General features: G+C 71.1%; 59 protein-coding genes, 6 tRNA genes and 1 pseudogene (1 of these 66 only partly in view). 19 read left to right on the top strand and 47 right to left on the bottom strand.

The features are described 5' to 3' along the window. On the top strand, positions 1-702 hold the end of the coding sequence (locus H576_RS0113555; RefSeq protein WP_029151371.1) for an MDR family MFS transporter. Its footprint begins 951 nt before the window's first position; the window shows 702 of its 1653 coding nt (coding positions 952-1653); its start codon lies beyond the left edge, outside the window; it ends in the stop codon at positions 700-702. Beyond that, positions 699-1157, top strand: coding sequence for a MarR family winged helix-turn-helix transcriptional regulator (locus H576_RS0113550; RefSeq protein WP_029151370.1), 459 nt, complete (start codon positions 699-701; stop codon positions 1155-1157). The genes H576_RS0113555 and H576_RS0113550 overlap by 4 nt, the downstream gene beginning before the upstream one ends. Positions 1158-1165: 8 nt before the next feature. On the opposite strand, the gene H576_RS16825 is transcribed toward H576_RS0113550, so the two are convergent. The 6 genes from H576_RS16825 to rplK form a co-directional block, all read right to left on the bottom strand. Beyond that, positions 1166-1699, bottom strand: a complete 534-nt coding sequence (locus tag H576_RS16825; protein ID WP_051172809.1) for a hypothetical protein — start codon at positions 1697-1699, stop codon at positions 1166-1168. Next, positions 1696-2319 carry a hypothetical protein gene (locus H576_RS16820; protein ID WP_156888240.1) on the bottom strand — a complete coding sequence of 208 codons (624 nt, stop codon included), beginning with the start codon at positions 2317-2319 and terminating at the stop codon, positions 1696-1698. Before H576_RS16820 ends, H576_RS16825 begins: the two co-directional genes overlap by 4 nt. Further along, positions 2316-2786: a signal peptidase I gene (locus tag H576_RS15935; protein WP_036321063.1), complete on the bottom strand. Its 471-nt coding sequence runs from the start codon at positions 2784-2786 to the stop codon at positions 2316-2318. The genes H576_RS16820 and H576_RS15935 overlap by 4 nt, the downstream gene beginning before the upstream one ends. Before the next feature lie 119 nt (positions 2787-2905). Then, complete coding sequence (locus H576_RS0113535; protein WP_036321060.1) at positions 2906-3451, bottom strand: SipW-dependent-type signal peptide-containing protein; 546 nt, start codon at positions 3449-3451, stop codon at positions 2906-2908. Between the two features lie 202 nt (positions 3452-3653). Further along, a complete protein-coding gene (gene rplA, locus H576_RS0113530) occupies positions 3654-4346 on the bottom strand; it encodes a 50S ribosomal protein L1 (protein WP_029151368.1) in 693 nt (230 codons plus the stop codon). A gap of 13 nt (positions 4347-4359) precedes the next feature. Then, the gene (gene rplK / locus H576_RS0113525) at positions 4360-4791 is read right to left on the bottom strand and encodes a 50S ribosomal protein L11 (RefSeq protein WP_029151367.1); all 432 of its coding nucleotides are present in this window, start codon (positions 4789-4791) and stop codon (positions 4360-4362) included. Between the two features lie 623 nt (positions 4792-5414). Between rplK and H576_RS0113510 the strand changes: the two genes are divergently transcribed. The 3 genes from H576_RS0113510 to H576_RS0113500 are packed head-to-tail and all read left to right on the top strand — an operon-like array spanning position 5415 to position 8561. Next, entirely contained in the window at positions 5415-6695 is a 1281-nt protein-coding gene (locus H576_RS0113510; protein ID WP_051172802.1) for an ABC transporter substrate-binding protein, read from the top strand. A 16-nt stretch (positions 6696-6711) separates the two neighbouring features. Continuing rightward, the gene (locus H576_RS0113505) at positions 6712-7650 is read left to right on the top strand and encodes a carbohydrate ABC transporter permease (RefSeq protein ID WP_211215822.1); all 939 of its coding nucleotides are present in this window, start codon (positions 6712-6714) and stop codon (positions 7648-7650) included. Then, a complete protein-coding gene (locus H576_RS0113500; protein WP_029151363.1) occupies positions 7647-8561 on the top strand; it encodes a carbohydrate ABC transporter permease in 915 nt (304 codons plus the stop codon). The genes H576_RS0113505 and H576_RS0113500 overlap by 4 nt, the downstream gene beginning before the upstream one ends. A gap of 53 nt (positions 8562-8614) precedes the next feature. On the opposite strand, the gene nusG is transcribed toward H576_RS0113500, so the two are convergent. From nusG to H576_RS0113485, 3 genes are all read right to left on the bottom strand, one after another. Beyond that, on the bottom strand, positions 8615-9604 hold the full coding sequence (gene nusG / locus H576_RS0113495; protein WP_029151362.1) for a transcription termination/antitermination protein NusG: 990 nt from the start codon (positions 9602-9604) through the stop codon (positions 8615-8617). An 18-nt stretch (positions 9605-9622) separates the two neighbouring features. Then, on the bottom strand, positions 9623-9880 hold the full coding sequence (gene secE, locus H576_RS0113490) for a preprotein translocase subunit SecE (protein WP_029151361.1): 258 nt from the start codon (positions 9878-9880) through the stop codon (positions 9623-9625). Between the two features lie 36 nt (positions 9881-9916). Next, positions 9917-9989, bottom strand: a tRNA-Trp gene (locus tag H576_RS0113485). Between the two features lie 191 nt (positions 9990-10180). Between H576_RS0113485 and H576_RS0113480 the strand changes: the two genes are divergently transcribed. Further along, positions 10181-11380, top strand: coding sequence for a pyridoxal phosphate-dependent aminotransferase (locus tag H576_RS0113480; protein ID WP_029151360.1), 1200 nt, complete (start codon positions 10181-10183; stop codon positions 11378-11380). Positions 11381-11459: 79 nt separating this feature from the next. On the opposite strand, the gene H576_RS0113475 is transcribed toward H576_RS0113480, so the two are convergent. Genes H576_RS0113475 through H576_RS0113445 form a run of 7 tightly spaced genes read right to left on the bottom strand, consistent with a single transcriptional unit; the run spans position 11460 to position 17076 of the window. Next, positions 11460-12581 (bottom strand): UDP-N-acetylmuramate dehydrogenase, encoded by a 1122-nt coding sequence (locus tag H576_RS0113475; RefSeq protein ID WP_029151359.1) that lies wholly within the window; start codon positions 12579-12581, stop codon positions 11460-11462. Beyond that, positions 12578-12988: a MaoC/PaaZ C-terminal domain-containing protein gene (locus tag H576_RS0113470; RefSeq protein ID WP_029151358.1), complete on the bottom strand. Its 411-nt coding sequence runs from the start codon at positions 12986-12988 to the stop codon at positions 12578-12580. The genes H576_RS0113475 and H576_RS0113470 overlap by 4 nt, the downstream gene beginning before the upstream one ends. After that, on the bottom strand, positions 12988-13440 hold the full coding sequence (locus tag H576_RS0113465) for a MaoC family dehydratase N-terminal domain-containing protein (protein WP_029151357.1): 453 nt from the start codon (positions 13438-13440) through the stop codon (positions 12988-12990). Before H576_RS0113465 ends, H576_RS0113470 begins: the two co-directional genes overlap by 1 nt. Next, a complete protein-coding gene (locus H576_RS0113460) occupies positions 13440-14240 on the bottom strand; it encodes a sulfite exporter TauE/SafE family protein (protein WP_029151356.1) in 801 nt (266 codons plus the stop codon). The genes H576_RS0113465 and H576_RS0113460 overlap by 1 nt, the downstream gene beginning before the upstream one ends. Positions 14241-14288: 48 nt before the next feature. Beyond that, a complete protein-coding gene (locus H576_RS15930; RefSeq protein WP_051172800.1) occupies positions 14289-15140 on the bottom strand; it encodes a hypothetical protein in 852 nt (283 codons plus the stop codon). Further along, on the bottom strand, positions 15137-15835 hold the full coding sequence (locus H576_RS0113450; protein ID WP_029151355.1) for a response regulator: 699 nt from the start codon (positions 15833-15835) through the stop codon (positions 15137-15139). The genes H576_RS15930 and H576_RS0113450 overlap by 4 nt, the downstream gene beginning before the upstream one ends. Next, positions 15823-17076, bottom strand: a complete 1254-nt coding sequence (locus H576_RS0113445) for a sensor histidine kinase (protein ID WP_029151354.1) — start codon at positions 17074-17076, stop codon at positions 15823-15825. The genes H576_RS0113450 and H576_RS0113445 overlap by 13 nt, the downstream gene beginning before the upstream one ends. Before the next feature lie 116 nt (positions 17077-17192). On the opposite strand from H576_RS0113445, the gene H576_RS0113440 reads away from it, so the two are divergent. From H576_RS0113440 to H576_RS0113430, 3 genes are read left to right on the top strand one after another with little or no spacing between them, the layout of a single operon-like run. Beyond that, positions 17193-17672 (top strand): hypothetical protein, encoded by a 480-nt coding sequence (locus H576_RS0113440; protein ID WP_029151353.1) that lies wholly within the window; start codon positions 17193-17195, stop codon positions 17670-17672. Beyond that, the gene (locus H576_RS0113435) at positions 17669-18229 is read left to right on the top strand and encodes a hypothetical protein (protein ID WP_029151352.1); all 561 of its coding nucleotides are present in this window, start codon (positions 17669-17671) and stop codon (positions 18227-18229) included. The genes H576_RS0113440 and H576_RS0113435 overlap by 4 nt, the downstream gene beginning before the upstream one ends. Positions 18230-18285: 56 nt before the next feature. Continuing rightward, positions 18286-19161: an SDR family oxidoreductase gene (locus H576_RS0113430; protein ID WP_036321016.1), complete on the top strand. Its 876-nt coding sequence runs from the start codon at positions 18286-18288 to the stop codon at positions 19159-19161. Positions 19162-19184: 23 nt separating this feature from the next. Here the strand turns inward: H576_RS0113430 and H576_RS0113425 are convergent, their stop codons facing one another. From H576_RS0113425 to serS, 6 genes are all read right to left on the bottom strand, one after another. Then, on the bottom strand, positions 19185-19604 hold the full coding sequence (locus H576_RS0113425) for a GNAT family N-acetyltransferase (protein WP_029151350.1): 420 nt from the start codon (positions 19602-19604) through the stop codon (positions 19185-19187). A 156-nt stretch (positions 19605-19760) separates the two neighbouring features. Beyond that, a tRNA-Ser gene (locus H576_RS0113420) sits at positions 19761-19849 on the bottom strand. Positions 19850-19914: 65 nt separating this feature from the next. After that, the gene (locus H576_RS0113415; protein WP_051172799.1) at positions 19915-21171 is read right to left on the bottom strand and encodes an LCP family protein; all 1257 of its coding nucleotides are present in this window, start codon (positions 21169-21171) and stop codon (positions 19915-19917) included. Between the two features lie 24 nt (positions 21172-21195). After that, a tRNA-Ser gene (locus H576_RS0113410) sits at positions 21196-21280 on the bottom strand. 44 nt (positions 21281-21324) lie between these two features. Beyond that, positions 21325-22212: an HAD-IIB family hydrolase gene (locus H576_RS0113405; protein WP_084502752.1), complete on the bottom strand. Its 888-nt coding sequence runs from the start codon at positions 22210-22212 to the stop codon at positions 21325-21327. After that, positions 22209-23495, bottom strand: coding sequence for a serine--tRNA ligase (serS, locus tag H576_RS0113400; protein ID WP_029151347.1), 1287 nt, complete (start codon positions 23493-23495; stop codon positions 22209-22211). Before serS ends, H576_RS0113405 begins: the two co-directional genes overlap by 4 nt. 45 nt (positions 23496-23540) lie before the next feature. On the opposite strand from serS, the gene H576_RS0113395 reads away from it, so the two are divergent. Then, the gene (locus H576_RS0113395; protein WP_029151346.1) at positions 23541-24527 is read left to right on the top strand and encodes a diacylglycerol/lipid kinase family protein; all 987 of its coding nucleotides are present in this window, start codon (positions 23541-23543) and stop codon (positions 24525-24527) included. A gap of 18 nt (positions 24528-24545) precedes the next feature. On the opposite strand, the gene cls is transcribed toward H576_RS0113395, so the two are convergent. Together cls and H576_RS0113385 are read right to left on the bottom strand one after the other, a co-directional pair. Next, the gene (gene cls, locus H576_RS0113390) at positions 24546-26018 is read right to left on the bottom strand and encodes a cardiolipin synthase (RefSeq protein ID WP_425411276.1); all 1473 of its coding nucleotides are present in this window, start codon (positions 26016-26018) and stop codon (positions 24546-24548) included. A 64-nt stretch (positions 26019-26082) separates the two neighbouring features. Then, on the bottom strand, positions 26083-26271 hold the full coding sequence (locus tag H576_RS0113385) for a hypothetical protein (protein WP_029151344.1): 189 nt from the start codon (positions 26269-26271) through the stop codon (positions 26083-26085). 137 nt (positions 26272-26408) lie between these two features. Here H576_RS0113385 and H576_RS0113380 point away from each other — a divergent pair, with 137 nt between their 5' ends. Next, positions 26409-27500, top strand: a complete 1092-nt coding sequence (locus tag H576_RS0113380) for a DUF4192 family protein (protein WP_029151343.1) — start codon at positions 26409-26411, stop codon at positions 27498-27500. Between the two features lie 13 nt (positions 27501-27513). On the opposite strand, the gene lysS is transcribed toward H576_RS0113380, so the two are convergent. Both lysS and H576_RS0113370 read right to left on the bottom strand, forming a co-directional pair. Continuing rightward, positions 27514-29034, bottom strand: a complete 1521-nt coding sequence (lysS, locus tag H576_RS0113375; RefSeq protein ID WP_029151342.1) for a lysine--tRNA ligase — start codon at positions 29032-29034, stop codon at positions 27514-27516. 75 nt (positions 29035-29109) lie between these two features. Further along, positions 29110-29802, bottom strand: a complete 693-nt coding sequence (locus tag H576_RS0113370; RefSeq protein WP_029151341.1) for a DUF2520 domain-containing protein — start codon at positions 29800-29802, stop codon at positions 29110-29112. Between the two features lie 55 nt (positions 29803-29857). Here H576_RS0113370 and H576_RS0113365 point away from each other — a divergent pair, with 55 nt between their 5' ends. Next, positions 29858-31243, top strand: a complete 1386-nt coding sequence (locus tag H576_RS0113365) for an amino acid permease (RefSeq protein ID WP_051172797.1) — start codon at positions 29858-29860, stop codon at positions 31241-31243. A gap of 435 nt (positions 31244-31678) precedes the next feature. Here H576_RS0113365 and H576_RS0113360 read toward each other — a convergent pair whose 3' ends face one another. The 10 genes from H576_RS0113360 to tilS form a co-directional block, all read right to left on the bottom strand. Continuing rightward, entirely contained in the window at positions 31679-33346 is a 1668-nt protein-coding gene (locus H576_RS0113360; RefSeq protein WP_029151339.1) for a PH domain-containing protein, read from the bottom strand. Then, on the bottom strand, positions 33343-33915 hold the full coding sequence (locus H576_RS0113355; protein WP_156888239.1) for a PH domain-containing protein: 573 nt from the start codon (positions 33913-33915) through the stop codon (positions 33343-33345). Before H576_RS0113355 ends, H576_RS0113360 begins: the two co-directional genes overlap by 4 nt. A 64-nt stretch (positions 33916-33979) precedes the next feature. After that, positions 33980-34465: a DUF3180 domain-containing protein gene (locus H576_RS0113350; protein WP_029151337.1), complete on the bottom strand. Its 486-nt coding sequence runs from the start codon at positions 34463-34465 to the stop codon at positions 33980-33982. Further along, positions 34462-34989 carry a 2-amino-4-hydroxy-6-hydroxymethyldihydropteridine diphosphokinase gene (gene folK, locus H576_RS0113345; RefSeq protein WP_029151336.1) on the bottom strand — a complete coding sequence of 176 codons (528 nt, stop codon included), beginning with the start codon at positions 34987-34989 and terminating at the stop codon, positions 34462-34464. Before folK ends, H576_RS0113350 begins: the two co-directional genes overlap by 4 nt. Further along, positions 34986-35366, bottom strand: coding sequence for a dihydroneopterin aldolase (folB, locus tag H576_RS0113340; protein WP_029151335.1), 381 nt, complete (start codon positions 35364-35366; stop codon positions 34986-34988). The genes folK and folB overlap by 4 nt, the downstream gene beginning before the upstream one ends. Next, on the bottom strand, positions 35363-36157 hold the full coding sequence (folP, locus tag H576_RS0113335) for a dihydropteroate synthase (protein WP_029151334.1): 795 nt from the start codon (positions 36155-36157) through the stop codon (positions 35363-35365). Before folP ends, folB begins: the two co-directional genes overlap by 4 nt. After that, positions 36154-36783, bottom strand: a complete 630-nt coding sequence (gene folE / locus H576_RS15925) for a GTP cyclohydrolase I (protein WP_051172795.1) — start codon at positions 36781-36783, stop codon at positions 36154-36156. Before folE ends, folP begins: the two co-directional genes overlap by 4 nt. 4 nt (positions 36784-36787) lie before the next feature. Continuing rightward, positions 36788-38785, bottom strand: coding sequence for an ATP-dependent zinc metalloprotease FtsH (gene ftsH, locus H576_RS0113325; protein WP_029151333.1), 1998 nt, complete (start codon positions 38783-38785; stop codon positions 36788-36790). Positions 38786-38910: 125 nt separating this feature from the next. Continuing rightward, positions 38911-39462 (bottom strand): hypoxanthine phosphoribosyltransferase, encoded by a 552-nt coding sequence (gene hpt / locus H576_RS0113320; protein ID WP_029151332.1) that lies wholly within the window; start codon positions 39460-39462, stop codon positions 38911-38913. Between the two features lie 9 nt (positions 39463-39471). Further along, positions 39472-40458: a tRNA lysidine(34) synthetase TilS gene (tilS, locus tag H576_RS0113315; RefSeq protein ID WP_029151331.1), complete on the bottom strand. Its 987-nt coding sequence runs from the start codon at positions 40456-40458 to the stop codon at positions 39472-39474. 66 nt (positions 40459-40524) lie between these two features. Between tilS and H576_RS0113310 the strand changes: the two genes are divergently transcribed. Then, the gene (locus H576_RS0113310; protein WP_029151330.1) at positions 40525-41061 is read left to right on the top strand and encodes an inorganic diphosphatase; all 537 of its coding nucleotides are present in this window, start codon (positions 40525-40527) and stop codon (positions 41059-41061) included. A 57-nt stretch (positions 41062-41118) separates the two neighbouring features. Here H576_RS0113310 and H576_RS0113305 read toward each other — a convergent pair whose 3' ends face one another. Further along, positions 41119-42612 (bottom strand): M23 family metallopeptidase, encoded by a 1494-nt coding sequence (locus tag H576_RS0113305; protein ID WP_029151329.1) that lies wholly within the window; start codon positions 42610-42612, stop codon positions 41119-41121. A 194-nt stretch (positions 42613-42806) separates the two neighbouring features. On the opposite strand from H576_RS0113305, the gene H576_RS0113300 reads away from it, so the two are divergent. The 3 genes from H576_RS0113300 to H576_RS0113290 all read left to right on the top strand — a co-directional run bounded on the left by H576_RS0113300 (position 42807) and on the right by H576_RS0113290 (position 43130). Further along, positions 42807-42879, top strand: a tRNA-Glu gene (locus H576_RS0113300). Positions 42880-42921: 42 nt separating this feature from the next. Beyond that, positions 42922-42995 (top strand) — tRNA-Asp (locus H576_RS0113295). A gap of 62 nt (positions 42996-43057) precedes the next feature. Then, positions 43058-43130: transfer RNA gene (locus tag H576_RS0113290), tRNA-Phe, on the top strand. A 55-nt stretch (positions 43131-43185) separates the two neighbouring features. Here H576_RS0113290 and H576_RS0113285 read toward each other — a convergent pair. Both H576_RS0113285 and H576_RS0113280 read right to left on the bottom strand, forming a co-directional pair. Next, on the bottom strand, positions 43186-43440 hold the full coding sequence (locus H576_RS0113285) for a hypothetical protein (RefSeq protein ID WP_029151328.1): 255 nt from the start codon (positions 43438-43440) through the stop codon (positions 43186-43188). 14 nt (positions 43441-43454) lie between these two features. Beyond that, positions 43455-44321 (bottom strand): LysR family transcriptional regulator, encoded by an 867-nt coding sequence (locus tag H576_RS0113280; RefSeq protein ID WP_029151327.1) that lies wholly within the window; start codon positions 44319-44321, stop codon positions 43455-43457. Between the two features lie 78 nt (positions 44322-44399). On the opposite strand from H576_RS0113280, the gene H576_RS0113275 reads away from it, so the two are divergent. Next, positions 44400-45608, top strand: coding sequence for an MFS transporter (locus H576_RS0113275; protein ID WP_029151326.1), 1209 nt, complete (start codon positions 44400-44402; stop codon positions 45606-45608). A gap of 18 nt (positions 45609-45626) precedes the next feature. Here H576_RS0113275 and trhO read toward each other — a convergent pair whose 3' ends face one another. From trhO to H576_RS0113260, 3 genes are read right to left on the bottom strand one after another with little or no spacing between them, the layout of a single operon-like run. Further along, a complete protein-coding gene (trhO, locus tag H576_RS0113270; RefSeq protein WP_245559193.1) occupies positions 45627-46526 on the bottom strand; it encodes an oxygen-dependent tRNA uridine(34) hydroxylase TrhO in 900 nt (299 codons plus the stop codon). Between the two features lie 17 nt (positions 46527-46543). Further along, positions 46544-47068: an acyl-CoA thioesterase gene (locus H576_RS0113265; RefSeq protein ID WP_029151324.1), complete on the bottom strand. Its 525-nt coding sequence runs from the start codon at positions 47066-47068 to the stop codon at positions 46544-46546. Between the two features lie 52 nt (positions 47069-47120). Continuing rightward, positions 47121-48269, bottom strand: a complete 1149-nt coding sequence (locus tag H576_RS0113260; RefSeq protein ID WP_029151323.1) for a glycosyltransferase — start codon at positions 48267-48269, stop codon at positions 47121-47123. 70 nt (positions 48270-48339) lie between these two features. Between H576_RS0113260 and H576_RS0113255 the strand changes: the two genes are divergently transcribed. Both H576_RS0113255 and H576_RS15920 read left to right on the top strand, forming a co-directional pair. Beyond that, positions 48340-48594 carry a glutaredoxin family protein gene (locus H576_RS0113255; protein ID WP_029151322.1) on the top strand — a complete coding sequence of 85 codons (255 nt, stop codon included), beginning with the start codon at positions 48340-48342 and terminating at the stop codon, positions 48592-48594. A gap of 73 nt (positions 48595-48667) precedes the next feature. Continuing rightward, positions 48668-49045 carry a recombinase family protein gene (locus H576_RS15920; protein WP_051172793.1) on the top strand — a complete coding sequence of 126 codons (378 nt, stop codon included), beginning with the start codon at positions 48668-48670 and terminating at the stop codon, positions 49043-49045. A gap of 3 nt (positions 49046-49048) precedes the next feature. On the opposite strand, the gene H576_RS15915 is transcribed toward H576_RS15920, so the two are convergent. The 5 genes and pseudogenes from H576_RS15915 to H576_RS16925 all read right to left on the bottom strand — a co-directional run. Beyond that, positions 49049-49384, bottom strand: coding sequence for an FHA domain-containing protein (locus H576_RS15915; RefSeq protein ID WP_051172791.1), 336 nt, complete (start codon positions 49382-49384; stop codon positions 49049-49051). Positions 49385-49485: 101 nt separating this feature from the next. Beyond that, on the bottom strand, positions 49486-51531 hold the full coding sequence (locus tag H576_RS0113240; protein ID WP_029151321.1) for an acyl-CoA dehydrogenase family protein: 2046 nt from the start codon (positions 51529-51531) through the stop codon (positions 49486-49488). Between the two features lie 91 nt (positions 51532-51622). Beyond that, positions 51623-52684 (bottom strand): HTTM domain-containing protein, encoded by a 1062-nt coding sequence (locus tag H576_RS0113235; RefSeq protein ID WP_036321009.1) that lies wholly within the window; start codon positions 52682-52684, stop codon positions 51623-51625. Beyond that, positions 52681-53451, bottom strand: a complete 771-nt coding sequence (locus H576_RS0113230; protein WP_051172789.1) for a DUF5819 family protein — start codon at positions 53449-53451, stop codon at positions 52681-52683. The genes H576_RS0113235 and H576_RS0113230 overlap by 4 nt, the downstream gene beginning before the upstream one ends. Positions 53452-53548: 97 nt before the next feature. Next, positions 53549-54580, bottom strand: a pseudogene (locus H576_RS16925) (hypothetical protein); the annotation flags it as partial.

Here is a 54580-nt window from a genome sequence, read left to right as displayed (position 1 = left end):
GGGCAGCTCGTCACCCGCACGGGCAAGTGGAAGCGCTACCTGATCATCGGCGCCGTGTTCTCGATCGTCGGCACCTCGCTGCTGTCGACGCTGCGCTTCGACACCCCGCTGTGGCTCGTCGGCGTCTTCATGTTCTTCCTCGGCGCCGGAACGGGCATGACGATGCAGAACCTCGTCCTCGTCGTGCAGAACGCGGCCGATCCGTCGAAGATCGGCGTCGCGAGCTCGGGCGTCAACTTCTTCCGCTCGGTCGGAGGCACGACGGGCGTCGCGATCATGGGATCCGTCCTCGCGACGAGCATGTCCAACCAGCTGACCGACCGCGCGGCAGACCTGCAGGCGGCCATCGCCTCGCTCGGCGCGGAGGGCGCTCAGATCGCGCAGGAGCTCGCGAGCGGCGCGCTGCCGACGACCCGCGGCATGCCCGAGGCGATCGCGACGATCATCGAGGACGTGTCGGCCCAGGCCATCTCGCACGCGTTCCTCGTCGGGATCCCGCTCGCCGTGATCAGCCTCATCGCGATGTGCTTCCTGCCCAACAAGCGCCTCGCCACGAAGACGACGCAGGAGCGCCTCGCCGAGGGCCGCGAGGGCCTCACCGACGGCGAGGAGGCGGCGTCCGAGGTGGCGCTCGCCCAGGCCGGCGCCGTCGCGACGGGCCCCGTCCCCGTCGTCCGCACCGAGGGCGACGAGCGGCGATGACCGACGAGGCTCCGCGCACCGACGAGCTCGACTCGGCGGTGCGCGGGGTCGAAGAGGGCCTCAGCGCCATCTTCGGCCAGTTCCGGCGACTGCTGCGCGAGAACGCCGAGCGCTTCCAGCCCGGCATGCTCCCCACGACGTACAAGATGTACACCGCGATCGTGCGGCGCTCCCCCGTGACGGCGCGCCAGCTGGCGGAGTGGCTCGACATGGACAAGGGGCACGTCAGCCGGGCGGTGCGCGAGCTCGAGGAGCTCGATCTCCTCGTCCGCACGCCGGATCCCGACGACGGGCGCGTCTTCCTCATCGAGCCGACGCCGGACGGCGTGAAGCGGCTCGAGGAGGCACGCCTGCCCTACGAGTCGTTCCTCCACGACCGGCTCGCCACCTGGCCTGTCGCCGACATCGCGCGCCTCGCGGACCTGCTGCACGAACTCACGACGCCCGGCGCGTAGGGCGCCCGTCAGGGCTGCACCGAGAGCGTGCACGTCGGCTGACCGAGACCCAGAAGCGGGATCGTCCACGTGGCGATGAGCCACTCGGACCGCCACCCGCCGGGGCCGACGAAGCGCACGGCGACGGTCCCCGTCGCGCCGAGGACGCTGCCGAGCAGCCCGATGTTCGCGACGCTCGTGTACCCGGCCGGCGTCCCCGTGTGGCTCGAGCTGCCGAACAGCGTGTTCGAGACGACGGGGACGAGCCCGTTGAGGCTCCCGCCGAACTCCGCCTGCGCGAGCGTGTAGCCCGCCATACCCGCGGGGACGCTCCAGCGCAGCGTGACCGTCGGCGTGACGCCGAGGACCCCTCCCGCGGCGGTGCACGACGAGCCGAGCGGCGCGAGCATCGTCATCGCCGTGAACGTCGCCGACCCCGCTTCGGCGTCGACCCAGGCCGCCTCGACCGGCTCGGCCCGCGGCGCGACGGCCGCGCCGGCGAGGAGCGCGAGCCCCGCGACGGCGGCGAGGACCCGGCGGGCGCTGCGGCGCGACCTCGTCACGACGGCGCCCCGCCCGACCGGCGGGTGCGGGCCGCGATCGCGGCCGCGCCGGATCCCGCGAGGACCACCCCGGCGTACGCGAGCCAGGGCGCGGCGGGAGACGCCGTGGCGACGAGCGGCTCGCCCGGAGCGGTCGCGATGCTCTCCCCCGCGCCCGACGCGTGAACGCGCACCTCGGTCGTCCCCGTGGATCCCTCCGCCGGCTCGAGCTCGAGCCGAACGTACGCCGTCTGGTCGGCGTCGACGGAGGCGATCTCGACGGCCTCTCCGCCGCGGGGCACCTCCCAACCCGTCCGCACGTGGTCCGCCCCGCCAGCGCACTCGGAGCCCTGCCACGGGGTGAGGCATACGGCGGCGGAGACCACGAGCGCCAGTTCGCCGCGCGCGCTCACGCCGATCGTGAGCGTTCCGGGGTCCGGCGCGTCAGCGCTGACCTCGACGTCCCACCGCAGCGGTTCGCCGGGCGACATCGCGGCGGCGAGATCCCAGTCGGCGACCGACACGAGCCGCACGTACCGCCCCTCGACGACCTCACTCGCGGGCGCGGCCGACGCCGGCGACAGGGCGACGAGCGCCCCCATCGCGCCCACGAGCACGGCCCACGCGACGCGCGACGTCATGTCCGCTCGCGCGGCCAGAAGGCCCATCCGACGAGCAGCGCGGCGGCGATCGTGATCCCGCCCGCCGCGAGCGGGCTGCCGAGCGCGGCGAGGATCGGGGCGATCCCGGGGACCGAGAACAGCACGGTGCGCACCTCCGTCACGGTGTAGGGCTGCGGATCGTCGACGTCGTTCGCGTCGCCGCGCATCGTGATCATCCGTTCGGCGTCCGACCCGCCGTCCGCGATCGCGACGACGCGGTGCGTGACCGGGAGCTGGTCGGCGCGGTCGATCGTCACGACGTCGCCGACCGCGACCTCCGACGCGGGCGTCCTCTGCACGACGGCCACCGACCCCGACGGGATCGTCGGCGTCATCGAACCCGTGCGGAACATGATGAGCGTGATCCCGGCGACGTTCGCGACGATGACGAGCACGATGCACGCGACGCCCGCGACCGCGGCGATCCACAGGATCACCTCGCCCACGGCGCCGAGCGCGCGCGGGCGACGGGCCGGCCGAACGCCGGCCTCCCGGAGCTCGCGCCGCGTGCGCGGATCGGGATCACCCGTGCCTCCCGCCGCGGCGGGGGACGCGCCGGCGATCGCTACGACTGCGACTCCGCGTTCCACTGCCACACGACGCTTCCCGTGTCGCCCTGTTCGAGCGTGTTCGTCGCCGTCACCCGCAGGCACAGGTTGACGACGTCGCCCGACGCGATCGTCGCCGGCACGGCGCCGCCCCCGGCGAAGGCCGACTCATCGCAGCCGAACGCGCTCGTCGACACGGCGTCGTAGGTCAGCTTGCCCGCGGTCGTGAACGAGCCCGTCGCGACGGGCGCCACGGCCGTCAGCGCGGCGTCGTAGCTTCCCGTGACGCGCAGCGCATACGCCGCGTAGACGACGTCGCCGGGCGCGAGGTTGTCGGCGCCCGTCTCGAAGGCGAGCGACGCGGCCTCGCCCGAGGTCGCGTGGTCGTCGAAGTCGACTCCGTCGGCCGACCCCTCGAACACGAACGTGCCCGCCGTGAAGTCGCCGGTCGCGAACTCGGAGTCGTTCCACTGCGCGAGCGTGTAGGCGGCGCCGATACCGAGGACGAGGCCTCCGGCGAGGATGGCGAGCACCTTGCGGCGACGCGTCGTGGCACGAGACATGAGGATCTCCCCCTTCGCCCCGGGCGGCGGCATCGACCCGCCAGGAACCCGGTGCATCAGGTCGATATTCCATCACGACGATGCCGCGGCGCAAGATCAGGATTCCCGGCGCGCCGCCGGGAGAGACGACGATGGCCGCAGCCCCCGGATCGGGGTGCTGCGGCCATCTGCCGTGAGCCCGCAGGGCGGGCGCGCGGTGTCGTTACGCGACGAGCGAGGCGACGTCCAGCTGGATGCCGGGGCCAAACGTGGTCGACACCGTGCCCTTCTGGATGTAGCGGCCCTTGGCGCTCGCCGGCTTGAGGCGGACGACCTCGTCCAGGGCGGCCTGGATGTTGTCGTTCAGCTTCTCGGCGTCGAACGACGCCTTGCCCACGATGAAGTGGAGGTTCGAGTGGCGGTCGACGCGGAAGTCGATCTTGCCGCCCTTGATCTCCTCGACAGCCTTCGCCGGGTTCGGGGTCACGGTGCCGGTCTTGGGGTTCGGCATGAGGCCGCGGGGGCCCAGGACCTTGCCCAGACGACCGACCTGGCCCATGAGCTCCGGCACGGCCACGGCCGCGTCGAAGTCGGTCCAGCCGGCGGCGACCTTCTCGATGAGCTCGGTGCCGCCGACCTCGTCAGCGCCCGCGGCGATGGCGGCCTCGGCCGCAGCGCCGTTCGCGAAGACGATGACCTTGGCGGTCTTGCCGGTGCCGTGCGGGAGCATGACGGTGCCGCGCACCATCTGGTCGGCCTTGCGGGGGTCGACGGCGAGCTTCAGCGCGACCTCGACGGTCGAGTCGAACTTCTTCGAACCCGTCTCCTTCGCCAGGGCGACGGCCTCGGCGGGAGAGTAGAACTTGCCCTCTTCGATCTTCGAAGCGGCCTCGTTGTAGAGCTTGGACTTAGCCATGTCGGTTCTCTCCTCAGCCCTCGACCGTGATGCCCATGGAACGGGCGGTGCCAGCGATGATCTTGACCGCGGCGTCGATGTCGTTCGCGTTCAGGTCGGGCTGCTTGGTCTTGGCGATCTCCTCGACCTGCTCGCGCGTGAGCTTCGCGACCTTGACGGTGTGCGGCGTCGCCGAACCCGACTTCACGCCAGCGGCCTTCTTGATGAGCTCAGCGGCCGGCGGGGTCTTGAGGACGAACGTGAAGCTGCGGTCCTCGTAGACGGTGATCTCCACGGGGACGACGTTGCCGCGCTGCGACTCGGTCGCGGCGTTGTACGCCTTGCAGAACTCCATGATGTTGACGCCGTGCTGACCCAGGGCGGGTCCGATCGGCGGCGCCGGGTTGGCCTGGCCGGCCTGGATCTGGAGCTTGATCAGCCCCGAGACCTTCTTCTTCGGTGCCATGTGGCTTTCCTTTCGTCGAGCGGGCGCCGGCGGCGCCCCTCTCCCGCGGATCCGGCATCTCCGGACAGCGGTGATGAGTGCGGGCGCGCGAAAGCGCCCACAAACCAGACAAGACTACCCGATGTCCGGCCGATCCCCAAGCCCGGATCTACGCGGCGGCCTGCATCGCGACCTCGGCGCCGGGTCCGAAGACCTCGTAGTGGATCCGCTCGGGGTCGATGCCCTTGCGGACGAGGCCCGCGCGCATCGACGCCATGAAGGAGAGCGGTCCGCACAGGTAGACCTCGGTGTCGTCGTCGGCCGCGACCGTGAGCGAGTCGAGGTCGCCCGTCGCGGAGTGCGGGGATGGCTGCGAACGGGCGCCCGTGGACGACGGGATGCAGGTCGGCGGTGACCCCGAGGGACGCTCGCGCAGCCGGCGAGCGGTCCCGCGAGTGCACGCCCCTGCCCCCCTGCACCTGATCGGCGCGCTGGAACAGGTCGCGCTCGAGCGCGGGATGCGCGTCGAATCGGCGGCGGTGGAAGATCGGGGTGGTGCGAGGATGTCGCGGAACCGTTGACGCGCACCGCGGCGCGTCACTAGCTTCGGGCACAAGGCGTCATGACAACAAAGGAGTCGTTCCATGAAAACGCACAGCCCTCAGCGCATCATCGCCGTCACGGGAGCAGCCGCCCTCGCGCTCTCCCTCGCCGCATGCGGCAGCCCGAACCAGAGCGGATCATCCGGAGACGGGGGCGACGGCGGCGCCGCCTTCACCTGGGCCGTCACGGGATCCGATCAGGCCATCCACCAGGCGGTCGCCGACCTCTGGAATGAGCAGCACCCCGACGAGCAGGTGAACATCGAGTTCCTCGCGCCCGAGGCGGACCAGCAGCGCCAGGCGATGTTCCAGGATCTGCAGAGCGGCACGGGCGACTTCGACGTCCTCGGCCTCGACGTGGTCTGGACGGGCGAGTTCGCCCAGAACGGGTACATCACGAGCCTCGAGTCGCACCGCGACGAGGTCGAGGGCGTGAGCCTTCCCGGCGCGATCGACAGCTCGTCGTACCAGGGCGAGCTCTACGCGCTGCCCTACTCGTCGAACGGCGGCTACCTCTACTACCGCACCGACCTCGTCGACTCGCCGCCGGCGACGTGGGACGACGTCGTGACGACGGGCGTCCAGGCGGCCGACGACGCGGGGATCAGCGGATACGTCGGCCTCGGCAACCAGTACGAGGGCTTCGTCGTGACCTTCCTGCAGCTGTTCTGGTCGGCAGGCGGCGAGGTGTACGACGAGAACCAGTCCGAGAGCACCTTCCTCGACGGCGACGCGGCGCAGCGCGCGCTCGACTGGCTCATCGACGCCCGCGAGCAGGGCCTGTTCGCCGACGGCTTCGACTCGATGGTCGAGGACGACGCCCGCGCGCTGTTCCAGGCGGGCGATGCCGTCTACATGCACAACTGGCCCTACGCGATCCCGCTCCTTGAGGGCCAGGACGGCGAGGACTCGGCGGTCGCCGACGACTTCGCGGTCGCGGCGCTCCCCGGCTTCGACGGGAACACGGGCGTCGGCGCGCTCGGCGGCCTGAACAACGCCGTCAGCTCGCTGAGCGACACCCCCGACATCGCAGAGGAGTTCGTCACGTGGGCGGCGACCGACGCCGATGCGCAGAAGATCCTCCTCGACAACAGCCTGCCCGCGACGTTGCTGTCGACCTACGACGGCGTCGACGACGAGAACGTCGCGCTGCTCGGCGACATCCTCGCCGCCGCGAAGGCCCGCCCCGCCGTCGCGGGGTACAACTCGCTGTCGCTCGCGATGCAGGAGCACCTGCACGCCGCGTTCCTCGGCCAGGAGGACCCACAGACGGCGCTCGAGGCGGTCGACCAGGCGGCGACCGACGCGCTCGGCGGCGAGTGATCCCGAGGAGATCGCCGTGACGCTCACCCAGCAGAGCGCCCCGCCCCGCCCGCCCGCTTCGGATCAGCCGAAGCGGGCGGGCATCGGCGAACGCGCGCTCGGAAAGATCTTCCTCACCCCGTCGTTCGCGTTCATGGCGGTGATCGCGCTCTTCCCCGTGATCTACGCGATCGTCATGAGCCTGTACCGGATCACGGGCTTCCGCCGCGAGTTCATCGCCGGCGGCAACTACGCGCAGCTGCTCTCGGACGGCGGCTTCTACAACGCGGTCGGCAACACCCTCGTCTTCACGGTCGTCTCGGTCGCGATCGAGTTCGTCATCGGCCTGCTCTTCGCACTGATCATGAACCAGGCGTTCGCGGGACGCGGCGTGACCCGAGCGATCATCCTCGTGCCGTGGGTCATCCCGACGTCGGTCGCGGCGCAGGTGTGGCGGTACATGTTTGACCAGAACCCTGGCTTCATCAACTCGGTCCTCGGGATCGACGTCAACTGGCTGAACGACCCGACCTGGTCGATGGTCGGCATCATCTCGGCCGACGTGTGGAAGACCGCGCCGTTCGTCGCGCTTCTGCTTCTCGCGGGGCTGCAGACGATCCCCGGCGAGTTCTACGAGGCGGCCGAGGTCGACGGGGCGGGCGCGTGGCGGCGCTTCTGGTCGATCACGCTGCCGCTCCTGCGCCCCGCGATCATCGTGGCGCTGCTGTTCCGCACCGTCGACGCCCTGCGCATGTTCGACTTCGCGTACGTGTTCTCGGGGTACAGCAACTCGCTCGCGACCCTCTCGGTCTACACGCAGCGCTATCTCTACGCCGAGCCCGAGCTCGGCTACGCCAACGCGCTGTCGACCGCGACGTTCATCATCGTCATGATCGTCGGCGTGTTCTTCGTGCGTCTCATGGGGCCGCAGACCGTGGACGGGGCCCCGAGCGGGCGGAAGGGGAAGAAGCGATGAGCACCGCGACCCGCACCCTCACGACGGGGCGCGACACGGGGGCGACGAAGAAGGCCGGATCGGGCCTCCCGCCGTGGGCGGGGAGCGTGCTGCGGATCCTCGGGCTCGCGCTCGTGGTCGTGTGGTGCCTCTTCCCGTTCCTCTGGATGTTCATGACGAGCCTGCGCTCCGGCGCCTCGGCCCTCACGAACCCGAACATCTTCGAGGGCCCGTTCAGCTTCGCGAACTTCACGCAGATCTTCGAGCTCGACTTCGAGTTCGCGCTGCGCAACTCGCTCGTCGTCGCGGCGCTCACGACGGTGATCTGCATCCCCGTCGCGTCGCTCGCGGCGTACGCGATCGCGCGGCTGCCGCTGCGGGGCCGGGCGATCATCCTCGCGCTGACGCTCGTCGCGAGCATGTTCCCGCCCGTCGCGCTCGTCCCGCCGCTGTACCAGGTCTATCAGCAGCTGCAGACGTGGACGGGGATCTCGCTCCTCAACTCCTACGCGGGCATGGTGATCCCCTACGTGGCGCTGACGCTGCCGCTGTCGATCTTCATCCTCGTGACGTTCTTCTCGGGGATCCCCCGCGAGCTCGAGGAGCAGGGCAAGGTCGACGGCGCGACGCCGTGGCAGGTGTTCATCCGCCTCATCGTGCCGCTCGCGGCGCCGGGCGTCGGGACGTCGGCCATCATCGCGTTTGTCTACGCGACGAACGAGTTCCTGCTGGCGTTCTCGTTCGCGCCGCGCGACCTCAACGTGCAGACCGTCCCGGTGTTCATCGGCACGTTCCAGCGCGTGGGGTACGAGAACCCGATCGGGCAGGTGATGGCCGGATCCGTGCTCGTCTCGATCCCGCTCATCATCTTCGCCCTCGTGCTCCAGCGGCAGATCGTCGCGGGCCTCACGGCCGGCGCGGTGAAAGGCTGAGACGCGGAACGGCCGCCCCGAGGGGCGGCCGTTCCGTTTCGCGCGGAGGCGCGTCAGTTCATCTTGGTGACCTGGTCGAACGAGAGCTCGACCGGGGTCTCGCGTTCAAAGAGCGAGACGAGGACCGTGAGCTTGCCGCTCGCGGGGCTGATCTCGCTGATCGAACCAGGCAGGCCCGCGAACGAGCCGTCCTTGATCGTGATCGTCTCGCCGATCTCGAAGTCGACCTCGGCCGCGATCGTGCGCGACTCGTTCGTCTTCTTGGCCTGCTCGTCGCCCGCCGCGGCCTTCTCGGCCTCGCGGATCTCGGCGATCGGCTTGAGCATGTTGAACGCCTCTTCGAAGCGCAGCGCGACCGGCTGGTGCGCGTTGCCGACGAAGCCCGTCACGCCAGGGGTGTTGCGGACGACCGACCAGGTGTCCTCGTTGAGCTCCATGCGCACGAGCACGTAGCCGGGGATCCGGACGCGCGTGACCATCTTGCGCTGCCCGTTCTTGATCTCGACGACGTCCTCCATCGGGACCTCGATCTGGTAGATGTCGTCCTCGACCTCGAGGGTGGACTTGCGCTGCTCGATGTTGGCCTTGACCTTGCGCTCGAAGCCCGCGTAGGTGTGGATGACGTACCACTTGCCCTCGAGGATCCGCAGCTCGGCGCGGAACTCGGCGTACGGGTCCTCGTCCTCGGCGCCCTCGGCGGGCTCCTCGCCCTCGAACGGCGTCACGACCTCGGCCGCACGCTCGGCCGCCTCGCTCGCCTCCTCGGCGCTCGCGTCGGTGAGGACCTCGGCCGCGGCCTCGACCTCGGCGGTCTCGTCGATGTTGAGTGCGTCGTTCACGATCGCGTCTGCCTCCGGGTCGTCGATCTCGATGGAGTCGTCGGCCGGCTCGCCTTCGCCGTCGACGTGCACGGCTCCGCTTTCGGCGGAGGCGCTTGCGGCCTCCTCGGCCGCGAGGTAGTTGCCCGTCTGGGCCTCGTCGTCTTCGCTCGACTGCTCGGCCGCGGGGGCCCAGTCGGCGTCGTCGATGTGCTTCTCAGCCACGTGGTGCCTCTTTCCGGATCAGGAGGGAACGCCGAAGACGACGTTCACCACCCACGAGAACACGGTGTCGAGCCCGAGGATCAGCGCCATCATGACGATGACGAAACCGAGGACGACGCCCGTGAAGGTCAGGAGCTCCTTGCGGGTGGGCGTGACCACCTTGCGGAGCTCGGAGATGACCTGGCGGAAGAAGATCACGATGCGCATGAAGAAGTTCGGCTTCTTCCCGGCGCTCGCGCCCCGAGCGGCGAACCCGCCGACCGCGTCCTGAGACATTCGTCACCTTTCGTGAGTCAGCGTGCCGCTGACGCGCAGGGCGGACAGGAATCGAACCTGCAACCTGCGGTTTTGGAGACCGCTGCTCTGCCAATTGAGCTACCGCCCTAGAGGCCCGTCGGGCCTCGAGGTGCCTGCCGTACGCGATCGCGGTGCCGGGCACAGCGAAAGAATGCAGCAAACAACTGCTCGATCAAGCATACGGCATGGCTCGGCGCCCGGCCAATCGAGCCGGGAACCCGCGCGCGTCACGGCGCACGGGGCGTGCCGATCCCGCGGCCCGATCGGTACGCTGGTCGCGTGACCGAACGCGCCCCGCTCTCCCGCAAGATCTCCGCCATCGCCGAGTCGGCGACCCTCAAGGTCGACGCCAAGGCCAAGGCCATGAAGGCCGAGGGGCGGCGCATCATCTCGTACGCGGCCGGCGAGCCCGATTTCGCCACGCCTCCCGCCGTCGTCGACGCGGCCCGCGCGGCCCTCGACGACGCCGCGAACTTCCGCTACTCGCCCGCCGCCGGCCTCCCGGCGCTCAAGGCCGCGATCATCGAGAAGACCCGCCGCGACTCGGGGCTCGAGGTCGCCGCGAGCCAGATCGTCGTGACGAACGGCGGCAAGCAGGCGGTGTATCAGGCGTTCCAGGCGATCCTGAACCCCGGCGACGAGGTCCTGCTGCCCGCGCCGTACTGGACGACGTACCCCGAGGCGATCCAGCTCGCCGACGGATCCGCCGTGCCCGTCTTCGCCGGCGCGGACCAGGAGTACAAGGTCACGGTCGAGCAGCTCGAGGCCGCCCGCACCGAGAAGACGAAGGCCGTCGTGTTCGTCTCGCCGTCGAACCCGACGGGATCCGTCTACACGCCCGAGGAGACCGCGGCGATCGCGCGCTGGGCGCTCGAGCACAGCGTGTGGGTCGTGTCGGACGAGATCTACCAGAACCTCACCTACGACGGCGCGAAGGCCGTCTCGATCGTCGAGGCCGTTCCCGAGGTCGCGGGGCAGACGATCCTGCTGAACGGCGTCGCGAAGACGTATGCGATGACGGGGTGGCGCGTGGGCTGGATGGTCGGGCCGGCCGACGCGATCGCCCTCGCCGCGAACCTGCAGTCGCACCTGACGAGCAACGTCAACAACGTGGCGCAGCTCGCCGCCGCCGCGGCCCTCTCGGGCCCGCAGGACGCGGCGGAGGAGTTCCGCGAGGCGTTCGATCGTCGCCGCCGCCTCATCGTCGCCGAGCTCTCGAAGATCCCGGGCGTCGTCGTCCCCGTCCCGCAGGGCGCGTTCTACGTGTACCCCGACGTCACGGGCCTCCTGGGCCGCGAGTGGGGCGGCCGCCGGATCGAGACGACGGTCGAGCTCGCCGAGTACATCCTCGAGGAGGCCGAGGTCGCGGTCGTGCCGGGCGAGGCCTTCGGCCCGTCGGGCTACCTGCGCCTGAGCTACGCCCTCGGCGACGACCAGCTCCTCGAGGGCGTGCAGCGCCTCCAGCGCCTCTTCGCCTGACCCACCCTCGACTCTCCTTTTCTCCGTGTTTTCCCCACGCCTCGCGTGGGGAAAACACGGAGAAAAGGAGAGTCTTCGGTCAGAGGGTGGGGCCCAGGAAGACGGGCTCGGGGTTGAGCTCGATGCCGAACTCGGCGGCGACGCGCGTGCGCACGAAGCGGGCGAGCTCGGCGACCTCCTCGGCCGTCGCTCCCCCGCGGTTCGTGAGCGCAAGCGTGTGCTTGGTCGAGAGGGACGCGCGCGAGTCGCCGAGGCGGAAGCCCTTCGCGAGGCCCGCGTGCTCGATGAGCCACGCGGCACTGACCTTCACCATCGCGGGCGCCGACGTCGGCGGGGCGACCTGGCCATCCCACGTCGCGAGCTCGAACACTTGATCGGCCGCGGGCTCCGGCTCGACGGGCCACCGCGGGCAGTCGGCCGGAAGGGCGCGCGACGTCGCCTCGCCCACGATCGGGTTGTTGAAGAACGAGCCCGCGCTGCGCGTGTCGGCGTCGTCCGGGTCGAGCACCATGCCCTTCGACGCGCGGATCGCGAGGACCCGATCGCGCGTCTCGGCGAGCGAGATCGGCTCGGTCCCGACGCGCAGCGCCGCGCGCAGCCGCTCGCTCTCGAGCGGGCGCGGATCCGTCCCCACGACCGCGAGGTCGAGCGTCAGGTCGATGACGACGGCCGATCGGAGCGGCTCTGATCCGTAGTGCCGCTTGAGCACCGAGGTGCGCGGGCCGAGCCCGAGGTCGGCGGCCGGCACGTGCGAGAGCTCGCCCGTCGCCTCGTCGAGGAGCGTCACGGCGACGAGCGTCTCGACGATCTCCTGCCCGTAGGCGCCGACGTTCTGGATCGGGGCGGCGCCCGCGGTTCCGGGGATCCCGCTCATCGCCTCGACGCCCGCGAGCCCCTGCGACACGGCCCAGGCGACGAAGTCGTCCCAGTTCTGCCCCGCCTCGATCACGACGCGCTGGAAGCCTTCGGGCGCCCCGTCGACGGGCGCGAAGCCCGTCGTGAGGACCCGGATCACGGTTCCGTCGAACGGCTCGTCGCCCGCGAGGGTGTTGGATCCGCCCCCGAGGACGAACCACTCGTCGCCCGAGTCCCACGCCTCGCGCAGCGCGGAGACGAGCTCCTCGCGCGTCGCGGCGTCGACCATGCGGGCGGGCGCGGCGCCCACGCCCATCGTCGTGAGCTTGGAGAGCGGCGTCGTCATGCGCGGACGACGAGCTGCGCCTTGCCGAGCACCTTCTGGCCCCCGGTCGTGACGGCGAGGTCGAGGCGGACGGATCCGTCGTCGTTCACCGCTCCGACGGTCACGGCGACGTCGACGTCGGCGCCCGCCTCGGGGTCGACGAGCACGGGCTTGGTGAAGCGCACGACGTACGACGCGATGCGGCTCGTGTCGCCCACGAGCTCGCCGACGATCGACGACGCGAGGCCCATCGTGAGCATCCCGTGGGCGAGGACGCCCTCGAGTCCCACGCGCTGCGCGACGTCGTCGCGGTAGTGGATCGGGTTGAAGTCGCCGGATGCGCCCGCGTAGCGCACGAGCGAGTCGCGCGTGAGGTGCTGCGAGCGCTCGGCGACGACCTGGCCCTTCTCGAGTCCTGCGAGTTCCATCACGCCTCCTCGTCCGACGAGATCAGGAGCGTCGACGCCGCCGTGACGACGTGCTCGCCGTTCTGATCCACGATCTCGGTCTCGCTCGCCACCATCGACGCGGCGCCCATCGCGCGCACGCGCGTGACGCGGATCCGGCCCGTCAGCTCGTCGCCCGCGACGATCGGCCGGGACCAGGTGAACGACTGGTCGGTGTGCAGCGCGCGCTCGAGCGAGATCCCCGTCGTCGGGTCGTCGAGCATGAACTGCAGCGCGTCGTTCGCGATGAGCATCGCGAAGGTCGGCGGCGCCACGACGTCGGCGTAGCCCTGGGCGCGGGCGGCCTCGACGTCGGTGTGCTGCGGCGCGGTCGCGAAGACGGCGCGAGCGAACTCGCGCACCTTCTCGCGCCCCACGAGATACGGGGCGGTGGGTGGGAACTCGCGGCTCGCGAGCTCGGGGTCGACGGCCATCAGGCCTCCTTCTTGTTGCGCGAGGCCCTGCGGGCCTTCAGCCCCATCTGCACCGCGATCACGAGCAGGAACGCGGCGAAGAGCAGGTTTCCGACGAACGGATCCACGTGCGTCGCGACGAGGGTTCCGAGCGGCGTCGTGACGACCGTCGCGACGGCGATGACCGCCGCGGCCACGAAGTCGATGTTGTGGTTCCTGGCGTTCTTCCACGCGCCCGAGATCGTCGTGGGGATCATCATGAGGAGCGACGTGCCCTTCGCGACGAGGTCGCTCGCCCCGAAGACGAGGATCAGCACGGGGACGACGATGATGCCGCCGCCGACGCCGATGAGACCCGAGAGGATCCCCGTGACGACGCCGAGCGCAACGAGCGCGATGCCCAGCCAGACGTTGAGCGGGACGGACGCGTCGCGGTCGGGGATGATGAAGAACAGGCTCACGATCACGACGAGCAGGAACCCGACGAAGAACCAGCGCAGGAACGCCTCGCTCAGCCGGTGCAGCAGCGACGCCCCGATCGGGGCCCCGACGATGCCGCCGATCGCGAGCAGGAGCGCCGCGAGCCAGTCGACCTGGCCGTCGATCGCGTAGCTGATCACGCCGACCGAGGCCGTGACGATGATCGAGGCGCCCGATGTCCCCGACGCGTACTTCTGCGTGAAGACCGCGAACGTCACGAGCATCGGGACGATGACGGTCCCGCCCCCGACGCCGAAGAGCCCCGACATGAACCCCGAGAGGAGGCCGATGCCGAGGAACGTGAGGATGGCCCGGGACCCGCGGGACTGGACTGCGTTCATGCGTCGATCACCCGCCCCACCCTACCGGCGGGGCGGGTGGACCGACGGTCAGCCCGCGGAGAGGGAGACGCTCCCGGCGTCGGTCGTCACGTCGATCGTGCGCGGGGCGGACGGGTCGGTATCGAGGCCGTTGTCGACGTCGCCGAAGTCGCCGCTCGTCGTGACCGCGTAGGTCTCGTCGGGGACCGTGAGGTCGAGGGATCCCGCGCTCAGCGTCACGTCGACGGCCTCGGGCGCCTCGCCCGTGAAGTCGGCCGAGACGCCGCCCGCGCTGATGTCGAACGAGGCGCTCTGCACGTCGGCGAGGTCGTATGAGCTGCCGCCCGCCGACATGCGCGCCTCGACGGTGTCGGCGGATCCCTCGATGTCGAGGAAGCCCGCGTCAACCTCGCTGACGACGGCTCCGAAGTCGCCCTCGATGTCTGCGCCGCCCGCGAGCAGGTCGACGTCGAGGTCGACGCCCTCGAGCGAGCGCGGCAGCGTGAGGATCGCGTTGCCGTCGTCGCCCCACGCGCCGATCCCGAAGAGCGAGGTGAGGTTCCCGCGATCGACGACGAGCGAGGATCCGTCGCGCACGAGCGACCACCGAGCGGCGGACGGCGCGTCGAGCGTCACCTCGTCGACGTCGTCGAAGCGCACCGTCATGCTGCCGGCGGGGACGGTGAGGTCGACGAGGTCGACGCCCGCGGCGTCGGCCGAGACCGTGTCGCGGCTGCGGTCGAAGCTCGCCGACGCGACGGTCGCGAAGGCGGTCCCCGCGGCGGGGACGACGAGCGCGATGCCGCCGAGCACCGACACCGTGACGGCGAGGGCGCGGGATCCGAGCCGCGCGTTCGACGACGGCGCCTGGCGCGGGGGCTCGGGGTGGGGAGGGACGGGAGGCAGGGGCTGATCGGTCATCGCTGTGATCCGTTCTGGGGCGCCGCGGGGCCGACGGGGCCCGGGGCGGCTGTTGCGTCGATGTGGGCGAGCACGGCCAGCACGCGGCGGTTGCCCGTGTCGTCCTGCTCGAGGTCGAGCTTCTGGAAGATCGACGTGATGTGCTTCTCGACCGCGCCGTCGCTCACGAAGAGCAGCCGTGCGATCGCCGCGTTGTTCTTGCCCTCGGCGATCAGCGCGAGGACGGCGCGCTCGCGCTCGGTGAGGCGGGCGAAGCGGTCGTCGCGCGATCGCCGCGTCAGGAGCTGCGACACGACCTCGGGGTCGAGCACCGTGGCGCCCTCGCGGATCCGCCCGATCGCCTCGAGGAAGTCGGCGACGTCGGTGACGCGGTCCTTCAGGAGGTACCCGACGCCGCCGCCCTGCTGGGCGACGAGGTCGGCCGCGTAGCGCTCCTCGACGTACTGCGAGAGGACGAGGACCGGGAGTCGCGGATCCTGGCGGCGCAGGTCGATCGCGGCGCGGATCCCCTCGTCGGTGAAGGTCGGGGGAAGCCTCACGTCGAGGATCGCGAGATCGGGATCCGTGTCCGCCGCCGCGGCGAGGAGCCGCGAGGCGTCGGGCAGGGCCGAGACGACCTCGTGCCCCGAGTCGGCGAGCAGGCGCGAGAGGCCCTCGCGCAGCAGGACGGAGTCTTCGACGATCAGGATGCGCATGGGACGCTGACCTCCAGTGACGTGGGGCCGCCGGCGGGGCTGTCGAGACGAGCCGTCCCGCCGAGGGCCGTGATGCGATTCATGATGCCGTCGAGCCCGCCGCCCGGCACGACGCGCGCGCCGCCCAGCCCGTCGTCCTCGACGCGGGCCCAGAGCTCTCCGGGCCGCGAGCGGACCGTGACCCGCACGCCCGACGCCCGCGAGTGCTTCGCGGCGTTCGTGAGGCTCTCGGCGATCGCGAAGTACATCGCCGCCTCGGCGTCGCGCCCCGCGGGGCCGTCCATGCGGACGTCGAGCTGCACGGGGATGTGCGAGCGGCTCGCGACGGCGCTCAGCGCGGCGTCGAGGCCGCGGTCGTCGAGGACCGAGGCGTGGATCCCGCGCGCCAGCTGGCGCAGCTCGGTGATCGCGGCCTTCGTCGAGGTGTGCGCCTCGGCGACGAGCGCCTTGGCGCCCTCGGGATCCGCGTCGATCTTCGTCTGGGCGAGGCCGAGCGTCATGCCGATCGAGACGAGTCGCGGCTGGACGCCGTCGTGCAGGTCGCGCTCGATGCGGGTGCGCTCGACGTCGCCGGCGCGGATCGCCTCCTGCCGCTGGGTCGATGCGTCGCGCACCTGGGCGGTGAGCTGCGCCTCGCGGATCGGGGCGACGAGCAGGCGCGCGAGGACGCCGTGGAGCAGCGCGACTCCGACGACCGCGGCGAGCGCCGCGACGGCGAGCAGCGGGCCGGCGACGGGCGCGAATGCGATCGACACGGATCCGCCGACGAGCCGCACGGTGTCCTCCGACGCGTAGAGCGGGGCGAACGCGGCGGTCACGCCGACGACGGCGATCATGATGAGCGCCCACGTGATCCAGCCGAGCACCGTCGAGAGCACGAGGTTGGCGATCGCTCGCCACATGCCGCCGTCGATGAACTGGATCCAGATGGTGTGGAGGAAGCCGACGAAGCCGCGCTTCGGGGAGCGCCGCGGACGGAGAACGGGGAGGCCGAAGCCGTAGAGCCCCTCGACGCGGGCGGTCTCGAGGAACGCCGCGCCGTAGAGCGCGTACACGACGCCGACGAGGAGGATCGCGCCGAGGCCGAGGAACACGAGCCCGCCGACGCCGCCGACGAGCAGGGTTCCGACGAGGAGGGCGACGGCGACTCCCCAGAAGGCCATGAAGCTGAGGTGGGCGACCGCGCCGAGCACCCGCAGCGGGGTGATCAGGCGGGGCGCCGGGGAGGTCGTTGTTGTCATGTCCTCAAACGTACGGAGCGGGTGGGGGCGGCGCACCGGAGCCCGCCTCCCGGCTGGGATCGGGTTTCCCCCACCCGTGACCGGGAGGGATCCGGCGCTGCCCGTACTGTTGGAGCATGTTCCGATGGCTCGGCCGCCTCATCTGGCTGGCGCTCTCAGCTTTCCTCCTCTCGCGGGTGATCGCCTCGCTGTTCTTCGTCGATCAGTCGGCGGGGTGGCTGCGCCCCACGGACGGGTCCATCGACGTCGCCTTCCTCCTCGCGGGCGTCGGGTGGGGATTCGCGACGATGGTGTGCGGTCCCCTCATGTTCCCGCGCCAGGACGGCGGCGGCCGGCGCGCGTCCCTCGGCCCCGTGCGGATGGCCGTCGGCATCGTGCTCGAGGGCCGCCGCACCGGAACGAGCGTCAACGACGTGCCGCAGTACGAGTTCTTCGTCGAGGTCACGCCCGAGGACGGCGACGCGTTCGTCACGACCGTGCGCGCGTTCCAGGATCCGTTCGTCGGGGAGGGCCTCCGAGTCGGATCCCCCGTGACGGTCGAGTACCGCGGGACGAACCCCGACCGCGTGCGCATCGCGAAGGAGCACACCGCATGACCGGGTTCCTCGACGCCCTCGTCTGGCTCGCGACGTTCCCCGCGACGCACGGCTACGAGATGGTCTTCGTCGGCGCGTTCGGCGGCATCGGCCTCATCGCGATGGCGTTCCGCGGCGGCAGCGGCTCGTCGGGCTCGCGGCTCGCCGACCTGCGCCGGGAGCGCGGCCTCCAGGCGCCCGCGGCCGCCGGCGCCTCGGCGACGTTCGTGTTCGTCCGGTGGCTGTGGCGGATCCTCGCCCTCGTGGTCCTGTCGGGGGCCGTCATCGGGCTCATCTCGCTCATCTCGAGCCCGATCACGAGCCCCTACATCTACGCGAACGGCGCGATGGCCGTCGCCGTCGACAACGGCGACGACACCCTGACGTTCACGGCGGAGGACGGAGCGGAGTACACCGTCAACGTCCCGTTCTTCACGCAGCCGTCGTACCCCGACGCCGACGCGTTCCTCGCGATGTCCGAGCAGGTCGTCGTGCGGTACCTGCCGGATCACCCGCAGGCCTTCGTCGTCGACACCGACGAGACGCTCGACAGCTGGGGCGAGTCGATCGGCGACTGACGGGCGCGGCGCGGGGCCGCCCCGCGCGGGATGTTCTCCATGTAATGTCCTGATCCGTGCCCGCTTCCTCGTTCCCCCTGCTCGGCCGCACGGCGCTCGTCACGGGCGTCTCCCGGCGCCGCGGCATCGGATACGCGGTGGCGCGCAAGCTCGCGTCGCTCGGCGCCAGCGTCTTCGCCCACCACTTCCGCCCGCACGACCTCGACCTGCCGTGGGGCGGCGACGATCTCGACGCGGTGCGCGCGGGGATCCGCGAGGTGCTGCATGAGGACGCCGTTGCCGCGGACATGAGCGCCGACCTCTCGGACCCGTCGACGATCGCCCCGCTGCTCGATGCCGCGGGTGCGCTCACGGGAGGCCTCGACCTCCTCGTCTGCAACCACGCGAAGAGCGGTGACGACGGCGGCATCCTCGACATGACGCCGGAGCGCCTCGACGCGTTCTGGCAGATCAACACGCGCTCGACGCTGCTCCTCACCTCGGAGTTCGCCCGACGGGTCGCCGCCACGGAGCACGCGGCGCGCCGCCGCCCCGGCGACCGCGTCCGCGGGGGCGGCCCATTCGCCGAGCCTCTCGGGCGGGTCTTCTGGATGACGTCGGGCCAGGTGCACGGGCCGATGCGCGGCGAGGTCGCCTACGCGACGAGCAAGGCCGCCCTCGCCGGGGCGACGGCCACCGTCGCGGGCGAGCTCCTCGACCTCGGGATCGTCCTCAACACGATCGATCCCGGCCCCGTGAACACGGGGTACATGGATCCCGACACGACGGACCGGTCGCTCGATGCGCTCGAGGACCACCTCGCCTCGACCCCGTTCGGGCGGTTCGGGCGCCCCGAGGATCCTGCGGAGCTCATCGGGTGGCTCAGCACCGCGAGCGGCGCGTGGGTCGTCGGGCAGGTGCTCACGTCGGACGGCGGGTTCGGGATCAGCTGACGCGGCAGCCGGCCCGCGCACCGTCACCGGCGCACGAGGTAGACGTCGACGTCGTCCTCGCTGTCGAGGACGAACCCGTGCCGCTCGTACAGTCGCCTCGCGGGGCTGCCCTGGAGGACGTTGAGCCGGAAGACCCCACCCGGCTCGAGCACGCCGCGCAGCACGCCCGTGCCGACGCCGCGACCCTGCACCCGCGCGGGGAGGTAGAAGTGCTCGATCCAGGCGCTGTCCCGGGCGGGGCGCACCGCGATGGATCCCGCGTCCTCGCCGTCGACCACGATGACGCGCGTCAGCGCCGGCTCGAACGCCGTCGTGAAGCGCTCGCGCACCCGCACGGGGTCGTAGCGCCCGAGCCGCTCGAGATCGGGCCGCAGGACCTCGGCGCGCAGCTCGGCGATCCAGCCGGCGTCGGAGGCGATGGCGGGGCGGAGCGACCAGTGCATCAGGCCACGTTACCGGCGCCTCGCTTCGTGCCGGCTCCGCGGTCGCGCAGCTGTTCGACGACCTGGGCCGCATCGGCACGCCCGCGGGGCAGGCGGAGACGAGAAAGTCCTGAGCCGCGACGAGTTCGAGAACTCTGTCGCGGCTCAGGACACCGGCGGAGACGGGGGGATTTGAACCCCCGGTCGGGTTTTAGCCCGACCCTTCATTAGCAGTGAAGTCCATTCGGCCGCTCTGGCACGTCTCCACGTGCCCGCGAACGGGCACTCCCACCATCATAACCGAGCGCCGCGCGCCCGTCGAAACGGCGTGTCAGAAGAGCGACTGGGTGCCGCAGGTCGCCGTCTGCTGATCGGCCGTCGATCCCGACAGGTTCGACGGCAGGGTCACGGTCGACGGGTCGGTCGCCTCGGGCGTCGGCTCGGCGGTCGGATCCGCAGGGGCGGGCGTCTCGGTCGCCGACGGGTCGTCGAAGGTGATCGGCTGGTTCGCGTCGAGCGCCGCCTTCACCTGATCCCACGAGGTCTGGTCGATCGCGACCTTGTTCGGGTTCGGCGCGTAGTCGACGACGGGCAGCTGGATGAACGCGTAGTCGCTCAGGGAGACGCTCGAGAGCGCGCCCGCGATCTGGACGAGCGTCAGCGGGTTCGAGAGTCCCGACGAGACCGTGACGTTGTTCACGACCGCGTTCGCGAGCCGCAGCAGCGCCCCGTAGTCGCTGAGCGTGTCGTCGCTCACGAGCTTGTTGACGAGCGCCGACATGTAGACCTGCTGGTTCGAGATGCGAGACAGGTCGGAGCCGTCGCCGATGCCATGGCGCACGCGCAGGAACTGCAGGGCTGTCTCGCCCGCGAGGTCGTAGGTTCCGGGGTCGAGCATGAGACCCGTGTTGTCGGGGTCGTAGATCCCGTCCTCGACGCACACCGTGACACCGCCGATCGCGTTCGTCACATCGATCACTCCGGCCCAGGTCATGAGGGCCGCGTGGTCGATCTCGAGCCCCGTGAGCTGCTCGGCCGTGCTCACGACGCACGACAGGCCGCCGGTTCCGTACGACTCGTTGAACGCCGCGAGGTCGACGGCCGACGTCGCGTTGCCGTCAGCGTCGGTGCACGAGGGGCGCGACGCCATGGTGTCGCGGGGGATGCTGATCACCGTGACGCGGCGCGGCTCGGCCGAGATGTGGATGATCATATTGACGTCGTTGAGCTGGCTCGCGTACGAGTTCGCCTGCTCCTCGACCATCGCCTCGGTGCAGCGGCCACCGAAGTACTCGAGGTACTTCTCCTCGCACTTGTCGATGCCCGCGATGAGGATGTTGTAGTCCTCGTTCGGCAGCACGTCGACCGCGGGCGGATCCGTGTCCTGCCCGTCGAGCGTGATCGAGTTGGCGCTGAGCGTGCCGGTGTAGTCGGTGTACGCGTAGGCGCCGACGCCCACGACCGCGACGAGGACCGCCGACAGCGCGAGGCCGAGCCACTTCAGGACCCCGAGGCCGGGGTTCGGGCGGCGCAGCTTCGTGTGACGGGCCACGGGGCCGCGCAGGTTGTGATCAGGCGTGGTGCTCACACGGATCCTTTCGATCGGGATCAGCGGAGGGTGTGGGATTCGAACCCACGGCACATCTCTGCGCGCTGGTTTTCAAGACCAGATCCTTCGGCCGCTCGGACAACCCTCCCGGGCCGAGCGGTGCCCGGCCGTTAGCGCGAGTGTAGCCGAGGCCTATCTGACCGCGCCGAGCGCCCGCAGCGCCTGCGCCACGCCGCCCTCGAGCACCGTTCCGGTGAGCTCGGATCCCGCCTCGACGACCTCGGGGACCGCCTGTCCCATGACGATTCCCCGCCCGCCGATCCGCCTCGCCCACTCGAGCATCTGGATGTCGTTGCGGCCGTCGCCCATGACGACGACGCGAGACGGATCGATGCCCAGCATGCCGCGCACCTTCTCGAGCGCCGTCGACTTGTCGATGCCCTGCGGGGCGATGTCGAGCCACGCCGACCAGCCGACCGAGTACGACACGTGCTGCAGGCCCATGTCGTCGACGAAGCCGACGAAGGCCTCGCTGTCGTGATCGGGCGAGACCACGACGACGCGCATGACCTGCAGGCCCTTCATGTCTTCGAGCGAGGCGCGCCGCGCGTGGGGGCGCGACAGGTCCCAGTCGTCCATGAAGGTGTTGAAGAGGCGCGTGCCGTCGCCGAGCTCGACCATGTAGTTGGCGTCGGGCAGGTGCTGCTCGAGGCGCTCGAGGACGTCGGTCGAGTCGAAGGTCTCGATCGTGTGGCGGCGGTAGTCGCCGGGCTGCGTCGTGTCGCGCTCGAGGATCGTCGCGCCGTTGGCGCTCACGACGAACTCGGGGGTGAGGCCGAGCCAGGCGAGGACCGGCGACGTCGACTCCCAGCTGCGACCCGTCGCGAGCGTCACGATGTGGCCGCGCATGGCCGCCTCGCGCACGGCCGCCGGGACGCCGGGGCTGAACGACTCATCCTCGAGCAGCACGGTCCCGTCGATGTCGAGGGCGATGAGGAGGCGCTCCGACTCGGGCGTGAGCGGGGGCTTCCCCGTCGCCGGGTCGAGCTCGACGTGGGCGTGCGGCTCGGTGCGGGTCATGCGATCGGTTCCAGAATCTCGAGCCCGCCCATGTAGGGCCGGAGGACCTCGGGGACGACGACGGATGCGTCGGGCCGCTGGTGCGTCTCGAGGATCGCCACGATCCAGCGCGTCGTCGCGAGCGTGCCGTTGAGGGTCGCGACGCTCTGCGTGCGGCCGCCCTCCTCCGGTCGGTAGCGGATGTCGAGGCGGCGGGCCTGGTAGGTCGTGCAGTTCGAGGTCGACGTCAGCTCGCGGTACGCACCCTGCGTGGGGACCCACGCCTCGGTGTCGTACTTGCGGGCGGCGCTGGATCCGAGATCCCCGGCCGCGACGTCGATCACGCGGTACGCAAGGCCCAGCGAGGCGAGCATCTGCTCTTCGAGCGCGACGAGCTGGCGATGCACCTCCTCGGCTTTCTCGGGCGTCGTGTAGACGAACATCTCGAGCTTGTTGAACTGGTGCACGCGGATGATGCCGCGGGTGTCCTTGCCGCCCGATCCGGCCTCGCGGCGGTAGCAGGTCGACCAGCCCGCGTAGCGGATCTCCTGCTCGTCGCCGAGGTCGACGATCTCGTCCTTGTGGTACCCCGCGAGGGCGACCTCGCTCGTGCCCACGAGGTACTGGTCGTCCTCTTCGAGGTGGTAGATCTCGTCGGCGTGCTGGCCGAGGAAGCCCGTGCCCGCCATGATCTCGGGGTTCACGATCGTCGGCGTGATCATCGGCGTGAAGCCGTTGTCGAGGGCCGTCTGCAGGCCGTAGTTCATGAGCGCGAGCTCGAGGCGGGCGCCGACGCCCTTGAGGAACGAGAACCGCGCGCCCGACACCTTCGCGCCGCGCGACATGTCGATCGCGCCGAGCATCTCGCCCAACTCGAGGTGGTCGCGGGGTCCGTCCGGGAACTCCTCGGGGTCGAAGGCGCGGATCTCGCCGACCTCGCGCAGCGTCACGAAGTCGTCCTCGCCGCCCTCGGGAACGCCGTCGATGATGATGTTCTGGATCGGCTCCATCGCGGCGCGGAACGCGTCCTCCGCCTCGAGCGACGCGGCCTGCGCCTGCTTCACCCGCAGCGCGAGGTCCTTGGCCTGCGCGACGAGCGCCGGCTTCTCGTCCTTCGGCGCCTTCGCGACGACCTTGCTGAACGCGTTCTGCTCGGCGCGCAGCTCTTCGAAGACCGTGAGCGATCGGCGGCGCTCCGCCTCGGCGGCGACCGCGACGTCGACCGACGAGGTGTCGTTGCCGCGGGCGGCCTGGGAGGCCTTGACGAGCTCGGGGTTCTCACGAAGCAGCACGGGGTCGATCACCCGTCAAGTGTATGCGGGAGCGGGGCACTCCGTATTCTGTTGCGCATGGCGGATGAGCAGGCTGAGGCGGGGCGGGCCGCCCTCGTCTTCAACCCCGTGAAGGTGGCCGACATCGTCGGCCTGCGCCGCGCGATCGCGGCGCGTTCGCGCGACGCGGGATGGCCGGATCCGCTCTTCCTGCCCACGAGCGTCGAGGACCCGGGGCAGGGGGCGACGCGCGAGGCCCTCGTGCAGGGGGCGAGCGTCGTCCTCGTCGCGGGCGGCGACGGGACCGTGCGCGCCGTCGCGGAGGCGATGCGCGGATCCGGGGTGCCGCTCGCGATCGTGCCGAGCGGCACGGGCAACCTCCTCGCCCGCAACCTCCGGCTCCCGCTCGCGTCGGTCGAGCCGATGGTCGACGCCGCGTTCTCGGGCGACGCCGCGGCGGTCGACATCGGCGTCGCGACCCTCACCCGCGAGGACGGGACGAAGGACGAGCACGCGTTCGTCGTGATGGCGGGCATGGGGCTCGACGCCGCGATGATCGCGAACACGAGCGCGCGGCTCAAGAAGCAGGTCGGGTGGGTCGCGTACGTCGACGGCGCGGCCCGATCGCTCCCCCGCGCGAAGCCGTTCCGCATCGCATACCAGTTCCGCGGCGAGCACGTGCACACCGCGAAGGTGCAGTCGATCCTGTTCGCGAACTGCGGCCACCTGCCCGCCGGCATCGAGCTCATGCCCGACGCGCGCGTCGACGACGGCCGCCTCGACGTCGCGGTGATCCAGCCGAGCGGCGCGTTCGGCTGGCTCGGCGTCGCCCGCACGATCACGTGGAACGCCCCGTTCCTCCGCCGCTCGGCGATCGGGCGACGGGTCGAGCGCACGCGCGGCCAGTCGATCCGCTACCTCACGGGCGACGCCATCGAGGCCAAGCCCGACGAGGCGCGACCCGTCGAGCTCGACGGCGACGAGTTCGGCGACGCCGTGCTCATCCGATGCGTGATCGACGAGGGCGGGCTGCTCCTCAGCATGCCCGCCGGCCACACCTTCTGAGCCGCCGCGGCGCCGTGCCTACTGCAGCGCGCTCGTCAGGCGGGCGAGGTTGTCGAGCGCGCGGGAGCGCATGGGCCGCTTCGACCACTCCTCAAGGGTGAGCTCGCGGCTGTCGGCCCGGTAGCTCTCCTCGACGGCGCGCAGCTGATCCACGAAGCGGTCGCCGCGCACGAGGAGCGAGACCTCGAAGTTCAGGCCGAACGAGCGCATGTCCATGTTGCTCGAGCCGATGACGGCCGTCTCGTCGTCGATCGAGAGGCTCTTCGTGTGGAGGATGTACGGCGGGCGGTACATCCAGATCCGCACGCCTGACGAGAGGATGTCGTCGTAGTAGCTGCGCTGCGCGTGGTAGACCATCGCCTGGTCGCCCTTCTCGCCGACGAACAGCTCGACCTCGACGCCGCGCGCGACGGCGCCCGCGATCGCCCGGATCAGCGCCTCGTCCGGCACGAAGTAGGGGCTCACCATGACGATGCGCTTCTTCGCCGCGTAGATCAGCGACAGGAAGAGGTGCAGGTTGTTCTCACTGTCGAACCCGGGGCCCGACGGCACGACCTGGCAGTCGAAGTCGTCGGATCCCGACGGCTGCTCCTGCAGGTCGATGTCGTCGAGGATCTCGCCGACCTCGCTGTAGTAGTCGCTGAGGAACACGGCCTCGACGGAGCGCACGACGGGCCCATCGAGGCGCACCATCGTGTCGATCCACTGCAGCCCCTGCTTGATGTTCTTCCGCAGGTTGTACGAGCGATCCGTCATGTTCTGCGAGCCGAGGTACGCGACCTCGCTGTCGACGATGAGGAGCTTGCGGTGGTTGCGCAGATCCGGGCGCTGGAACTTGCCGGCGAGCGGCTTGAGCGGCAGGAGCAGGTGCCAGTCGGCGCCCATCCGCGTGAGGCGCCGCATCGTCTCGCGGTGCAGCGGCTTGACGAGGTTGGCCCAGTGGTCCATGAGCACCCGCACCCGCACGCCGCGCGCGCACGCGGCCTCGAGCGCCTGGAAGAAGGGCTCGGTCGTGGCGTCGGCCTTGAGGATGTAGAACTCGACGTGCACCGTCTTCGTCGCGCCGCGCACGGCGGCCGCCATCTCGTGGATGCTCGCCTCGTAGTCGCTGATGAGGCGGACGCCGTTGTCGCCCGAGAGCGGGAGCGCGCCGAACTCGCGGTTCATCCGCACGATCGGCTGGAACCACGACGGCGGGTTCGGGATCAGAGTGCCGAGCTGCAGGTCGGCGTTCGCGGCCCGCAGCGTCTCGTTGACGGCCGCCTGCATGCGGCGGCGCTTCATCGGCAGGCGCGGGTTGCCGATGAGGAAGAAGAACAGGATCCCCGGGATCGGCACGAGGAAGATCAGCATCAGCCATGCCATCGCCGACGACGGGCGGCGGTTCGGCGGCACGAGGAAGATCGCGCCGATGCGGATGGCGAGGTCGACGCAGCGCAGGATCGTCGTCCCGATGGACGGCCATGCGAGCCACTCCCAGGTCCACTCCACGCGGATCTCTCCCCTACACGTCTCCGTGACCCGAGCATATGGGGCGCGTGCGGCGCCCGGTGGCTCAGGGCTTCGGCGCGGGGGAATCCTTCGGCGGGAGGCCGCGCTTCGCGCGCTCCTCGGCCTCGATGTCGGCGTAGATGCGCCGCTCGGTGCGGTCCATGCGGAGGATCGAACGCAGGATGAAGAAGAAGAACACCGCGACGACGATCGTCGGGGCGATCGACCAGACGGCCGCCTGCCAGAACTCCATGTCCCCGATCCTACGCGACGCGCGCTGAACGGAAGTCGGGCGTGGCGACCCCGCACACCCCTGTGGATAACCGCGGATCGCGGCGCGCCGCCTGTGAGCGGGAACCGCGCGGTCCGGCGCCGCGCCAGGCTCGCCGCATGACAGCCATCATCTCCGCCGGATCGCCGGCGCGCCTGCTCTCCTCCCTGCCGCTCCTCGCCGGCTACGTCCCGCGCGAGAGCCTCGTCATCGCGCCCGTCGCGGGCGGGCGCATCGATCGCCTCCTGCGGATCGATCTGCCCCGCTCCCCCGACGAGATCGACGCCGTCGCCGCGACCGCGATCGGCACCCTCTGCCAGACCGATGGCGTGGGAGCGATGGTCACCGTCGTCTACACCGACGACCCGTTGCGGGCGGGCGGGGAGATCGCGCACGACGCGCTCGTCTCCGCGGTCGCGCTGCGCGCCGACGCCTGCGGGATCCCGGTCGTCGACGAGCTGTGCGTCGCGGGCGACGCGTGGTGCGACTACTCCGACGCGCTGCCGCGCCCGCTCGGCGAGATCGCCGAGGGCCCGCCCGGCGATCAGTCGGCCGAGATCGCGCTCCCGGCCGTCAGCGCGGCGAGACGGGCCGCCGTGCGCGACGCCGTCGCGTCGTGCGCGCGGTCGCCGCTCTCCCGGATCGCCGCCGAGGCCCTCGAGGATCCGACAGACCTGTTCGAGGCCATGACCGTCTGGCCGCTCGACCGGCTGGGCGACGACGACGCGGCGCTCATGCTCGTCGTGCTCGCGGGCCCCGCCGAGCGCGACGTCGCCCTCACCCAGTGGAGCGGCGGGATCGAGGAGGCGCGCGCGACGGCCGCGTGGAACGTCGCGTGGCACGAGGACGCGAGCACGCCCCTCCCCGGTCCGCTCCGGGTCGCGGGCGAGGGGCCGCGGCCGAACGCCGAACGCCTGAGGGCGGTCCGCGAGCGCATGCTGCTGCTCGCGGCCCTCGCCCCCGACTCGCATCGCGCGATGGCGCTCACTGTGTGCGCCTGGCTGTCGTGGGCCCTCGGCAGCGGATCGCAGGCCGGGGCGCTCCTCACGCAGGTCATGCGCGTGGATCCCGACTACGGCCTCGCGCAGATCCTCGCCGCGTTCGTGAATGCGAACATGCTGCCCGGGTGGGTCTACGACGAGGCCGGGAGGCCGTTCCCCGACCGAACGCCGGGCGCGTCGTTCGGCCCCACGGCGACGCGAGCGGCGTGAGAGCCGCCCGGCGTCACTTCACGAGCGGGAAGAGAACCGTCTCGCGGATGCCGAGGCCCGTGATCGCCATGAGCAGGCGGTCGATGCCCATGCCCATTCCGCCGGTCGGCGGCATGCCGTGCTCGAGCGCGCGCAGGAAGTCCTCGTCGATGCGCATCGCCTCGTCGTCGCCGCGATCGGCGAGCTTCGCCTGCTCGACGAAGCGCTCGCGCTGGATGACGGGGTCGACGAGCTCGGAGTACCCCGTGGCCAGCTCGAAGCCGCGCACGTACAGATCCCACTTCTCGACGACGCCGGGCACCGTGCGGTGCTCGCGCACGAGCGGGCTCGTGTCGACGGGGAAGTCCATGACGAAGGTCGGGCGCGTGAGGTGCTGCTTGACGAAGTGCTCCCAGAGCTCCTCGACGAGCTTGCCGTGGGTCGCGTGCGGGGGAACCTCGACGCCCGACTTCTCGGCGAGCGCGAGGAGCTCGTCGATGCCGGTCTCAGGCGTGATCTCGACGCCGGCGGCCTCGCTCAGCGAGGGATACATCGAGACCCGGTCCCAATCGCCGCCGAGGTCGAACTCGGTCCCGTCGGCCCACGTGACGGTCGTCGAGCCGGCGACCGCGATCGCGGCGTTCTGGATCAGCTCCTGCGTGAGATCGGCGATCCCGTTGTAGTCGCTGTAGGCCTGGTAGGCCTCGAGCATCGCGAACTCGGGGCTGTGCGTCGAGTCGGCGCCCTCGTTGCGGAAGTTGCGATTGATCTCGAAGACCCGGTCGATGCCGCCGACGACGGCGCGCTTGAGGTACAGCTCGGGCGCGATGCGCATGAAGAGGTCGGTGTCGAACGCGTTCGAGTGTGTGACGAAGGGGCGGGCCGAAGCGCCGCCCGGCTGCACCTGCAGCATGGGCGTCTCGACCTCGAGGAAGCCGTGGCCGGCGAAGGTCTCCCGCAGGCTCGCGTTGGTCTTCGCGCGCGCGACGGCGTTCGCGCGCGCCTGCTCGCGGACGATGAGGTCGAGGTAGCGCTGGCGGACCCGCGTCTCCTCGTTGAGCTCGTTGTGCAGGTTCGGCAGCGGCATGACGGCCTTCGCCGCGATCTGCCAGCCGGTCACCATGATCGACAGCTCGCCGCGGCGGCTCGAGATGACCTCGCCCTCGACGAACACGTGGTCGCCGAGGTCGACGAGCTCCTTCCAGCGCGCGAGCGACTCGTCGCCGACGTTGGCGAGCGACACCATCGCCTGGATCCGCGAGCCGTCGCCCGACTGCAGAGACGCGAAGCAGAGCTTGCCGGTGTTGCGGCTGAACACGACGCGGCCCGCGACGCCCGCGGTCGCGCCCGTCTCGGCCCCGGCCTCGAGGTCGCCGTAGTGCGCGCGCAGCTCGGGGATCGTCGCCGTGATGGGCAGCGACACGGGGTACGCGCCGCCAGCCGCGGACTGGCGCTCGGCGATCAGGCGCTCGCGCTTCGCCAGACGCACTGCCTTCTGCTCGAAGACGTCGTCCTCGGTCTCGGCTGCGGCGTTCTGGGCGGGGACGTCTGACATGCGCGGATCCTCGGGTGCGGGGAGAAGGCGCCGATCGGCGCCCCGGACAAGTCTAGTGATCCGGCGCTGAACGCCTCACAGAGCCTCGGGCGGCGGGCTCGACTCGCTGAGCGCCTGGTCGACGGTCGAGCGCACGAGCGACGAGAGGAACCCGCCGGGGTTCTCGACGCCGATGCCCCGCAGCATGCCCGTCGCCTGCTGCACGATCTGCCGCGAGAAATCGCTCGCCGTCGCGATCGCCTCGGCGTACGCGGCGCGATCCGCCTCGGCGACCGTGACGGGCTCGCACCCCATCTCGACCGCGAGCGCCTGCGCGATCGGCAGCACGGCGGGCGGCGCCGTCACGGCGGCGTAGGTCGCCGCGAGCTGGCGCAGATCGATGCTCGTGCCCGTGAACCGCATGGCGGGGTGCACGGCGAGCGGGATCGCGCCGCGCTCGGCCGCGGGCCGCAGCACCTCGATGCCGTGCGACGCGTCGGTGTGCAGCACGAGCTGTCCCATCTGCCAGAGCCCCGTCTCCGCGAGGCCCGAGACGAGGCCCGGCAGCTCGGAGCGCGGGACGGCGACGATCACGAGCTCGCTGCGGCGGAGGATCTCGGGGACCTCGAGCACGGGCGCCCCGGGGAGCACGGCCTCGGCGCGATCCGCGTCGGAGCCCGCGGTGATCCCCGTGATCGCGTGGCCCGCCCCGGCGAGCGCCGCCCCGACGACGGGTCCGACCCGGCCCGCTCCGATGATCCCGACGCCGAGTCGTCCTGCGCGCTGCATGATCCCCAGCGTCGCACACCCGGCGCGCGGCGGCTCCTTGGTACTGTCAGCCCCCATGTCCACCTCGCACCTCGGACGCAGCCTGTCGCTCCGCCACATCCGGTTCATCGCCCTCGGAACCGCGATCGGAACGGGCCTGTTCTACGGATCATCCGAGACCATCCAGGCGGCAGGCCCCGCCGTCCTCGTCGCCTACGTCATCGCGGGGTGCGCGGCGTTCGCCGTCATGCGCGCCCTCGGCGAGACGGCCGTGCGGGACCCCGTCGCGGGATCCTTCGCGCAGTACACGAGCCGATACGTGAGCCCGCTCATGGGGTTCCTCACGGGGTGGACCTTCACCTTCGAGATGATCGTGGTCGCGATCGCCGACATGACGGCCGTCGCGAGCTACATGGGCATGTGGTACCCCGACGCCCCCGGCTGGGTCTGGATGGCGGCCGCGATCCTCCTGATCTGCGGGCTCAACACCCTGCGGGTGCGTGTGTTCGGCGAGCTCGAGTTCTGGTTCACGATCATCAAGGTCGCGACGATCATCGCGATGATCGCGGGCGGCCTCGCCCTCATCGTCTTCGGGGTGAGCCTCGGCGGCTTCGAGCCGGGCCCGCACAACCTCTTCGCGCTCGAGGGTGGGTTCGCGCCGTTCGGCGTGTGGGGCCTCGTCATGAGTCTCGGCATCGTCGTGTTCTCGTTCGGCGGCATCGAGACGCTCGGCATGACGGCGGGCGAGACGGCCGACCCCGCCGGATCCATCCCGAAGGCCGTCAACACGGTGCCCGTCCGGATCCTGCTCTTCTACGTCGCGACGATCGCCGTGATCCTCATGCTCATCCCGTGGACCGAGATCGGATCGGGCGAGTCGCCCTTCGTCCAGGTCTTCGCGCAGCTCGGCGTCCCCGCGGCCGCGCACATCCTCAACGCCGTCGTGCTGACGGCCGCCCTGTCGGCGATGAACTCGATCACCTACGCCGCGAGCCGCACGATGTACGGCCTCGCCGAGCAGCACCACGCGCCGAAGGCCTTCACGCGGCTCGCGCGCACGGGCGTCCCGATCCTGCCCGTCGCGATCGTCGCCGCCTGCGCCGTCGTCGGCCTCCTCGCCTACCTCTGGATCCCCGACCAGCTGTTCCTCGTCGTCGCGTCGATCGCGACGTTCGCGACGGTCCTCACGTGGTCGTCGATCCTCCTCGCCCACAGCGGGATGCGCCGCGAGATGCGGCGCGACGGGATCCCGAGCGCCGGCTTCGCGATGCCGCTCTGGCCCTGGATCAACCGGATCGCCCTCGCGTTCATGGCGTTCGTCGTCGTGATCCTCCTCTTCAGCGCCTCGGGCCGGTGGGCTCTCGTCATCGGCGCCGCGTGGATCCTGATCCTGCTCGTCGCCTACGCCGCCTTCGTGAGGCCCGAGGGGCGGGTGCGCCCCGAGCTCGAGACGCGTCGCTGACCCGGCGGATCCCCGCGCCGAGATCGTCCCTCGCGCGGGGATCCGCCCCCACGCGGCCGAATCCCCGTCAGCAGGCCGCCGGAACGGCGAAAGGCCGTACGAAGGACGACCCTCGCGCGGCCAAGCCGGATCCACTCGCCCGGCGGAGCACGGAACCCGCCGAGACGCAGATCACCGCGCCGAGATCGACCCTCACGCGGGGATCCGCCCCCGCGCGGCCGATTCACCGCCGACAGGCCGCCGGAGTGGCGAAAGGCCGCACGAAGGACGCCCCTCGCGCGGCCCGGCCGGGTCAGCTCGCCCAGCGCGTCGGATCCCCGCGTCAAGCCACACCCTCACGCGGGGATCCGCCCCTGCGCGGCCGATTCACCGCCGACAGGCCGCCGGAGTGGCGAAAGGCCGCACGAAGGACGCCCCTCGCGCGGCCCGGCCGGGTCAGCTCGCCCAGCGGTGCGTGTGATCCGCCGAGGCGGCGGCGACGGATCCCCGGCTCACGAGGTCGGCGATGCGCTGCGCATCATCGAGGTCGAGGCACGAGGCGCGCCCCGTCACGGGCCCGGGAACGGTGTGCAGCACGAGCGCGGCGAGGCGCTGCGATCGCGCGAACACGCCCTGGCGGAGCGAGACGCCCTGCAGGCGCGCGAGCGGGAAGAGCGCGAGGCGGCGCGAGAACAGCCCGCGCCGCAGCAGCACGCCGAAGCCCGTCACCCGCACACCGCGACGACGTCGGGCGAAAGGGTGCCAGATCCACGCGCGGCGCGGCGCGATCGTGAACGGGTCGTCGCGCTTCGGCCCCTGGATCCCGTGCTCCCAGGCGAAGAGCGCGTCGCCCGCGGGCGCGTCGGGCATGAGGAGCTCGACCACGCGCTCGACGTCGGCGCGCTTTCCGACGGGCAGCACCGTCGCGGCGGCCTGCTGCTGGCTGTTCGCCTGCTGCGCCGCCGACTGCGATCCCATGCGGTTGATCCGCACCGTCCACCAGCCGAACGGGCGCCAGAGGAGGCTCTGCGTGATCTCGACGGCGTGCACGCGCCCCGGCGGGATCGTGCGCGACACCGTCGTGAGCAGGCCGCCCGAGATCCGCACGCCGTCGGGCGTCGGGGCGATCGAGTAGCGGAAGCCCTTCGAGAGCGCCGACCACACGATCGCGAACACCGCGATGAACATGGGGATCCCCGACGCGAACCCCGCGCCGGCCATGATGATCCACCGCTCGGGGCCGTTCTCGAACAGCAGGATCGGCAGGATGACGGCGCAGAGGAGGATCGCCAGGAAGAAGAGGATCCAGAGGATCGCCGACACGGCCTGCGATCCGATGAGCCGCAGGAGCGGGATCTTCACGACGCTCTCGGGCACGACGTCGTCGCGGTCGACGCCCTCGATGAGCCCCTGCACGCCGGCGCCCACGGCGCCCCGGATCCCGGCCGTGGCGACGCCGGCTGAGGCCGCGGGACCGCCGCGCTCCTGCGCCCGCGCGGCGCGCACGCCGGACGCGAGCTGGAGGATGTCGCGCCGCACGCTCTCGGCCTTGGAGGCGGTGAGGTACTCGAGGTCGACGCCCGCCCCGGATCCGGCGCCCTCGAGCCGCAGCTTCGCCATGCCGATGAGGCGCGCGGGGAACGGGCGCGTGAGGTCGACGCCCTGGAGCCGGTCGAGCGGGGCCTGCCGCTGCGAGCGGAAGACGATGCCCTTCTTGATCTCGACTCTCTCGCCCGTGATCCGGAACTGCTGGAACCGCCACACGGCCCAGTACCCGAGGACGAGGACGACCGCGACCACGAGGAGGGCGGCCGCGCCGAGCAGGAGGAGGTTCTGCGCGACGAGCCAGTCGAGCCCCATCGAGACGGGGTCGTTGGATTCGGCGCTGATCGCCTCTTCGACCTCGTGGGGCGCGAAGATCCCGATCGCGAGGTAGATGAGGCGGTCGCGCATGTTCGCGATCACGATGCCGAGCACGATGATCAGGACGAGCCCGCCCTTGAACAGCGGGGTCAGCGGGTGCAGGCGGTGCCACTCGCCGTCGGCGAGGTTCGAGGATCCGCCGTCGGCGAGCAGGCGCGCGACGCGCGAGGCCGGGTGCTCGGCGGGGGCGTTCTCGCTCACAGGCCGGTCCGACGGGTCTCGGCGACCTCGATCAGCGTGTCGCGCAGGGCGTCGGCCGCCTTCTGCGACAGGCCGGGGATCTCGACGCCCGTCGACGCGGCGGCCGTGACCATCTTGAGCTTCGCGACGCCGAACAGGCGGTCGAGCGGGCCGTGCGTGATGTCGATCAGCTGCATGCGCCCGTAGGGCACCGCGACGACGCGCTGCCACATGATCCCGCGCCGGAAGACGATGTCGTCGCCCCGCAGCATGTATCCGAGGGCGCGCGCCTGGCGGGGCACGATGACGAGCGAGATCAGCTCGCCGAGGAGGACGACGCCTCCGGCGAGCCAAGGCCACCACTGCCCGGTCGTGGTCGCGACGACGTACATGACGACGGCCGTGACGACGAGCCCGATGACGCCCTGCAGGATCTGCGACGCGACGTACTTGCGCGAGATCTGGTGCCACGTTCCGTCGAGCGCGAGGCCGCGGCGGCGCGGCTCGCGGATCGCGGTGTAGGTGCCGTCGTCCAGCTGGGGCGGCGCGGCGACGGGCTCGGCCGCGGGCGGGAACTCGGGCTCGGTCACCCGCGGCGGCGCCGAGGGAGCCGGCGCGGCCGGGGGAACCGGCGGGCGCGGCGGGATCAGGGGTTCAGAACCCGGGCTCGGCTCCGTGCTCGGGGGCGTGGGGTTCTCGGTCATCGGGGTCCTTTGGCAGTGTGCAGAGGTGCTCGGCGATGAGCGCGAGGATCACGAGGATCATGCCCCCGATCGCCGACGCGATCACTTCCGCCATAGACCCTAACCCGGGCACGACCGGCCGCGTGAGGAGGTACACGAGCATTCCCGCCGCCACGCCGGCGACGACGGCGCCGACGATGCTCGACGCCTTCGCGAGGACCACGACCCGCACGGCACGGAACGGATCCACGAGCCGGTCGTCGCGCGTCACGGATCGGCGCACCTGCCACGCGAGGGTCAGCACCGCCGCGCCGAGGAGGACCGCGAGGAGCGGCAGCAGGATCGACGGGGTGAAGGTCGGGTGCCCCGAGCGCTCGAGGATGAGGTCGAGCACGAAGCCCGCCGCGATCGAGACGGCGCCCCAGACGACGAGCGTGACGGGCGAGGTGCGCTTCATCGGCCGAGCCCCGCGAGGAGGTCGGCGACGCGCCCGCGGCCCGGCAGAACGGCGTCGGGGTCGACCTCGAGCCACGGCGCGAGGACGAAGTCGCGCTCGTGCGCGCGCGGATGCGGGAGCGTGAGGTGCGGATCCGCCGACACGACGTCACCGTATGCGATGAGGTCGAGGTCGAGGGTGCGGTCACCCCACCGCTCGCGGCGGACGCGGCCGTGCCTGTCCTCGATCGCGTTCAGGTGCGCGAGGAGGACCGTCGGGGCGAGCCGGGTCGTCACGAGCGCGACCGCGTTGAGGTAACCGGGCTTCGAGGGGTCGGGCCCGTCGAGCGTCAGCGCGACCGACGCGATCGGGTCCGAGCACACGACGCGATCCGTGAGCGGCAGCGCCGCGAGCTCGGCGATCGCCTCGTCGAGCGTCGCCGCGGTGTCGCCCAGGTTGGCGCCGAGCGCGACGACGGCAGTGACGGGCTCGCGTTCGACGGCGGGGAGCGGCGTGCGGATCGGCTGTGCGAGGCTGCGGCTCATGCGGGGCCGCCCGTCCGGCGGCGGCGCACCGTGACCGAGACGTCGCGGAACTGCGCCGCGATCGGGGCGTGCGGCTTGTGCACCGTCACGTCGAGGCTCTCGATGCGCGCGTCCTCGAGCACGGCGTCGGCGATGCGGTGCGCGAGGGTCTCGATGAGGTTCACGGGATCGCCCTCGACGATCGCAACGACCTTCTCGGCGAGTTCGCCGTAGTGCACGGTGTCGGCGACGTCGTCCGAGGCCGCCGCGGTCGACGTGACGAGGCCGAGCCGCAGGTCGATCGCGAACTCCTGGCCGTTCTCGCGCTCGAAGTCGAAGACGCCGTGGTGGCCGAACGCGACGAGGCCCGTAAGCGTGATGTCGTCGGCGGTGCTCATGCGCTCTCCCATTCGCTGAGGACCGCGAGCGCGTCGCGCGTCGCGGCGGGGTCGTGCACGCGCACGCCCCACGCCCCCGCCTGCGCAGCGAGCACGCTCGTGACGGCGGTCGCGCCGTCGAGCCTCTCGCGCGAGGGATCGGCGCCGAGCGCGCGGCCGAGGAAGCGCTTGCGCGACGTTCCGACGAGCACCCGGAACCCGAGGCCCGTCACGGCGCTGAGCCCGCGGAGCATGCGCCAGTTCTGCGCGCCCGACTTCGCGAACCCGATCCCCGGATCCAGGATGATCCGTTCGGGCGCGATGCCGGCCGCGAGCGCCGCGTCGACGCGGTCGCCGAGCTCGGACGCGACCTCGGCGGCGATGTCGTCGTAGTCGGCCGCGGCGTACATGTCGGCCGACGGCCCGCGCCAGTGGCCGATCGCGTACTCGGCGCCCGAGGCGGCGACGACGCCCAGGATGCCGGGATCGGCGAGCCCGCCCGCGACGTCGTTGACGATGCGCGCCCCGGCGTCCACGGTCGCTGCGGCGACGTCGGCGCGATAGGTGTCGATGCTCACCGTGTGGCCGGCCGCGGCGAGCTCGCGGACGACGGGGACGACGCGGCGCAGCTCCTCGGCGGATCCGACGGGCTCGGATCCGGGGCGGGTCGACTCGCCGCCGACGTCGAGGATCGTCGCGCCCTGCGTCGCGAGGAGCAGCCCGTGCGCGATCGCGGCGTCGTGGTCGAAGTGCTCGCCGCCGTCGCTGAACGAGTCGGGGGTCACGTTGACGACTCCCATGATCTCGGTCACGCGTCGCGTCCCGTCACTCCGGGGCCCGTGGCCTGGTTCTGCACGCCGAGGATCACGTGCGCGGCCAGCTCGGCCCGCGCGGCGTCGGTCGCGAGCTCGCCGCGCGCCGCGACCGTCACGGTCGTCGCGTCGGGGCGCTGCTCGCCGCGGTCGCGCAGACAGCCGTGGGCGGCGTCGAGCATGATCCAGACGCCGCGCGCGTCGAGCGCCGACGAGATCGCGTCGGCGACCTGCTCGCCGAGGCGCTCCTGGACCTGCGGTCGCGACGACGCGATGTCGAGGACGCGGGCGAGGGATCCGAGGCCCACGACCCGCTCCCCCGGCAGGTAGGCGATGTGCGCGCGCCCCTCGAACGGCAGGAGGTGGTGCTCGCACATCGAGCGGAACCGGATGTCGCGCACGAGCACGACGCCCGACGGGGTCGTGTCGGGCGCCGGGCCGCGCGAGACGTCGATCGTGCGGGCGAGCGGCTCGGCGGGGTCGCGGTCGATGCCGCCGAAGAGCTCCGTCGCGGCCGCGGCGACCCGCTCGGGCGTCTCGCGCAGGCCGGGGCGGTCGGGGTCCTCCCCGATCGCGAGCAGCAGTTCGCGGGTCAGCTCGGCGACCCGGCGGGCGTCGACGGCCATGGGATCAGGCGGTGGCGGGTCGCGTGATGCCGCCCGTCGCCGTGCCGGGGCGGGTGATGGGCTCGGTCGCCGACTGGGCGGCGATCCCGCTCTCGGCGGCCTTGCGCTTCGGCATCTCGATCGGGGGCAGCGCCGAGACGGGACGCTCGCTGCTCGAGAGCCACTGCGGGCGCTCGGGCAGCTTCTTCACGTCGGTGAAGATCTCGGCGATCTGCTTGTGGTCGAGCGTCTCCTTCTCGAGCAGCTCCTGCGCGAGGCGGTCGAGGACGTCGCGGTTCGCGTTCAGCACCTCGTAGGCCTCGTCGTGCGCGAGCTCGATGAGCGCGCGCACCTCGCGGTCGATCGTCTGAGCGACGGTCTCGGAGTAGTCGCGCCCGTGGCCCATGTCGCGGCCCATGAACATCTCGCCCGACGAGCCCGACATCTTGACGGGGCCGACGGCCGAGGTCATGCCGTACTCGGTGACCATGCGGCGCGCGATGTCGGTCGCCTTCTCGATGTCGTTCGAGGCGCCGCTCGTGGGGTCGTGGAACACGATCTCCTCGGCGACGCGGCCGCCCATCGCATACGCGAGCTGATCCTGCAGCTCGTTGCGCGTGACGGAGAACTTGTCGTCCACCGGCAGCACCATCGTGTAGCCGAGGGCCTTGCCGCGCGGCAGGATCGTGATCTTCGTGACGGGATCCGAGTGGTTCATCGCCGCCGCCGCGAGCGCGTGGCCGCCCTCGTGGTAGGCCGTGATGAGCTTCTCCTTGTCCTTCATCACGCGGGTGCGGCGCTGGGGCCCGGCGATGACCCGGTCGATCGCCTCGTCGAGCGCGCGGTCGTCGATCAGCTGCGCGTGCGAGCGCGCCGTGAGCAGCGCGGCCTCGTTGAGGACGTTCGCGAGGTCGGCGCCCGAGAAGCCGGGCGTCTTGCGGGCGACGTCGTCGAGGTCGACGTTGTCGGCGAGCGGCTTGCCGCGGCCGTGGACCTTGAGGATCTGGAGGCGACCCGCGAAGTCGGGGGCGTCGACGCCGATCTGTCGGTCGAATCGGCCCGGGCGCAGGAGCGCGGGGTCGAGGATGTCGGGGCGGTTCGTCGCCGCGATGACGATGACGTTCGCCTTGGGGTCGAAGCCGTCCATCTCGACGAGCATCTGGTTGAGCGTCTGCTCGCGCTCGTCGTGGCCGCCGCCCATGCCGGCGCCGCGGTGGCGGCCGACGGCGTCGATCTCGTCGATGAAGATGATCGCCGGCGACGACTCCTTGGCCTGGTTGAAGAGGTCGCGCACGCGGCTCGCGCCGACGCCGACGAACATCTCGACGAAGTCGGATCCCGAGATCGGGAAGAAGGGCACGCCGGCCTCGCCTGCAACGGCGCGCGCGAGGAGGGTCTTGCCCGTCCCGGGAGGGCCGTACAGGAGGACGCCCTTCGGGATGCGCGCGCCGAGCGCCTGGAAGCGGGAGGGATCCGCGAGGAACTCCTTGATCTCCTGCAGCTCCTCGACGGCCTCGTCGGCGCCCGCGACGTCGGCGAACGTGACGTCGGGGTTCTCCTTCTGCACGTTCTTCGTGCGCGACTTGCCGAACTGGCCGATGCGGCCGCCGCCCTGCGCGCTCGACATGAGGAACCAGAAGAGCAGGCCCAGGAGCACGACGGGGATGAGGATCGACAGGAGGCTCGAGAAGATCGACGCCTGCGGGACGTCGACGTCGTACCCGTCGGACGGATCGGCCGCCTGGACCGCCTGGACGATGTCGTCGCCCATCGCCCCGAGGTAGTAGAACTGCACGTTCTCACTGCCCTCGTAGGCCGTGTCGAGCGTGAGGTCGACGCGCTGGTTGCCGTCGGTCACGGTCGCCTGGGTCACGGTCCCGCCGGAGAGCAGGTCGAGCCCCTCCTGCGTCGTGATCTGCTTCGGGCCGCCGAAGCTCGAGATGAGCGCGAATCCCGCGATGATCAGCACGCCGATCAGCAGCACGTAGATCAGCGGATTGCGAGCGATCTTCTTGACGTTCATGGTGCGGGAAGCCCCGACTCCTCCTGATGGTCACGCACGCGGGCACGACCCGCGATTCAGATCAGGCTACCTGTGGGTCGCCAGCGGCGGCCCGGGGATTCGCGCAGGGCGAATCAGATGATGGGTCAGCTGTAAACGTGGGGCGCGAGGACCGCGACGTCGCGCAGCCCGCGGTAGCGCTCGGCGTAGTCGAGGCCGTAGCCCACGACGAAGTCGCTGGGGATGTCGAATCCGACGTACTTCGCGTCGATCTCGACCTTCATCGCGTCGGGCTTGCGCAGGAGCGCGCACACCTCGAGCGAGGCGACGCCGCGCGTGCGGAAGTGCTCGAGCAGCCAGTTGAGCGTGAGCCCCGAGTCGATGATGTCCTCGACGACGAGCACGTGGCGCCCCTCGAGCGGGGTGTCGAGGTCCTTGCGGATCTGCACGACGCCGCTCGACTTCGTCGACGATCCGTAGCTCGAGACGGCCATCCAGTCCATCGGGGCGTCGATCGTGAGGTGTCGCGCGAGGTCGGCCATGACCATGACGGCGCCCTTGAGGACGCCCACGAGCAGGACGTCCTTGCCCGCGTAGTCAGCGTCGATCCGAGCGCCCAGCTCGTCGAGCTTGTCGTGGATCTGCTCCTCGGTCACGAGGATGCGGTCGAGGTCGCCGGCGATGTCGGAAGCACGCATAGGTCGAGACTAATTGGGCGAGGCCGTGAACACGATGCGGGTTCCGATGCGCGCCGCCGAGCAGCCCGGGAGGTCGATGGGGCCCTGGCCGCGCCAGTCGGTCACGAGGCGGGCGACCTCGAGGGTCTGCGCGCGCGTGAGGACGGCGTCGAACTCGCTCTGGGCGACGTGGCGGATGACGCGGTTGCGCACGGCGGCGGGGTTCGCGGCGAGCGCCGGAACCGAGACCGCGATGCCCGCCTCGGCCGGCTCGCAGATGTCCTCGATCGTCTCGTCGATCATGTCGGCGAACGCCTCGTTGTCCTCGCGCAGCTGCTCGGCTGTGCGCGCGAGCGCCTCGGCGACGCCGGGTCCGAGCTCGCGCTCGAGGACGGGGAGCACCCGGTCGCGCACCCGGACGCGCGCGAAGCGCAGGTCGGCGTTCTGGGGATCCGCCCACGCTTCGAGGCCCGCCGCGGCGCAGAAGGCGCGCGTCTCGTCGCGCCGCAGCCCGAGGAGGGGGCGGATCCAGGCGAGCCCCGCGTCGTCGATCCGCGCGGGAGCCATGCCCTGGAGGCTGCCCGCGCCGGATCCGCGGGCGAGCCCGAGGAGGACGGTCTCGGCCTGATCGTCGAGCGTGTGTCCGACGAGCACGGCGACGGCTCCGATCTCGTGCGCCGCGTCGCGCAGCGCCGCGTAGCGGGCGTCGCGCGCCGCGGCCTCCGGCCCGCCGTCGGATCCGACCTCGACGCGGATCACGCGGGCGCCGAGGCCGAGATCGCGCGCCTGCGCCGCCGCGCGCTCCGCCTGATCCGCCGACCCCGCCTGCAGGCCGTGGTCGATCGTCACGGCGTGCGCGTCGCGCCCGAGCTTCGGCGCCTCGAACGCGGCGGCCGCCGCGAGGGCGAGGGAATCGGCGCCGCCCGAGAGCGCGACCACGACGGGTCCCGGGGTCTCGAGCGCGGCGAGCGCGGAGCGGACGGCGCGGCGGGCGCTGGCGATGGCAGGGTCGAGCACCCGTCAATCGTAGGCTTCGCCCGGTAGGGTGATCCGGCAGTCTCCACCGACAACTGAGGAGTTCCCATGGGCGCTTACGACGCCGTCATCGAGATCCCGCGCGGCAGCCGCGTCAAGTACGAGGTCGACCACGGCACGGGCCGCGTGTTCCTCGACCGCGTGCTGTTCACGACGTTCGGCTACCCCACCGACTACGGGTTCTTCGAGAACACGCTCGGCGAGGACGGCGACCCGCTCGACGTGCTCGTCGTCATGGACTACTCGGTGTACCCGGGCGTCGGCGCCAAGGTCCGCCCCGTCGGCGTGCTCAAGATGAGCGACGAGGCCGGCGGCGACGACAAGGTCATCGCGGTCCTCGCGAAGGACCCGCGCTGGGACCACATCCAGGACGTCGAGGACCTCCCGGAGTACAGCCGCAAGGAGATCGCGCACTTCTTCGAGCACTACAAGGACCTCGAGCCGGGCAAGTGGGTCAAGGTCGACGAGTGGGGCGACGCCGCCGAGGCCGAGCGCATCGTGACCGAGGCGTTCGAGCGCTTCGAGGCCGCCGAGGGCGAGACGAAGACGCAGGGCGAGGGCGAGATCCCCAACACCCGCGCCTGATCGTGCATACGCAGAGGCCCCGGTCGGATCCCGACCGGGGCCTCTCTCCGTCTCTGGTCAGAGCGAGACGCCGACGCCCGCCATGTAGGTCATGGGGTTCGTCGTCGCACCGTTGAGGTAGACCTCGAAGTGGCAGTGGCAGCCGAACGAGTTGCCGGTGTTGCCCTCGTAGGCGATGACCTGCCCGGCGCTGACCGACTGGCCGACGCCGACGAGGATCCCGCCGTTGACGATGTGGCCGTACCCGGTGCCGACGCCGTCGCCGTTGTCGATGCGCACGTAGTTGCCATAGCCGCCATAGGGGCCCGCGATCGAGACCGTGCCGGAGTGGGCCGCGAGGATCGCGGTTCCGCAGCCCTCGGCGAGGTCGACGCCCGCGTGGAACGAGCTCGAGCAGTACGAGGATCCGCAGATCTGGGTGCGGTAGCCGTAGCCGGAGGTGATCGAGGCGCCCGGGTGCGGGTGCACCCACCCGGATCCGCCCGTCGAGGGCGTCGAGACCACGGGAGCCGAGGGCGTCGAGGTTCCTGTGCCGGTCGACGAGGGCTCCGGCTGGGCCGCCGCGGCCGCCGCCGCGGCCTCCTCGGCGGCCTTGCGTGCGGCCTCGGCCTGGCGCGCGGCCTCCTCGGCGGCCTTCTTGCGGCGCTCCTCCTCGAGGCGGCGTTGCTCCTCCTCGTAGGCCTTCTTCTGCTCGACGCCGTCCTGGTACTCGGCGACGGTCTTCGACGTCGTGTCCTTCAGCGCGGCGAGCTGCTGCTGCAGGACGATCAGGTAGTCCTCCTGGTCGGCGAGCGCCTGCTCGGCGGCGGCCTGCGCGGCCTGCGCCTCCTCGAGCTTCTGCTGCGCGATCTTCTGCAGGCGGTCGCGCTCTGTGCGGGCGTCGGCGGCCTGGTTCGACAGCTGCTGGGCCGAGTCGCGCGCCGAGGCTGCGTCGGCGTAGATCGACTGGTTGCGCTCGGCGAGCTTGTCCATCTGGCCGAGCTTCGACAGCAGCTCGTCGGCGTCTCCGGCCGAGTCGGCGAAGAGCAGCTCGTACGACGTGCTGTCGCCGCCCGAGCGCGAGAGCGCCGTCGCGACCTTGGCCGCCGCGGTCGCCGCCTCGTCGGCCTTCTTCGACTGCTCGTCGGCCTGCGACTGCAGCTCGTCGGCGCGGTAGGCGGCCTCGAGGTACTCCTGCTGGGCCGCGTAGTACGCGTCGCCCGCGTCCTGAGCAGCCTGCTGGGCCGCGGCGACCGAGGCCTGGAGCTCCGAGATGAGGCCCTCGATGCGGGTGATCTCGGACGCCTTGGTCGACTCGTTCGACCGCGCCTGCTCGACGTCGGCCCACGTGGGGTAGTCGGAGGGGTCGTAGGTGATCGCGGCGTACGCGCTGCTGCTGTGCGAGACGGTGCCGAGCACGGCCACGGTCGCGACGGCGACGGCTCCCGCCGCCAGCGCGCCGCGGCGCGAGATCGGGCGCCACATCACGCGCTTCTCGTCGCCGGTGGGCGCGCAGTCGCAGACCTCGGGGTCGCTGGGCGCGCTCGCGCGCGTGAGAAGGGGAGTTTTCACACGTGTCACAGTAACAACACCTTCCCCATGCGCAACGTGAATGACGGGATCCATCCCCGGGCCGACCGGACACGACGCCGCCAGCATCTCACCCCGACACGCCCGAAGCGCGCACGACACGCGCCCGTTTTGCGATTCGACCGCGGGCATGCGTAAGCTAGGAGGGTTGGTTCGTGAGCCCCCGAGGTTCGCCCGGCCCCATCGTTTAGCGGCCTAGGACGCTGGCCTTTCACGCCGGTAGCACGGGTTCGAATCCCGTTGGGGTCACATCAGCTGATATAATTGAAAATCGTGCGTCAAGCACATCATGGCCCTGTAGCGCAGTTGGTTAGCGTGCCGCCCTGTCACGGCGGAGGTCGCGGGTTCAAGTCCCGTCAGGGTCGCTCCAAGCGACGGGCCTTCTCTTCGAGGAGGCCTTTCGCGTCGGATGCGGCATAAGCCGTACGGCTCTGTAGCTCAGTTGGTAGAGCGTTCGACTGAAAATCGAAAGGTCACCGGATCGACGCCGGTCGGAGCCACTGAACCCCCGCGTAGCTTCTACATCGCGGGGGTTCTTCTCTGCCCGCGAGCGGGTCACTCCTCGCGGATGCTGACCGCCCGCCAACCCTCGGGGATCCCCGCGAGGAGCGCCTGCTTGTCGTCGCCCGTGATCTCGCGGGACCCGACGCGGCGCGCGACGCCACGGGCCGTGCTTGCCGTGAAGTGCGTCAGCACGAAGCCGTCCGGCACCTTCGCGTGAAGCCCGTCGAGGATGTCCTGCAGCGCCACGGCCTTCTCGGTCTCGATCTCGATGGTCTCGGAGGGCTGGAGCACGACGACATACGACACCCCTCGAGCGTAGGTCACGCGCTCCTCAGCCGGTCGAGGAACGCGCGGACGACGGGGGCCGCGGCCGGGCGCGTGATCGCGTTCAGCTCCCACGGGATCGCGGCGCGCAGCGGGACCACAGCCGTCTCGTCCGCCTGCTGCACGAGCAGGTCCGGAAGCAGCGCGACGCCGAGGCCGGCCGCGACGCAGTGCGGGATGGATCCGACCTCGCCCACCTCGGTCGCGACATCGCGCACGGCGCCCCGCGCGGCGAGCGCCGCGTCGAGCATCGCCCGGTTGCCGTAGCCCTGCGGGGTGTCAACGAAGCGCTCGTCGATGATGTCGTCGATGTCGATCTCGCGGCGCCCCGCGAGCCGGTGATCGCGGGGCAGGACCGCGACGAACGACGCGACCGCGAGCGGGTGCACGTCGAGCCCCGGGGCGGCCGAGGCCGGCAGGCCGAACAGGGCGATGTCGAGGCGGCCGCGGCGCACGTCCTCGGCGAGCCCCGCGGATCCCGTCGCCGACGGCCGAAGGCGCATGTCGACGAGGGGGTGAGCGGCGTGGAAGTCGCCGATGACCCGCGGGAAGTCGAGGTAGCCGAGATTCGCGAAGATCCCGATCCGCAGGAGCCCGCGGAGGGATCCCTCGGCGTCTGCCGCCGTGCGCACCCGGTCCTGGGCCGCGAGGAGGTCGCGGAGCGCCGGCAGGACCTGCTCCCCCGCCGCCGACAGCCGCACGCCGCGGCGGTCGCGCTCGAACAGCTCGATGCCGAGGTCGGCCTCGAGCGCGCGGACCCCCGCCGAGACCGTCGACTGCACCGCGAAGACCCGGGCGGCCGCCCGCGTGAAGCTCAGCTCCTCCGCGACCGCGACCGCGTACTCGACCTGCCTCGTGTCCACGCCCTGATCGTATCGGTCGATCACAGATATCCGAATCATTCGTCGGACACGATCACGGATCTGGCGGAACCTGGATCCATGACGATCACCGAGCGCTCCGCCCCCGCGCGCAGCGGGCTGCTGCCCCACGGCCCCGGCTTCTGGATCATCGCCGCCGCGTTCCTCACGGCGATGGCATTCAGCACCGTGCCGACCCCGATCTACGCGATCTATCAGCAGCGCGACGGCTTCCCGACGATCGTCGTGACCGTGATCTTCGCCGTCTACGCCGTCGGCGTGATGCTGAGCCTGTACCTCGCGGGCCACGTGTCCGACTGGCTCGGGCGCCGGCGCGTGATCCTCGCGGCGCTCGCGCTCAACCTCCTCGCCGCGATCCTCTTCCTCGCGTGGGACGGCCTCGCGGGGCTGCTCGTCGCGCGATTCGTCAACGGACTCGGGATCGGCATCATCACCGCGACCGCGACGGCGCACCTCTCGGAACTCGGCGCCGAGACGGGCCGGTCGGGCGTGCGCTCGCAGATCGTGTCGACCTTCGCCAACCTCGGCGGTCTCTCGCTCGGCGCGCTCATCGCGGGCGTCCTCGTCACGACGGCGCCCGCGCCGACGACCACGCCCTACGTGGTCTTCGCGCTCCTCCTCGCCGTCGAGATCGTCCTCGTCGCGCTCGTCCCCGAGACGGTCGAGCACCGCGAGGAGCGCCCCGCCTACAGCCCGCAGCGCGTCGCGGTCCCCGCCGCGTCGCGCGGCGCGTATCTCGCGGCGGCCGCGGGGGCGTTCGCGGCGTTCGCCGTGTTCGGGACCTTCACGGGCCTGAGCTCGACCTTCCTCGTCGGGCTGCTCGGCGAGCACTCGCACCTGCTCGCGGGCGCCGCGCCGTTCATCGTCTTCATGGCGGCGTCGCTCGCCCAGATCGCGACCGTGCGCATGCCGATCCGAGCGCAGATGATCCTCGCGATCGTCGCGGCGGTCGCGGGCCTCGCGCTGATCTCCGCGGGGGCCGTCGCGGCCTCGCTCGCGCTCTTCCTCCTCGGCGGAGGCGCAGCGGGCGCGGGCGTCGGGATCCTCTTCCGCAGCGCGCTCGGCACCGCGGGCTCGCTTGCGGCGCCCGAGAAGCGCGGCGAGGCCCTCGCGGGGATCTTCCTCATCGGCTACGCCGGCATGACCTTCCCGCCGCTCCTCACCGCGGGAGCCCTCACGGTGTGGCCGATCGTGCCCGTGCTCGTGGGTCTCTCGGCGGCCGTCGCGGTCCTCGTCGTCGTGGCGGGATCGCGCCTGCTGCGCGGCTGACCCGGCCGTCCGCGAGGGTCAGGCCGCCGCGGCCCCCGCGTGTAGGCGACATCGCGCCGCCTCACCGCAGGAGGCGCAGAGCACGGCGCGCGACTGGCACGACGGACCCGCGCAGTTGACCATGCGGGTCTCGGGCTCGCCGCACGACACGCAGCGCCCGATCGTCTCGGCGCCGGATCCGAACGTCACCTGCTCGCGCCCGTCGAAGACGTAGAGGGATCCCTCCCACAGCCCGCTGTTGCCGAAGGTCTCGCCGTAGCGGACGATGCCGCCGTCGAGCTGGTACACCTCGCCGAAGCCGCGCGCCGTCATGAGGCTCGAGAGCACCTCGCAGCGGACCCCGCCCGTGCAGTAGGTCACGACGGGACGGCCCTTGAGGTGGTCGTAGGCGCCCGAATCGAGCTCCTCGATGAAGTCGCGGGTCGTCTCGGTGTTCGGGACGACGGCGCCGCGGAAGCGCCCGATCTCGGCCTCGAACGCGTTGCGTCCGTCGAAGAACACGACGTCGTCGCGCTCCTCCACGAGCCGGTGCAGGTCGCCCGGGCCGAGCCGCGCGCCGCCGCCCACGACGCCCGCCTCGTCGACCTGCAGCTCCTCGGTCGCGCCGAACGACACGATCTCGTCGCGCACCCGCACGCTGAGGCGCGGGAAGTCGAGGCTCATCCCCTCGTCGTCGAGCCCCGTGCCCGACGACCACTTGATGTCGAGATCGCGGAACGACTCGTACTGCTTCGTGCGCCGCACGTACTTCTTGAGCGATGCCATGTCGCCGCCGAGCGTGCCGTTGAGGCCGTGCTCCGAGATGAGGATCCGCCCGCGCAGGCCGAGCAGCTCGGCGAGGTCGCGCTGCCACAGCCGGATCGCCTCGGGATCGGCGAGCGGCGTGAACACGTAGTAGAGGAGGATCTTCGCGGGCACGGATCCAGCGTAGGCACTCACTCCTGTGACGTGATGCGGACGGCGGAGGCCCACTCCTCGACCCAGCCCGGCAGCTCGAGGTGCTCGGGCTCCCCTCCCGCGAGCGCGAAGAGGTCGTCGAGTGGCACGGTCCCGCCCTCGGTGCGCAGGAAGCGCGCCTGGATCGTCGCGCGCGCGATGAGCGTCGCCCCGCGGCGGAACTCCTGCTGCATGTAGACCGAGCGGCCGTCGTGGCCGAGGACCCGCGTCGTGATGTCGAACTTCTGCCACAGGGTCAGCGAGCGCTTGTAGGTGATCGTCTGCGCCGCGACGACCGAGTACCAGCCGCGCTCCTGCACCTTCTGCCAGAACCCGGACCGCATCATGAGGTCAGTGCGGCCGAGGTCGAGGAGCGTCAGGTACCGCCCGTTGTTCATGTGCCGCAGGACGTCGAGGTCGTTGGGAAGCACCCGGAACGAGACGCGCCCCTCGTCCCAGAGCGAGAGCGGCCGCGCGCGGCGCGTGCGGATCCACAGGAGGAGCATGCGCAGGTAGAGATTCACGAGCCCGAGTGAATCACCGGCGCCGCGCCGGCGCACATCGCTTGTGGGAAGGTCACACAGCGCGGTCGCGCGCGGGCTGATCCTGCTCCGCGGCGGAGCGCGCGCGTTCCTTGCGGGGCGCGTAGACGACGAGCGAGTGGAACGTGAAGCGGACGAGGAACGCGACGGCGAGCGTGATCGCGGTCGCGACGGCGCTCGACATGCCCAGCCGCTCGACGAGCAGGACCATGATGGGGATCCGGATCGCCGACTCGACGTTGTTGAACACGAACGACGAGACGAAGCGTCGCCAGAAGCCGCGCGCGTTCTCGCGCATGTCGCGGAACACCCAGTGCTCGGCCGCGAGGAAGTTCGCCACGATCGTGACCTCGGCCGCGATGACCGCCGCGACGATGTACTCGACGTGCGCCTCGGTGAGCAGCCACACGATCGCGACGTTCGCGACGGCGCCGAGCGCGCCGATGAGGGCGAAGCCGCTCATCTTGCCGAAGCGCAGCAGTGCGAGCTGCTGGATGAAGTGGAGGCCCTGGCGGAACGACGCCTTCGATGCGCCGGCGAAGCGGTCGGCGAACTCGAACGGGACCTCGGCGACGCGCAGCGGGCTGCGCACGAGGATCTCGAGGAGGATCTTGAAGCCGCGCGGCTTGAGGGTCGCGAGGTCGATGCGGGTGCGGTCGACGCCGAAGAAGCCCGTCATGGGATCCGTCACCTGGCGGAGGCGCACGGGGAACATCGCGTGCGTCACGAGGGTCGAGGCGCGCGAGACGAGGTGCCGCGACGCGTCGGCGAGGCCCGTCGCGCTCCCTCCCCCGACGTAGCGCGAGCCCGGCACGATGTCGACGTCGCCCTCGGCCAGGCGATCGACGATCTCGGGGATCTTCTCGGGCGGGTGCTGCAGGTCGCCGTCCATGACGACGCAGACGTCGGACCGCGCGGCTCGGAAGCCCTCGACCACGGCGCCGCCGAGTCCGGCGGTCGGGCGATCGCGGTGGATCATGCGGACGGGGATCGGGGCGTCGGACGCGACGCGCGCGATCTCGTCGTCGGTGCCGTCGTTCGAGTCGTCGACGAAGAGGATCTCGGCGCGGCGCCCCGCGAGGGCCGCGGCCGCGCGGCGCACGAGCTCGGCGACGTTGCCGCGTTCGTTGAACGTCGGCACGACGACCGTCACGTCGACTGCAGGCTGCTCCCCCGAACGCATGCCGTCTATCGTCGCATGCCCCGGTGAGCGGGCCGCGCCTGGCCCCTGGAGGTGGAATACCCTATGGGGTATGACGAACGACACGATCACGATGTTCGGCGCCGAGTGGTGCCGCGACTGCCGCCGCACCAAGGCCCAGCTCGACGAGCTCGGCGTCGAATACACCTACGTCGACCTCGAGGCCGACCCCGCCGCCGCCGACGTGGCGAAGGAGATCTCGGGCCGCACGAACATCCCCGTCGTCGTCTACCCCGACTCCTCGCACCACGTCGAGCCGTCGAACGCCGACGTCGAGTCGAAGCTGCGCGAGCTCTCGCTCATCTGATCCCCGCGAAGAACCGGGCGGCCCCAGCCGGGTCCGCCCGGTTTTTCGCGCCCGCATACGGCAGGATGGAGGCGTGAACGAGCACGTCGAACAGGTCAGCAGCGCCGGCGAGATCTGGCGCACGCGCCCCGTGGGGTCGCGACTGGTCGGCATCGTGGTCGCACGCGAGGGGATGCCGTCGATCCACGATCAGCGCGAGCAGCTCACGAGCTTCGGCGTTCCGATCGCCGGCTTCCGCCACCCCGCCCCCAACGTCGTCGAGACGTGGGAGGAGCGCCTCACCCGGCTGTTCGGGCGGCTCGACAGCGGCGACGTCGTCGTCGTGACCGCGACGTGCGCGCTCGGACGCGACGCGGCGGAGGAGGCCCAGACGATCGCCGAGCTGGGCCGCCGCGGCATCATCATCAAGGTGCTCGAGCACGGCGCCCGCGGCGCCGAGAAGGCGAAGTAGGCCTCAGGCCAGGTCGACCCGCACGGTCCGCTCGCCGAGCACCAGCAGGTCGCCCGCCGCGAGCACGAAGGGCTCTCCGGGCGCGACCGCGAGCTCGGTCCGACCGCGCACCGCGATGACCCCGTTCGTCGACTCCCTGTCGACCAGGGTCGCGGCGTCCGCGTCGATCTCGAAGTGCGTCTTCGACATCGACAGGGTCGCATCGGGCACCGCGACGGGCCGCGCGTCGGGGGATCCCTCGGGGTTCCTCCCCACGACGACGCGGCCCGTGATCGTGGTCTCGGCGCCGTCGTCCCACGTGAGCGTGACGACGCCCTGAGCTTCTGCGGACTCCGGCATTCCGATCCCCTCTCCTCGACGGACGACGGGGATCACCCTAGGGCACCCAGGAATACCGGTAAACCCTCCAGGGGAGTCTCATCACACCCCCTCAGGCGCCGTCAGCCCTTCTTCGCCTTCTTCTCCGGCGTCGGGGCCGCGCCCGACGAACGGAGGTCGGCGTAGTAGGCGCGGGCCTCGTCCTGCCGCTGCTGCTCGACGCCCGACGCGATGGGCGCGCGCACGTGCTCGGGCGCGAAGCCGAACGCGTCGACGAGGTCCTGCGCGTGGTCGCGCAGCCGCAGGCAGAGCCGGTCGATGTAGCGGGAGACCGCCGAGGCGCGCTGGGCCGAGAGGCGCCCGTTCACGAGGTACCACGACAGGTTGCGCTCGATCACCGCCAGCCCGAAGAGGTCGCGCACCCAGGTGAGGACCGTGCGCGTGCCCTCGTCGCGGATCCCCGCGAGGGCGTCGCTGAACGCCTCCCACTGCAGCAGCTCGCCGTGCGCGCGGGCAGCCGCGAGCAGCTCGACCTGGTTGTCATTGAACGCCTGCTGTTGCTCGACCGCACTGAGCTTGCGCGACGCGTTGAGGCGCGTGCCCACGTCGGTCACCATCTGCTGCACGCGGTCGGCGAGCAGCTGGTGCTGGTCGTCGCCCCGCAGGCCGTGCTCGACGGAGCGGGCGGTGGATCCGAAGTCGGCGACCGCCTGCCCCAGCTGGCGCAGCCCCGCCCCGTGGAAGAACTTCGACGCGCCCTGGCGGGCCGCGTAGGCGGCGAGCTTCTTCGTGTCGGCTCCCTGGAACTGGCGGCCGAAGTCGCCGAGGAGGCGCTTCCCGACGAGCTGCAGCAGAACCGTGTTGTCGCCCTCGAAGGTCGCGTACACGTCGAAGTCGTGGTGCAGGCCGGTGAGCCGGTTCTCCGAGAGGAAGCCCTGACCGCCGCACGCCTCGCGCGACTCCTGGATCGTGCGCAGCGCGTGCCACGTCGACTGGGGCTTGAGCGCGGCCGCGAGGGTCTCGAGATCCTGGCGGTTCTCGTCGGTGTCGGCCGCGCCGCTGAAGACGCCGTCGAACTTCTGCAGCAGCTCCTCGTGCGCGAAGGCCTGCGCGTAGGTCTGTGCGAGAAGCGGCAGGAGGCGGCGCTGGTGGTTCGCGTAGTCGAGGAGCACGACCTCGCCACCTGACGCGCCGTCGAACTGGCGGCGCTGGTTGCCGTAGGTGACGGCGATCTTCAGCGCGAGCGCCGACGCCCAGGTCGCGGATCCGTCGAGCGAGACGCGGCCCTGCACGAGCGCGCCGAGCATCGTGAAGAAGCGACGCCCGGGGCTCGCGATGGGGCTCGAGTAGGTGCCGTCGGGCGCGACGTCGCCGTAGCGGTTGAGGAGGTTCTCGCGCGGGATGCGCACGTCGTCGAACGCGAGACGCCCGTTGTCGATGCCGTTGAGCCCGCCCTTGGGGCCATCGTCCTCGCTGGTGATCCCGGGGAGGTTCTCGCCGTCCTCGTCGCGGATCGGCACGAAGAAGCAATGCACGCCGTAGTCGACGCCGCCCGTGATGAGGTGTGCGAACACCGTCGCGGCGCGGCCGTGCTTCGCGGCGTTGCCGAGGTAGTCCTTGTACGCCCCGCGGAACGGGGTGCGGATCACGAACTCCTCGGTCGCAGGGTCGTAGGTCGCGGTCGTCGCGATCGACTGCACGTCGGATCCGTGGCCCGTCTCGGTCATCGCGAAGGCGCCGGGCAGCTTCATCGCCATGCAGTCGCGCAGCCACCTGTCGTGGTGCTTCTTCGTGCCGAGCTGGAAGATCGCGCTCGTGAAGAGCCCCCACTGCACGCCGGCCTTGATCTGCAGGCTCGGGTCGGCGAGGCCGAGCTCCTCGAAGCCCGCGAGGTTGCCGCCCTGGGTGTCGCGACCGCCGTACTCGGCGGGGTACGCCCGCGCGCCCGCTCCGAGATCGGCGAGCTTCTTCAGCTGCTCGAGCACGCGCTCGCGGTGCTCGAGATAGGGCTGCCCCTCGATGCGCCAGAACGACTCGTCGCGGATCATCTCGCGCGCCTCGAGACGGATGTCACCCCACTTTCCGAGAAGCAGCGGGGTCAGGGCGCCCAGGTCGATGCGCGCTTCGGCGGCGTCGGTCTCGGCGGGGCGAACGGCGATGTCTGCCACGGGGATCCTCTCCACGGTGATGAGGTGGGTACGAGGCCGACGCTATGCCCGTCCACCCGGATCGCGCGGATCGTTTGTTCCCCTGCGACAATCACGCGGGGCTGGGGACGCCGTCTTCCTTGTCGATCGGCTCGCGACGATAGGCGGCCCGGATCCTGTCGGCCATGTGCCGCCACGTGCGGTCGCGGATGAAGATGAAGTCGATGCCGATCATGGCGAGCGAGAACCACGGCAGCCCCATGAGCACGCCGATGCCGATGTGGAAGCTCATGATGCCGATGAGCGCGAGGATGCGCGTCGGCCGTGTGAGCAGCATGAGCGGGAACGCGACCTGGATGATGATCGACCCCCAGCTCGCGATCGTGACGGCCGGGCCCCACGCGGTGACGAGGTCGCTCAGGGCGGGCCACGTGCCGAAGCGCTCGGTCATGAGCGGCGCGTAGACGGCGTCGCCCTCCTTCCACGGATCCCCTCCGGCCTTGTAAAGACCGCCCGAGGCGTAGACGAAGATGACCTGCGCCGTCATCGCGACGAGCACGAGGTTGTGCAGCAGGTTGCTGATCTCGCGCGGCAGGATCGTCGGGAAGCCCTTCTTCCTGCGGCGCCGCGCGTCGAGCGACCAGCGCGAAGCAGGGTCGGCGAACAGCAGCAGGAGCAGGACGATGCGGTACATGTTGTCGCCCTGGTCCCCCACCGCGTCGGTCATCTCGATGAAGCTGACCCACAGGACGAAGTAGACGGGGAGCACGATCTTCGTGCGCCAGCCGAGCGTGAAGGCGACGGCGAGGGCGAGGAGCAGGAGGTACAGCGCCGTGAAGAGCCCGTCGTCGAGGCGCACGCGGTCGAAGAGGCTGAAGAGCCAGATCTTCGGGAAGTCGCTCACGGGCTCCTGGGCCTCGCCGTTCCAGGCGGAGCCGGATCCGAAGGTGTAGAGCCGCGTGCCGAAGTTCGTGAGCAGCAGGCCGACGCCCGTGAGGCCGAAGAGGATCCGCGTGACCGCGAGCCCGTACTGCGACTTCTTGCTGTCGAGGAGCCATGACTCGCCCCACACGTACGCGCGGACGATGACGCCGATGACCGTGCGCCACACCTCGGCGACGAGCGAGCCGACCGCACGCGGCGTGCGCTTCAGGAGGTCGAGCGCCGCGTTCATCCGGCGGCCTCCATCCGCTCGTAGGTCGACCGGAAGACGTCGGCGAACGCCTCGTCCGACTGGCCGTCGTTGATCACGAGGCCCCGCCAGCCCGTCGGCGCGTACTGGATAGGGCGTTCCTCTGCGTCGGGATCGTGGCGCTCCTCGAACGGGATCACGTTCTGGCGGGTGGCCTGGAACTGCACGCGCTCGACGTCGTCGCCCCAGATCGCGAGCGCGACCTGCGTCGCGTACGCCGTCGCCCTGTGCTCCTGTTCGACGTAGGCGTCGACCGTCGACTGTTTCCCATCGCCGGCGGCATCGGTCAGAGCTGACGTCATCCGGGTGTCCCACTCGTCCTTGAAGTAGTTGAGATCGGAGATGTCCTTCTGCGCATCGTTCAAGTCGCTCCAGGCGTCCCGGAACTGGCTCGAGACGTCCTGCCCCACGATCCCCGCGCGCGGTGTGAACAGCTTGTAGCGGATCATCTGCAGCTCGACGTCGGTCGCGCTGACCCACTCGGTCTCCTCGCCGTCGACGATCGCCCTCACCTCGAAGCGGTAGTCGCCGTTGATCGGCTCAGGCGCGAACACGCTCCAGGACTGGCCGAACATCGGGAGCATGTATCCGGAGAGCATCTTCGCCGGCACGATCTCGCGAGCGGGCGAGTAGGGGGCGATCCAGAGGAAGGTCGCGAACACGTGCCACGCCGTGAAGATGACGGCTACCAGTGCAATCGTGCGGACCCACCATGGCCGTCGGCGCTTCAGCGGGGTTTCGTTGGTCACGTTGTCGAGTATCCCGTCCTGATGAGTTGTTTCTGTAACACGCACCGCGGTGGCGGCTCGGGAGTCCCCGAACCGCCACCGCGTTGTTTCGTCAGGCTTACCGGTGAACTGCACCGTTTCGGCCTCGGCGCGTCACTGCGAACAGCGCCGCACCCGCGAGCATCAGGATGATCGCGATGGGCACGATCGCACCGGCGGGACCACCGGTCGCGACGAGGTTTCCACCCGTGCCGTTCCCCGTGCCGTTGCTCGAGGCTCCGGTGCTGTCACTGCCGCCGTTGGAACCCGAACCGCCGGCTCCGGTCTGCTGCACGATGTCGAACGTCGCACGAAGAGGATCGTGGAGTTCGCCGTCCAGCTCGACGTAGTGCTCGCCGACCTCGTCGCTGTCGCGCAGGTTCCAGACGAAGGTGACGTCACCGTTCTCGTCTGCAGTCTGCGTACCGATCTCGTACGGGGTCGAGTGCATCGATGCCGTCACGAGCTCACCCGGGGTGAAGTCGTGACCGTATGCGATCTGCTCGGCGCCCGTTGCGAAGTAGCGCTCGTCGTGCTCGAGCTCGATCCACGGCTTGGTCACCGGGACCTCGCCTGACGTGCTCGCATCGGCGTTCGCGCTGGACCCGTCAGAGTCCGAATCGGCGCTGGCGTCGCTGGAGGCGTCGCTCGACGCGTCGGCGTTGGCGGCGGCAGCGGCGGTCGCCGCTCCGTCGCTTTCGGCCGTCGCGGTGCCCTCAGCGTTCGAGTCGCTCGACGAGTCGGCGTCCGAAGCGGCCGTCGCGGCGGCCTGGGCCGACGCGTTCGCCTCGCTCGAGACGTCGGTCGAGGAGTCGCTCGACGAGTCGGCGTTCGCGGCCGAAGCCGCGGCGGCCGTCGCGTCCGCATCCGACGCGGCCGAGGCCGTCGTCGAAGCGTCGGCGTTGGCAGCGGCCTGCGCGGCAGCCTGAGCGGCCGCGTTGCTCTCGTCGTCCGCGTTCGCCGACGCCGCAGCCGAAGCCGAAGCGTTGGCGTTCGAGTCGGCATCGGTGTCAGCGGCGGCGTCGGCCGTGGCCGTCGACCCGTTGACATCGCTGTCGGCATCGGCGTCCGCCGCGACATCAGCCGACGAGTCGTCGTCCGACGCAGCGGT

Source organism: Microbacterium indicum DSM 19969 (assembly GCF_000422385.1).
Lineage (GTDB): Bacteria > Actinomycetota > Actinomycetes > Actinomycetales > Microbacteriaceae > Microbacterium > Microbacterium indicum.
This window is presented reverse-complemented; position numbering and strand designations above follow the sequence as displayed.

What these genes read in the sequence shown, in the direction of transcription:
- rplK (WP_029151367.1), bottom strand. Translation starts at nt 4,791, where the DNA reads ATGGCACCGAAGAAGAAGGTCTCGGGGCTGATCAAGCTCCAGATCCAG.
- H576_RS0113550 (WP_029151370.1), top strand. Translation starts at nt 699, where the DNA reads ATGACCGACGAGGCTCCGCGCACCGACGAGCTCGACTCGGCGGTGCGC.
- H576_RS0113365 (WP_051172797.1), top strand. Translation starts at nt 29,858, where the DNA reads ATGTCCACCTCGCACCTCGGACGCAGCCTGTCGCTCCGCCACATCCGG.
- H576_RS0113440 (WP_029151353.1), top strand. Translation starts at nt 17,193, where the DNA reads ATGTTCCGATGGCTCGGCCGCCTCATCTGGCTGGCGCTCTCAGCTTTC.
- H576_RS15915 (WP_051172791.1), bottom strand. Translation starts at nt 49,384, where the DNA reads ATGCCGGAGTCCGCAGAAGCTCAGGGCGTCGTCACGCTCACGTGGGAC.
- H576_RS0113465 (WP_029151357.1), bottom strand. Translation starts at nt 13,440, where the DNA reads ATGGCCGTCGACCCCGAGCTCGCGAGCCGCGAGTTCCCACCCACCGCC.
- H576_RS0113470 (WP_029151358.1), bottom strand. Translation starts at nt 12,988, where the DNA reads ATGGAACTCGCAGGACTCGAGAAGGGCCAGGTCGTCGCCGAGCGCTCG.
- H576_RS0113450 (WP_029151355.1), bottom strand. Translation starts at nt 15,835, where the DNA reads ATGCGCATCCTGATCGTCGAAGACTCCGTCCTGCTGCGCGAGGGCCTC.
- H576_RS0113435 (WP_029151352.1), top strand. Translation starts at nt 17,669, where the DNA reads ATGACCGGGTTCCTCGACGCCCTCGTCTGGCTCGCGACGTTCCCCGCG.
- H576_RS0113405 (WP_084502752.1), bottom strand. Translation starts at nt 22,212, where the DNA reads ATGACCCGCACCGAGCCGCACGCCCACGTCGAGCTCGACCCGGCGACG.
- H576_RS0113255 (WP_029151322.1), top strand. Translation starts at nt 48,340, where the DNA reads ATGACGAACGACACGATCACGATGTTCGGCGCCGAGTGGTGCCGCGAC.
- folK (WP_029151336.1), bottom strand. Translation starts at nt 34,989, where the DNA reads ATGAGCCGCAGCCTCGCACAGCCGATCCGCACGCCGCTCCCCGCCGTC.
- H576_RS0113310 (WP_029151330.1), top strand. Translation starts at nt 40,525, where the DNA reads ATGGGCGCTTACGACGCCGTCATCGAGATCCCGCGCGGCAGCCGCGTC.
- H576_RS0113425 (WP_029151350.1), bottom strand. Translation starts at nt 19,604, where the DNA reads ATGCACTGGTCGCTCCGCCCCGCCATCGCCTCCGACGCCGGCTGGATC.
- H576_RS0113395 (WP_029151346.1), top strand. Translation starts at nt 23,541, where the DNA reads ATGGCGGATGAGCAGGCTGAGGCGGGGCGGGCCGCCCTCGTCTTCAAC.
- H576_RS0113275 (WP_029151326.1), top strand. Translation starts at nt 44,400, where the DNA reads ATGACGATCACCGAGCGCTCCGCCCCCGCGCGCAGCGGGCTGCTGCCC.
- H576_RS15930 (WP_051172800.1), bottom strand. Translation starts at nt 15,140, where the DNA reads ATGACCGATCAGCCCCTGCCTCCCGTCCCTCCCCACCCCGAGCCCCCG.
- H576_RS0113500 (WP_029151363.1), top strand. Translation starts at nt 7,647, where the DNA reads ATGAGCACCGCGACCCGCACCCTCACGACGGGGCGCGACACGGGGGCG.
- folE (WP_051172795.1), bottom strand. Translation starts at nt 36,783, where the DNA reads ATGGCCGTCGACGCCCGCCGGGTCGCCGAGCTGACCCGCGAACTGCTG.
- H576_RS0113460 (WP_029151356.1), bottom strand. Translation starts at nt 14,240, where the DNA reads ATGAACGCAGTCCAGTCCCGCGGGTCCCGGGCCATCCTCACGTTCCTC.
- rplA (WP_029151368.1), bottom strand. Translation starts at nt 4,346, where the DNA reads ATGGCTAAGTCCAAGCTCTACAACGAGGCCGCTTCGAAGATCGAAGAG.
- secE (WP_029151361.1), bottom strand. Translation starts at nt 9,880, where the DNA reads ATGTCTCAGGACGCGGTCGGCGGGTTCGCCGCTCGGGGCGCGAGCGCC.
- H576_RS0113235 (WP_036321009.1), bottom strand. Translation starts at nt 52,684, where the DNA reads ATGAACGCGGCGCTCGACCTCCTGAAGCGCACGCCGCGTGCGGTCGGC.
- H576_RS0113380 (WP_029151343.1), top strand. Translation starts at nt 26,409, where the DNA reads ATGACAGCCATCATCTCCGCCGGATCGCCGGCGCGCCTGCTCTCCTCC.
- ftsH (WP_029151333.1), bottom strand. Translation starts at nt 38,785, where the DNA reads ATGAACGTCAAGAAGATCGCTCGCAATCCGCTGATCTACGTGCTGCTG.
- hpt (WP_029151332.1), bottom strand. Translation starts at nt 39,462, where the DNA reads ATGCGTGCTTCCGACATCGCCGGCGACCTCGACCGCATCCTCGTGACC.
- H576_RS0113475 (WP_029151359.1), bottom strand. Translation starts at nt 12,581, where the DNA reads ATGACGACGCCGCTCTCCAAGCTCACGACGATGGGCGTGGGCGCCGCG.
- H576_RS0113260 (WP_029151323.1), bottom strand. Translation starts at nt 48,269, where the DNA reads ATGCGTTCGGGGGAGCAGCCTGCAGTCGACGTGACGGTCGTCGTGCCG.
- folB (WP_029151335.1), bottom strand. Translation starts at nt 35,366, where the DNA reads ATGAGCACCGCCGACGACATCACGCTTACGGGCCTCGTCGCGTTCGGC.
- H576_RS0113385 (WP_029151344.1), bottom strand. Translation starts at nt 26,271, where the DNA reads ATGGAGTTCTGGCAGGCGGCCGTCTGGTCGATCGCCCCGACGATCGTC.
- lysS (WP_029151342.1), bottom strand. Translation starts at nt 29,034, where the DNA reads ATGTCAGACGTCCCCGCCCAGAACGCCGCAGCCGAGACCGAGGACGAC.
- H576_RS0113535 (WP_036321060.1), bottom strand. Translation starts at nt 3,451, where the DNA reads ATGTCTCGTGCCACGACGCGTCGCCGCAAGGTGCTCGCCATCCTCGCC.
- H576_RS0113510 (WP_051172802.1), top strand. Translation starts at nt 5,415, where the DNA reads ATGAAAACGCACAGCCCTCAGCGCATCATCGCCGTCACGGGAGCAGCC.
- H576_RS0113350 (WP_029151337.1), bottom strand. Translation starts at nt 34,465, where the DNA reads ATGAAGCGCACCTCGCCCGTCACGCTCGTCGTCTGGGGCGCCGTCTCG.
- H576_RS0113370 (WP_029151341.1), bottom strand. Translation starts at nt 29,802, where the DNA reads ATGCAGCGCGCAGGACGACTCGGCGTCGGGATCATCGGAGCGGGCCGG.
- H576_RS0113445 (WP_029151354.1), bottom strand. Translation starts at nt 17,076, where the DNA reads ATGACAACAACGACCTCCCCGGCGCCCCGCCTGATCACCCCGCTGCGG.
- H576_RS16820 (WP_156888240.1), bottom strand. Translation starts at nt 2,319, where the DNA reads ATGACGTCGCGCGTCGCGTGGGCCGTGCTCGTGGGCGCGATGGGGGCG.